The 57,671-nt window shown below is 58.2% G+C and carries 53 protein-coding genes and 4 pseudogenes (1 of these 57 running past the window's edge); 32 read left to right on the top strand and 25 right to left on the bottom strand.

Annotated features, from left to right (window positions below; all coding sequences use genetic code 11):
- The 5 genes from C8J39_RS16575 to C8J39_RS16555 all read left to right on the top strand — a co-directional run.
- A protein-coding gene (locus C8J39_RS16575) for a HEPN domain-containing protein (protein WP_120301467.1) crosses the window boundary here: on the top strand, positions 1-125 show its final stretch. 784 nt of this gene lie to the left of the window's left edge; only the last 125 of its 909 coding nucleotides appear in the window; its start codon lies beyond the left edge, outside the window; it ends in the stop codon at positions 123-125.
- Positions 126-761: 636 nt separating this feature from the next.
- Positions 762-1,475 (top strand): hypothetical protein, encoded by a 714-nt coding sequence (locus C8J39_RS16570; protein WP_120301466.1) that lies wholly within the window; start codon positions 762-764, stop codon positions 1,473-1,475.
- 81 nt (positions 1,476-1,556) lie between these two features.
- Entirely contained in the window at positions 1,557-2,225 is a 669-nt protein-coding gene (locus C8J39_RS16565; RefSeq protein ID WP_120301465.1) for a hypothetical protein, read from the top strand.
- Between the two features lie 11 nt (positions 2,226-2,236).
- Positions 2,237-2,416 (top strand): hypothetical protein, encoded by a 180-nt coding sequence (locus tag C8J39_RS16560; protein ID WP_132833645.1) that lies wholly within the window; start codon positions 2,237-2,239, stop codon positions 2,414-2,416.
- Between the two features lie 90 nt (positions 2,417-2,506).
- Complete coding sequence (locus C8J39_RS16555) at positions 2,507-2,737, top strand: hypothetical protein (RefSeq protein ID WP_120301463.1); 231 nt, start codon at positions 2,507-2,509, stop codon at positions 2,735-2,737.
- Between the two features lie 166 nt (positions 2,738-2,903).
- Here the strand turns inward: C8J39_RS16555 and C8J39_RS16550 are convergent, their stop codons facing one another.
- Entirely contained in the window at positions 2,904-3,281 is a 378-nt protein-coding gene (locus tag C8J39_RS16550; RefSeq protein ID WP_120301462.1) for a hypothetical protein, read from the bottom strand.
- A 249-nt stretch (positions 3,282-3,530) separates the two neighbouring features.
- Between C8J39_RS16550 and C8J39_RS16545 the strand changes: the two genes are divergently transcribed.
- Entirely contained in the window at positions 3,531-4,190 is a 660-nt protein-coding gene (locus C8J39_RS16545; protein WP_132833643.1) for a hypothetical protein, read from the top strand.
- 468 nt (positions 4,191-4,658) lie between these two features.
- Here C8J39_RS16545 and C8J39_RS16540 read toward each other — a convergent pair whose 3' ends face one another.
- The 9 genes and pseudogenes from C8J39_RS16540 to C8J39_RS19350 form a co-directional block, all read right to left on the bottom strand.
- Positions 4,659-7,025 (bottom strand): membrane-bound PQQ-dependent dehydrogenase, glucose/quinate/shikimate family, encoded by a 2,367-nt coding sequence (locus C8J39_RS16540; RefSeq protein ID WP_120301460.1) that lies wholly within the window; start codon positions 7,023-7,025, stop codon positions 4,659-4,661.
- Between the two features lie 1,074 nt (positions 7,026-8,099).
- Positions 8,100-8,297 carry a hypothetical protein gene (locus C8J39_RS16530; RefSeq protein WP_056066550.1) on the bottom strand — a complete coding sequence of 66 codons (198 nt, stop codon included), beginning with the start codon at positions 8,295-8,297 and terminating at the stop codon, positions 8,100-8,102.
- Positions 8,298-9,869: 1,572 nt separating this feature from the next.
- Positions 9,870-10,913 carry a hypothetical protein gene (locus tag C8J39_RS18565; protein WP_147420680.1) on the bottom strand — a complete coding sequence of 348 codons (1,044 nt, stop codon included), beginning with the start codon at positions 10,911-10,913 and terminating at the stop codon, positions 9,870-9,872.
- Positions 10,914-11,105: 192 nt separating this feature from the next.
- Positions 11,106-13,319 carry a GumC family protein gene (locus C8J39_RS16525; protein WP_120301458.1) on the bottom strand — a complete coding sequence of 738 codons (2,214 nt, stop codon included), beginning with the start codon at positions 13,317-13,319 and terminating at the stop codon, positions 11,106-11,108.
- Positions 13,320-13,332: 13 nt separating this feature from the next.
- Positions 13,333-13,953, bottom strand: coding sequence for a polysaccharide biosynthesis/export family protein (locus C8J39_RS16520; protein ID WP_404969370.1), 621 nt, complete (start codon positions 13,951-13,953; stop codon positions 13,333-13,335).
- Between the two features lie 406 nt (positions 13,954-14,359).
- Positions 14,360-15,727, bottom strand: a complete 1,368-nt coding sequence (locus C8J39_RS16515; protein WP_120301456.1) for a flippase — start codon at positions 15,725-15,727, stop codon at positions 14,360-14,362.
- Positions 15,714-16,685 carry a glycosyltransferase gene (locus C8J39_RS18560; RefSeq protein WP_132833640.1) on the bottom strand — a complete coding sequence of 324 codons (972 nt, stop codon included), beginning with the start codon at positions 16,683-16,685 and terminating at the stop codon, positions 15,714-15,716. The genes C8J39_RS16515 and C8J39_RS18560 overlap by 14 nt, the downstream gene beginning before the upstream one ends.
- A 120-nt stretch (positions 16,686-16,805) precedes the next feature.
- Positions 16,806-17,600, bottom strand: a complete 795-nt coding sequence (locus tag C8J39_RS19150; protein WP_243650224.1) for a hypothetical protein — start codon at positions 17,598-17,600, stop codon at positions 16,806-16,808.
- Positions 17,601-18,122: 522 nt separating this feature from the next.
- A pseudogene (locus tag C8J39_RS19350) lies at positions 18,123-18,263 on the bottom strand (glycosyl hydrolase family 28-related protein); the annotation flags it as partial.
- Positions 18,264-18,655: 392 nt separating this feature from the next.
- Here C8J39_RS19350 and C8J39_RS16505 point away from each other — a divergent pair.
- The 7 genes from C8J39_RS16505 to C8J39_RS16475 are packed head-to-tail and all read left to right on the top strand — an operon-like array spanning position 18,656 to position 25,474.
- Complete coding sequence (locus tag C8J39_RS16505) at positions 18,656-19,846, top strand: O-antigen polymerase (RefSeq protein ID WP_132833639.1); 1,191 nt, start codon at positions 18,656-18,658, stop codon at positions 19,844-19,846.
- A complete protein-coding gene (locus C8J39_RS19345) occupies positions 19,843-20,331 on the top strand; it encodes a DapH/DapD/GlmU-related protein (RefSeq protein WP_120301454.1) in 489 nt (162 codons plus the stop codon). The genes C8J39_RS16505 and C8J39_RS19345 overlap by 4 nt, the downstream gene beginning before the upstream one ends.
- On the top strand, positions 20,328-21,518 hold the full coding sequence (locus C8J39_RS19140; protein ID WP_120301453.1) for a glycosyltransferase: 1,191 nt from the start codon (positions 20,328-20,330) through the stop codon (positions 21,516-21,518). Before C8J39_RS19345 ends, C8J39_RS19140 begins: the two co-directional genes overlap by 4 nt.
- 28 nt (positions 21,519-21,546) lie before the next feature.
- Complete coding sequence (locus C8J39_RS16490; RefSeq protein ID WP_165895267.1) at positions 21,547-22,677, top strand: glycosyltransferase family 4 protein; 1,131 nt, start codon at positions 21,547-21,549, stop codon at positions 22,675-22,677.
- Positions 22,674-23,798: a glycosyltransferase gene (locus tag C8J39_RS16485; protein WP_165895266.1), complete on the top strand. Its 1,125-nt coding sequence runs from the start codon at positions 22,674-22,676 to the stop codon at positions 23,796-23,798. Before C8J39_RS16490 ends, C8J39_RS16485 begins: the two co-directional genes overlap by 4 nt.
- A complete protein-coding gene (locus tag C8J39_RS16480) occupies positions 23,799-24,542 on the top strand; it encodes a glycosyltransferase family 2 protein (RefSeq protein ID WP_120301450.1) in 744 nt (247 codons plus the stop codon).
- Positions 24,539-25,474 carry an NAD-dependent epimerase/dehydratase family protein gene (locus C8J39_RS16475; RefSeq protein WP_120301449.1) on the top strand — a complete coding sequence of 312 codons (936 nt, stop codon included), beginning with the start codon at positions 24,539-24,541 and terminating at the stop codon, positions 25,472-25,474. Before C8J39_RS16480 ends, C8J39_RS16475 begins: the two co-directional genes overlap by 4 nt.
- A 35-nt stretch (positions 25,475-25,509) precedes the next feature.
- On the opposite strand, the gene C8J39_RS16470 is transcribed toward C8J39_RS16475, so the two are convergent.
- Positions 25,510-26,094: a sugar transferase gene (locus C8J39_RS16470; RefSeq protein WP_120301448.1), complete on the bottom strand. Its 585-nt coding sequence runs from the start codon at positions 26,092-26,094 to the stop codon at positions 25,510-25,512.
- A 177-nt stretch (positions 26,095-26,271) separates the two neighbouring features.
- Here C8J39_RS16470 and C8J39_RS16465 point away from each other — a divergent pair, with 177 nt between their 5' ends.
- From C8J39_RS16465 to C8J39_RS16450, 4 genes are all read left to right on the top strand, one after another.
- Positions 26,272-28,269 (top strand): nucleoside-diphosphate sugar epimerase/dehydratase, encoded by a 1,998-nt coding sequence (locus C8J39_RS16465; RefSeq protein ID WP_120301447.1) that lies wholly within the window; start codon positions 26,272-26,274, stop codon positions 28,267-28,269.
- 64 nt (positions 28,270-28,333) lie between these two features.
- The gene (locus tag C8J39_RS16460) at positions 28,334-29,647 is read left to right on the top strand and encodes an O-antigen ligase (RefSeq protein ID WP_165895265.1); all 1,314 of its coding nucleotides are present in this window, start codon (positions 28,334-28,336) and stop codon (positions 29,645-29,647) included.
- Between the two features lie 35 nt (positions 29,648-29,682).
- Positions 29,683-30,810, top strand: coding sequence for a GDP-mannose 4,6-dehydratase (gene gmd, locus C8J39_RS16455; protein ID WP_120301445.1), 1,128 nt, complete (start codon positions 29,683-29,685; stop codon positions 30,808-30,810).
- Between the two features lie 14 nt (positions 30,811-30,824).
- The gene (locus tag C8J39_RS16450) at positions 30,825-31,769 is read left to right on the top strand and encodes a GDP-L-fucose synthase (RefSeq protein ID WP_120301575.1); all 945 of its coding nucleotides are present in this window, start codon (positions 30,825-30,827) and stop codon (positions 31,767-31,769) included.
- A gap of 249 nt (positions 31,770-32,018) precedes the next feature.
- Here C8J39_RS16450 and C8J39_RS16445 read toward each other — a convergent pair whose 3' ends face one another.
- Entirely contained in the window at positions 32,019-33,029 is a 1,011-nt protein-coding gene (locus tag C8J39_RS16445) for a sugar phosphate nucleotidyltransferase (protein ID WP_243650221.1), read from the bottom strand.
- A gap of 544 nt (positions 33,030-33,573) precedes the next feature.
- Here C8J39_RS16445 and galU point away from each other — a divergent pair.
- Positions 33,574-34,446 carry a UTP--glucose-1-phosphate uridylyltransferase GalU gene (galU, locus tag C8J39_RS16440; RefSeq protein WP_120301443.1) on the top strand — a complete coding sequence of 291 codons (873 nt, stop codon included), beginning with the start codon at positions 33,574-33,576 and terminating at the stop codon, positions 34,444-34,446.
- Positions 34,447-34,470: 24 nt separating this feature from the next.
- Here the strand turns inward: galU and C8J39_RS16435 are convergent, their stop codons facing one another.
- Together C8J39_RS16435 and C8J39_RS16430 are read right to left on the bottom strand one after the other, a co-directional pair.
- On the bottom strand, positions 34,471-35,796 hold the full coding sequence (locus tag C8J39_RS16435; protein WP_183038024.1) for a sugar transferase: 1,326 nt from the start codon (positions 35,794-35,796) through the stop codon (positions 34,471-34,473).
- Between the two features lie 229 nt (positions 35,797-36,025).
- A pseudogene (locus C8J39_RS16430) lies at positions 36,026-36,406 on the bottom strand (HesA/MoeB/ThiF family protein); the annotation flags it as partial.
- On the opposite strand from C8J39_RS16430, the pseudogene C8J39_RS16425 reads away from it, so the two are divergent.
- From C8J39_RS16425 to rfbA, 5 genes and pseudogenes are all read left to right on the top strand, one after another.
- Positions 36,399-36,586, top strand: a pseudogene (locus C8J39_RS16425) (UTP--glucose-1-phosphate uridylyltransferase); the annotation flags it as partial. The pseudogenes C8J39_RS16430 and C8J39_RS16425 sit on opposite strands and share 8 nt — an antisense overlap.
- Before the next feature lie 540 nt (positions 36,587-37,126).
- Positions 37,127-37,696 carry a dTDP-4-dehydrorhamnose 3,5-epimerase gene (gene rfbC, locus C8J39_RS16420; RefSeq protein WP_120301440.1) on the top strand — a complete coding sequence of 190 codons (570 nt, stop codon included), beginning with the start codon at positions 37,127-37,129 and terminating at the stop codon, positions 37,694-37,696.
- Between the two features lie 11 nt (positions 37,697-37,707).
- The gene (gene rfbB / locus C8J39_RS16415; RefSeq protein WP_120301439.1) at positions 37,708-38,763 is read left to right on the top strand and encodes a dTDP-glucose 4,6-dehydratase; all 1,056 of its coding nucleotides are present in this window, start codon (positions 37,708-37,710) and stop codon (positions 38,761-38,763) included.
- A complete protein-coding gene (gene rfbD / locus C8J39_RS16410) occupies positions 38,760-39,674 on the top strand; it encodes a dTDP-4-dehydrorhamnose reductase (RefSeq protein WP_120301438.1) in 915 nt (304 codons plus the stop codon). Before rfbB ends, rfbD begins: the two co-directional genes overlap by 4 nt.
- The gene (gene rfbA / locus C8J39_RS16405; protein WP_120301437.1) at positions 39,671-40,537 is read left to right on the top strand and encodes a glucose-1-phosphate thymidylyltransferase RfbA; all 867 of its coding nucleotides are present in this window, start codon (positions 39,671-39,673) and stop codon (positions 40,535-40,537) included. The genes rfbD and rfbA overlap by 4 nt, the downstream gene beginning before the upstream one ends.
- Before the next feature lie 389 nt (positions 40,538-40,926).
- Here rfbA and C8J39_RS16400 read toward each other — a convergent pair whose 3' ends face one another.
- A complete protein-coding gene (locus tag C8J39_RS16400; RefSeq protein ID WP_120301436.1) occupies positions 40,927-41,934 on the bottom strand; it encodes a GDP-mannose 4,6-dehydratase in 1,008 nt (335 codons plus the stop codon).
- A 294-nt stretch (positions 41,935-42,228) separates the two neighbouring features.
- Entirely contained in the window at positions 42,229-43,368 is a 1,140-nt protein-coding gene (locus C8J39_RS16395; protein ID WP_120301435.1) for a DUF1176 domain-containing protein, read from the bottom strand.
- A 70-nt stretch (positions 43,369-43,438) separates the two neighbouring features.
- Here C8J39_RS16395 and C8J39_RS16390 point away from each other — a divergent pair, with 70 nt between their 5' ends.
- A complete protein-coding gene (locus C8J39_RS16390) occupies positions 43,439-44,308 on the top strand; it encodes a 3-hydroxyacyl-CoA dehydrogenase NAD-binding domain-containing protein (protein ID WP_120301434.1) in 870 nt (289 codons plus the stop codon).
- Positions 44,309-45,431: 1,123 nt separating this feature from the next.
- Positions 45,432-45,932 carry an ABC transporter ATP-binding protein gene (locus C8J39_RS19135; protein ID WP_243650204.1) on the top strand — a complete coding sequence of 167 codons (501 nt, stop codon included), beginning with the start codon at positions 45,432-45,434 and terminating at the stop codon, positions 45,930-45,932.
- A gap of 223 nt (positions 45,933-46,155) precedes the next feature.
- Here C8J39_RS19135 and C8J39_RS16380 read toward each other — a convergent pair whose 3' ends face one another.
- The 3 genes and pseudogenes from C8J39_RS16380 to C8J39_RS19230 all read right to left on the bottom strand — a co-directional run.
- Complete coding sequence (locus tag C8J39_RS16380; protein WP_120301433.1) at positions 46,156-46,512, bottom strand: transposase; 357 nt, start codon at positions 46,510-46,512, stop codon at positions 46,156-46,158.
- Between the two features lie 214 nt (positions 46,513-46,726).
- A complete protein-coding gene (locus C8J39_RS19235; RefSeq protein WP_310793844.1) occupies positions 46,727-46,945 on the bottom strand; it encodes a helix-turn-helix domain-containing protein in 219 nt (72 codons plus the stop codon).
- Positions 46,919-47,274 (bottom strand): annotated as a pseudogene (locus tag C8J39_RS19230) (recombinase family protein); the annotation flags it as partial. The gene C8J39_RS19235 and the pseudogene C8J39_RS19230, both read right to left, overlap by 27 nt.
- Positions 47,275-47,502: 228 nt before the next feature.
- On the opposite strand from C8J39_RS19230, the gene C8J39_RS16370 reads away from it, so the two are divergent.
- Positions 47,503-47,796, top strand: a complete 294-nt coding sequence (locus C8J39_RS16370) for an AbrB/MazE/SpoVT family DNA-binding domain-containing protein (RefSeq protein ID WP_120301432.1) — start codon at positions 47,503-47,505, stop codon at positions 47,794-47,796.
- Positions 47,793-48,179 carry a type II toxin-antitoxin system VapC family toxin gene (locus C8J39_RS16365; RefSeq protein WP_120301431.1) on the top strand — a complete coding sequence of 129 codons (387 nt, stop codon included), beginning with the start codon at positions 47,793-47,795 and terminating at the stop codon, positions 48,177-48,179. Before C8J39_RS16370 ends, C8J39_RS16365 begins: the two co-directional genes overlap by 4 nt.
- 190 nt (positions 48,180-48,369) lie before the next feature.
- Here C8J39_RS16365 and C8J39_RS16360 read toward each other — a convergent pair whose 3' ends face one another.
- The gene (locus tag C8J39_RS16360) at positions 48,370-49,299 is read right to left on the bottom strand and encodes a DMT family transporter (protein WP_120301430.1); all 930 of its coding nucleotides are present in this window, start codon (positions 49,297-49,299) and stop codon (positions 48,370-48,372) included.
- 72 nt (positions 49,300-49,371) lie between these two features.
- Here C8J39_RS16360 and C8J39_RS16355 point away from each other — a divergent pair, with 72 nt between their 5' ends.
- Complete coding sequence (locus tag C8J39_RS16355; RefSeq protein WP_120301429.1) at positions 49,372-49,848, top strand: Lrp/AsnC family transcriptional regulator; 477 nt, start codon at positions 49,372-49,374, stop codon at positions 49,846-49,848.
- Positions 49,849-49,951: 103 nt separating this feature from the next.
- On the opposite strand, the gene C8J39_RS19340 is transcribed toward C8J39_RS16355, so the two are convergent.
- Complete coding sequence (locus C8J39_RS19340) at positions 49,952-50,233, bottom strand: GNAT family N-acetyltransferase (protein WP_404969369.1); 282 nt, start codon at positions 50,231-50,233, stop codon at positions 49,952-49,954.
- A 117-nt stretch (positions 50,234-50,350) separates the two neighbouring features.
- Between C8J39_RS19340 and C8J39_RS19130 the strand changes: the two genes are divergently transcribed.
- Positions 50,351-50,506 carry a hypothetical protein gene (locus tag C8J39_RS19130; protein WP_243650203.1) on the top strand — a complete coding sequence of 52 codons (156 nt, stop codon included), beginning with the start codon at positions 50,351-50,353 and terminating at the stop codon, positions 50,504-50,506.
- Between the two features lie 166 nt (positions 50,507-50,672).
- Here C8J39_RS19130 and sdhC read toward each other — a convergent pair whose 3' ends face one another.
- Positions 50,673-51,062: a succinate dehydrogenase, cytochrome b556 subunit gene (gene sdhC, locus C8J39_RS16345; protein ID WP_120301574.1), complete on the bottom strand. Its 390-nt coding sequence runs from the start codon at positions 51,060-51,062 to the stop codon at positions 50,673-50,675.
- Positions 51,063-51,136: 74 nt separating this feature from the next.
- Here sdhC and C8J39_RS16340 point away from each other — a divergent pair, with 74 nt between their 5' ends.
- Complete coding sequence (locus C8J39_RS16340; RefSeq protein ID WP_165895263.1) at positions 51,137-51,715, top strand: TetR/AcrR family transcriptional regulator; 579 nt, start codon at positions 51,137-51,139, stop codon at positions 51,713-51,715.
- 132 nt (positions 51,716-51,847) lie between these two features.
- On the opposite strand, the gene C8J39_RS16335 is transcribed toward C8J39_RS16340, so the two are convergent.
- Positions 51,848-52,255, bottom strand: coding sequence for a response regulator (locus tag C8J39_RS16335; RefSeq protein WP_120301426.1), 408 nt, complete (start codon positions 52,253-52,255; stop codon positions 51,848-51,850).
- A gap of 169 nt (positions 52,256-52,424) precedes the next feature.
- Here C8J39_RS16335 and C8J39_RS16330 point away from each other — a divergent pair, with 169 nt between their 5' ends.
- Positions 52,425-54,389, top strand: a complete 1,965-nt coding sequence (locus C8J39_RS16330) for a GAF domain-containing protein (protein ID WP_120301425.1) — start codon at positions 52,425-52,427, stop codon at positions 54,387-54,389.
- Positions 54,386-54,799, top strand: a complete 414-nt coding sequence (locus tag C8J39_RS16325; protein WP_243650202.1) for a response regulator — start codon at positions 54,386-54,388, stop codon at positions 54,797-54,799. The genes C8J39_RS16330 and C8J39_RS16325 overlap by 4 nt, the downstream gene beginning before the upstream one ends.
- A gap of 777 nt (positions 54,800-55,576) precedes the next feature.
- On the opposite strand, the gene C8J39_RS16320 is transcribed toward C8J39_RS16325, so the two are convergent.
- Together C8J39_RS16320 and C8J39_RS16315 are read right to left on the bottom strand one after the other, a co-directional pair.
- Complete coding sequence (locus C8J39_RS16320; RefSeq protein ID WP_120301424.1) at positions 55,577-56,182, bottom strand: hypothetical protein; 606 nt, start codon at positions 56,180-56,182, stop codon at positions 55,577-55,579.
- 142 nt (positions 56,183-56,324) lie between these two features.
- Positions 56,325-56,759, bottom strand: a complete 435-nt coding sequence (locus tag C8J39_RS16315) for a hypothetical protein (RefSeq protein WP_120301423.1) — start codon at positions 56,757-56,759, stop codon at positions 56,325-56,327.
- Between the last annotated feature and the right edge of the window lie 912 nt (positions 56,760-57,671).

The following is a 57,671-nucleotide window of genomic DNA, read 5'->3' as shown; positions in this document are numbered from 1 at the left end:
ACGCCCGCTATTCTCCGCATTACGCCATTACCGATGAAGAACTCGCATGGCTGAGCCAGCGAGTGCGGGCGCTGCAAGGACTTGTCGAACAAATTTGTCTGGAGCGGCTACAGGCTCTGGCCTGATCGGCAATGGTCCCGCTGCGCTTCGGCACCCCTGCGCGACCGGGTTCAGCGCGGAGGCCGGCTCTTGCGTGACAACAGGCCTTTGATCGATATCCCCCATGCGACCACCGACGAACGTTTCGACGCCGTCCATTTTTGGGCGAAGGGGTCCGGCTTTCGGGCCGATGCGATTAGGCCCGCCTCATGGTTAGGACTTCTGTGGTTGTCGCCCGTGATGCAAAAGGTTTCTGACCGTGTGGGTTAGAGATCGCGTGCGGTCTTCTGTAAGGCCTTTTGAGACGGCATTCAGAAGCCGCTGGTCGGTTAGTGATCCGCGGATCAGATCCAAAGTCGCCATATCGGCGAATGCAGGATTGATTGTTTCGGCCCGTACCGCGTAGACCTTTCTCGTTCGCCAACAGGCGGACCGGGGCGTGAGAACCCCGCGATTAGTAGCCGTATGCCCGGTCGAACCAGTTTCGGCCGGGAGGCGGACGCGCATGTCCAAGGCCTCCGGGCCTAAAGGCGTTCGCGCTCGTCTAATCGCGAGTTCTCAACTTCCGGCTCACGGGCCGGCATCGCCCCGACAACAGGGCGGTGCCGCCGGCTGGAAAAGCTGCGGCGCCCGGAAACGGGAGTGCGCACGAGATGCGTTGGATGACCTGCGGCGAAGAGCCGCCCTTCTACGGGAATTCGAAGACCAAGAAGGACCGATCGCGTGCGGGAGCCGTCCCTACGGCGCTTCTCGCAATCGGCGCGTTGGCGTCGGGCTGCAGCGACCACAAGGGAGTGAGCGACGCGAACTTTCGGTCCGTCCTCGAGCCGGTTGTCCGCGACGCATTCTGCCAGACGATCGATCTGCCGATCATGGTTGCCGACGGACGGACAGATAACGCCGTCTTCCCCCTGACCGTCCCGGCCAAGCCCCCGATGTTCGGGTCGGCGACCCACGCGTCGATGATCGCCATGCTCGACGACGCGTCCCGTGCCGGCTTCCTGAAGAGGACCGCGGCGGCGATGCCGGTCAAGGAGCGCGGCGTCTCGCTTCCGGCCTCGCGCCAGCCGGTCGTCACGTATGCGCCGACCGACAAGGCCGCGCCGTATTTCCGCTCGGTCGAGCGGAAGACGGAGGTCGGGATGCTGCCGTTTCCGGCCGTCTGCGCCGCGAAAGGCGAGCTCGTCGACGTCATTCGGTGGAGCGAGCCGGTCGACCTCGGCGGACGGCGGGTCTCCCAGGTCACGTATCGCTTCAGGGGCGTGGAGCCCCTCTCCATCGTGCCGGACAAGGACAAGGCTCGGATGGCGGAGCCAAAGGAGGCCACCCTGCCAATGGTGCTGGAGAGCGACGGGTGGCGGGTGATGCCCCGCTGAGAGTCAGAAGCCCCGATCGATTCCGACAATCCGTTCAACATTCGCGCGCGCGGCCGAGGCCGCCGCCGAAAGGAAGCATCCGTGAAGAAGCAAGCCAACACCATCGTCCTCGCCCTGACCGCGCTGGCATGCGCAGGAGCGGCCGAGGCGCAGACCACCCACCGGGCAGCGCCGATCGCTTCGCCGCCAAGACGAGGACCGCTGGCGATGGACGTAGCGGGCGTCCGTCTGGGCATGTCGCTGGCGGCCGCGGAAGGCGCGCTGGCCGGGACATACAGGTGCCGCCGCGAGAAGGGCTATCAGACCTTCCAGCAGCTGGTCGACCTGGAAGTGGCCAAGCGCCACGGAGGGGGGCTCGGCTTTCCGCCGCAGGGGACGGGCGTCGGCGATCTGTTCTGCGACGGTCCGACGGGTGAGAGCCTGCGCGTCGGCATGGCGCAGACGGCATCGGGACCGGTCGTGGACCGTTTCCAGCTTTCGATCCCCACCAACAGGGTCGATCCTGCGGCCCTTGTCCGACAGTTGGAGACCAAATACGGCATGCCGACCGACGGCACGGCGGCGAACGGCGCCTGGTGCGTGGGACGTTGCAGCCCGCTCGAGTCCAGTCCGGCGATCAGAACGTCGCTGTCGGGAAGCTCGCTGCAGATCCTGGGGACGCGCGGGCAGCAGGCCGGCGACGCCGACAAGGCCGCGGTCAAGGCGGCGGCGGACAGGCTTTCCCCGCCGGCCAGACGGGGTGCGTTCTGATGGCGTCGAGCATGGAAGATAGCTTGAAGCCCTGGAGCGTCGCGATCGGCACGTCGAGGCCCGCGCGCCTCGTAATGGGGAGCGTCATGGTCGTCGCGATGCTGGCGGGCATTTCCCAGGTGGCGATCGGATCCCCCGGCGCGGCCGATGCGAAAAGGGTCGCCGGCGCGTTGCCGCTGCCCTCCGCGTAGATCGGGGCGGCCAAAGCGTCCGGAACGGGTTGCTCCTGGTCGCAGGCGAAGGACCGTCGCATCCGTTTCGCCGCATCTGACGATCATGCGGTGGTTCGGCTCCCGTCGGGCGTCGTGGCGCTTCAGCCTGCCGCCGACGCGCGCGATCTGTTCCCGTTCACCCACGATCGCTGGTCTGGCGGCGGCGTCGCCGTGAGCGTCGCGTCCGTCGGGCCTGCGACGCGGAACGGCAGCGAGACGATTGAGCAGGCTGCCGATCTGGAGGTAAGCGTCGGCGCCACGATCTGGAAGGCGCGTGGTCTCATGGTCTGCGGATCGTAGACCCCACCCCAAATACTGTTCGCCCCTTGTCGCCAGAGGCGAGCCGTGCGCTACGCAGCGGGACCGGATCATCTGGGCGTAGCGTGCGGATCGATCAAACGAATGCGGCGCGACTGGCCGATGCTCGCGCCTGAGCGCACGATCGCCCCGATCGTGAACGCGTTTGTCATGGCCATTTGCCGCCGGAAGGTGGAAGCGCCGGCGGAGGGGGTCTGTGTCCCATCGCGAAGACGCTGCAGGTCTCGGGAGTGCATCCGCCGGCCGCTTCCGCATGAGCGACGATCCGCATCTTGACCGCGCACGGCATGTCCGTCGTATCGATGACGAGCCCTGGCCGTGGCGACGTTCGAGCGCCGGCCTGGAGATACTGGCGCAGCAGATCGTCCGACAGTCGCGCTCCGTTGAACACCAGTTCGCCATCGGAGATGCGGACGACGTTCTTGTTGCGCATGGCCAGGGGACGCATGCCCCACTGGGCGCCGACGGGACAAGCCGCCGTCGCGAAGCCCGGGGACGCGAGAAGCAATACGGAAAGCAGCAGCATTGAACACCACCTCAAGCGCAGGGGAAGAACGATCGTGGCGCCAGCCTATCCCGGCTTTCCGCGGCGTCAACGCGCGCCGATCGTCCGTGTCGGCCGGTCAGGCTGCGAAGGGCACGGATTTCCGCAGACCGCCGATCATGATTGGGGAGCGGATTGCACCACCACGTCCAGGATCAGGGCGGCCGGATGCGTCGGCCGGGTTGCAACGGGGTGCGGGCGGCGTAGGGTGCCAACGAAGGGGACGTCATCATGATCGCATACAGGCTCGCCGCTCTTGCGGTGGTCGCTTCGGCAAGCGCCGCACCGGCGCAGGCTCCGAGGGCGCTGATCGTCGATCGTCGTCCCGCAGGCGAGGACCGTCAGCGCAACCTGTCGGCCAGCGTCTTCTCCTGCAGCTATGGCATCCGGGTCCTCAGCGACGATGGCCGCTCCCGGAAGCGGCTCGACGCTCTGGAAGCCGCGCTCCGCGCTTCGTCGTCGGCGCGACGCCTGGAGCAGCGGCCGGTGGTGGTCAGGTCGTATCAGGTGCTCTTCAACTCCGCGGCGGCGCAGATGGACCAGGCGCTCTCGATCGGGGTCGCTTCGGTCAACGGTGGGGCGGGCTTCGTCGGTCGAAGTGCCGCCGCGCCCAAATGCAGCCGCGACAAGACGCCGGACGGTTGGTTCGATCCTGCGGAGACCACCAACGGGAACCCGCCCTTCGTCGTGGAGATCGAGGCGGACGTGGCCGGCAAGCCCCTGTCGGTCCGCAGCGTCCATTCGCCAACAGAGGCGCTTCGCGTTCCCGCCACCGCCTTCAGCAGCAAGGCGAAAAAGAACTTTGCGGAAGGACAGGCGGGGCTCGAAGTGGACCGCGCCATCGACGAGGCGAATGCCCGCTTCGTGTCGAAGGTCGCGTCGCTGAACTGATCGAGGCCGATCGTGTTCTCGGAGACATCGAAGATGCATGCCAGAACTGACGGCTCAGCCGGACGATGGCTTCCTGGCAGTTTCGGGCAAGCAGGAACTTCGCGCGAGCAGATCGGCGGCGAACTGTAGGGTTGCTGCCCGACCAGCGGCTTGGGGGGCGTTCAGCAACCGTCTCGTCAGGACGTGATCCCACGTGCTTCGATCACCCGTGGTCCGCGCAGCAGCCTCCGTCTAGGCAGGCAGCGGTTCACTCCCTCGGTTGGAGTTCCCCGCGACGGGCGACCTCGGGGTGCGACGGCACATGTATCGGCGCTCACCCCCCTTCACAGCAGACGAGCCGAAGTTGAGGATGCCGACCCCCGTCACTTTCCCGTGACGGGGGTCTACGAGACTAGGCTAGCGGTAGTCATGGGTTCGCTTCCTCGCGCAGCCAGACCGCAGGACGAAGCCACGCGATCTTGCTCGAGCTCATGTCCGCGGCAGTGCGAACGCCATGGTGTAGTCGCCGTAGCGCGTGCCGAGCGCACCATGACCGCCTGCGGTGATGACGACATACTGGCGCCCATCGCGCCCCCGATAGGTCATCGGCGTCGCCTGCGCGCCGGCTGGCAGCCGTGCCTTCCACACCACCTTGCCGGACCTGAGATCGAACGCGCGCAGATACTGGTCGGTCGTGGCGCCGATGAACACGAGGCCGCCCGCGGTGATGATCGACCCGCCCAGGTTGGGCACGCCGGTCTTGATCGGGACGCCGAGATGCGAGCCGAACAGACCCGTATCGCGCGCGGTGCCCAGCACTTCCCGCCACAGCACCTTGCGCGTCTTCAGGTCGACGGCGGTCAGGTGTCCCCAAGGCGGCGCGACGCACGGTGCGCCGAAGATGCCGACCCACGCCTGCACGACCGCCACGTACGGCGTGTTGTACTGCGTCTGGAGCTGCGCCTGCATCGCGTTCTCTCCGCCCTTCTTCTGCGCCATCAGCGGCCCGACGCGCGGATCGTCGCGGCGCATCAGCCACAGCTTGAACGGCATCTCCATCGTGTTGACGGTCATGGTGCCGCGGACCGGATCGACCGCCGCACCGCCCCAGTCGGTGACGCCGTCGAACGCGGGATGGCCGATGATCGGCTTCAACCCGATCGGCTGGTAGATGCCTGCGCCCTGCGATCGGCGGATGTCGATGCGGCACATCAGCTGGTCTATCGGCGTCGCGCCCCATGTGGCCTTCTCGGTCGGTGCGGGCGGCGTGAACGACGGCATTCCGATCGAGAACGGCTGCGTAGGCGACACCGTCACCCCCGGCGTCGCGCCGTCGGTCCGCACTGGGCGCTCAGCGATCGCAGCGAGCGGCGCGCCGTTCAGACGGTTGAGGAAATACACCTGGCCCATCTTGGTCGTCTGGATGAGCGCGGGGATGACGCGACCGTTGGGTGCGCGATAGTCAAAGAGCGACGGCCCTATCGGCAGATCCATGTCCCACATGTCGTGGTGGACGAGCTGGCGCACCCAGCGCAGCTTGCCTGTAGCGACGTCCAGCGCGACGATAGCGGTGCCGAAGCGGTCGTCGAACGGCCGGCGATACCCGATCCAGTAGTCTGGCGAAGCATTGCCGGTGCCGAGATAGACGATCCCGTTGGCGGCATCCGCGGTGATCGCCCCCCAGACATTAGGCGTGCCGCGCGTGTAGTTCTGGCCGGCGGGCAGCGGCGCGATCGCGTCCTGCGAGCGGCCCACGTCCCAGGCCCAGACCGGACGGCCCGACACCGGGTCGTAGGCGCGCACGACGCCGCTCGGAATGTTGCGATTGACATTGTCGACGATCCGCTCGCCGACGATCAAGCGGTTGTTGACGACCACCGGCGGGGTGGTCGCGATCTGGTCGGAGGGCGTCGAGACGCCCATGTTCGCTCGCAGGTCGATCGATCCGCCATCGGCGAAGCTCGGGCACGGCCGACCCGTGTCGGCGTCGAGCGCGACCAGCCGGGCGTTAAAGGTCGGCGCGAAGATGCGACGCGGGCACGGCGTGCCAGCGGGCGCCTCGTAGTAGACGACGCCGCGGCACACGAGATAGTTGTTGCCCTTGACCTCGGCGTTCTCGTGCCAGCTCCACTTCGTCCTGCCCGTCGTCGCGTCGATCGCCTGGACGAACGAGTGCGGCGTGCAGGTGTAGAGCGTGTCGCCGATATGGATCGGGGTCGCCTCGGAATGATATTCGCGCAGATGCTCCTTGGACTCCGCGGGCATCGGCAAGTCGCCTGTGCGCTGCGTCCAGGCGAGTTCGAGCTTGCCGACGTTGGCCGGCGTGATGTCGCCGAGCGCCGAATAGCGGCGACCCGACAGCGTGCCGCCGTAATCGCGCCAGTCGCCGTCCGCCTCTCCGGTCGCCGATGGCGCGGCGCTGGTGGCGGACGTCGCGTCTCGCGCGGACGCATCCTGGCCATGCAGGAGAAGGCCGCAGGCGAACACGAGCGCGGCGACCGCCGCGGCGGCCGGCATCACGTGCGAACGGACCGAGCCGCGACCGCGTCGAAGACCGGTCAGCAGGACGAGAACGAGCAGGACCGTCGGTGCGACCACTCTCGGCACGAGCTGGAGCCAGTCGAAGCCGACCTCCCACACCGCCCAGATCAGCGTACCGACCCAGATCGCGACGAAGACGCCGCGGCCCGCGGGATTGCCGCGGCCGATCAGCGCACCGCTCGCGATCATCGCGAGACCGGCGATGAGATAATAGGGCGACCCGCTGTTCGCCACCAGCACGCCGCCTGCGACGACGAAGAAGCCCCCGAGCGTCGCGACGATCCACGCTAGTGCGAATGTAAGGAAGCGGGACATGCCGAGGGTCCTGTATGATCTACGATGGAAGACGTCTGATCGCTTGACTGTCATTCCGCAAGACAGATTCCAGCTTCACCGGCCGCTCGACAGGAGAGGTCGCTCGGGGAGGTTCGAACGGCGGTCACAGGGGATCGCCGTTCTGACGGCGGCCATGCCGGACCCTGCCAACGTCAAGAATGGGATGCGACCCGGGCGGAAATCGCAATCGCAGCGGTTGGTACAAGTGTGGCACTGGTCGTCGCCGAAGGAGAGAAGACGGGTGCCGTGCGTTGCTGCGACCCTAGGGTGCTTCAACGTCTTCCACCCGTGGCGCGGGCGCTCGTTGGACGGCGCAGCGGGACGTGGTCCGGAGCTTGGGCTCGAACGCATGCGACCTGCTCTCAGACGAAGACCTCGGAGAACCGCACGAGCCGACGCTCGAGCAGAAATTGCCATTCCTCGATCTCCGATGGGGCGAGGCTGGAAGGCGCAACGGACCCGCGGCGACCGGCGGCCTTCGTGCGGACCGCACTATCGCGAGACCAGGCGGAACTCGCGACCATGAGCCTTCCCTCGAGCGGAGTGCCGAGGAGAACGCGCGTCGCCATGGAGTAGGCGTGGCGCGTGTCGGAGCGCCGAGACGACGGCATGCTGATAAAAGAGGTTTTCCGTGCGATAGCACGAACGTTCGAGGGACTAGACCGAGGCTAAACGTGTACAGACGGCCTATCTTCAGGGAAGCACCGCAGTTCAGATACAAACTCGTGGAAATCCGCGCGGTTCTGCTCCCTTTACTAGGAAAACCCAGGACTGTGGTATGAGCCGGACGACCAGCGAGGGAGACTTCGTGCTATTACACGGAAAACTCCAACGGACTCCTAGCGCTAACGGTTTGCGATCGCTCTCGCCGGAAATGTGAGCGGTAACGCGCGCGTTTCGAGTTGAAAAAAAATGCCGACGCTTCAATAGCCTGCTGCCGCAGTGCGAATACGCACAGGGCAACATTGGGGTCATCGTCGCATCTGGCAGGCGCATTTGACGTGGGTACGCCTGCCGAGACGGCAGCATCCTCAGAATGATGACGAAAAATCGCTAGGCGGTCGCCTGATCGCTGGCGAAGACAGCGACGACCTCCGGCGTTGCCGGCAGCGATATCAGACCGTGCTGCACGCACCATGCCGTGAAAATCGCCCAATCCGACTCATACGCACGCCGGGTCGCACCGGCGCGAGCTGCCTTGGCATACGCGGCAGCCCGCTCGATCTTTTCGTGAAGGAGTGCCGGCAACATCGGTTGATCCGGGTCGACAATAACGAGCGGTGCTGGCGCTTGGACATGGTCGGGATCAACCGGCGTGAGTCCCAGTGTGCGAAGCGACCATATAAGCGTGTGTGCCACGCCGGGTTTCAGCAGGCTAGCCTTTCGTCCGAGACTTACAGTTATCGGACGAAAGGCGGACTAACAAACGCGGGCGACAGCCACCTCCCTGAAATCGTTCCTCGGTTGCTAGAACAGCAGGATAGAACGGTGCACACGCGCAAACGCCTTAGCGTTTCAGTTCGAACGTTTTAGGATCAACGAGTTGTAACCGCGTGCGGCGCGATGGTGCCGGTGGGGGCGGATCGAGAGACGGATCGACTCTAACGATTTTGGTCGAGCGCGGGTTATCGACTTTTACAGGTTGGGCAGCTTCCCAGCTCTGATTCGATTGTGCCGAGGCCGCAAGCGCTGCCTCAGCCGCACTTAATCTCTGCTTTAGTAGATCGGCCTCAACGTCGGCTGGCGCCGCTTGTAACGCAATCACTTCGCGTTCCAGCTTACTTATTCTGTCCTCCGCGACACGAAGACGGGTTTGAAGATCAATGTCCTCGATTTCCTGTCGGGCCACTGGCGCGCTTACATCTCGATGCGCAGGCAATGGGCGATCACAGCCGCACAGGACTACGGAGATCATTACAACCCAAAACCATGCAAGTGTACGGTTTAACATTTACCGAGGCGGGATTGCGCACTTTACCGCAGCGACATCAGAAACTACTGGCTCGCTGCCGTAGCCACCCTGAACGGTGACAACTGTTTCTATTTTGTCTTGTATCACCGTATACCGACGCGGGGGTTGCGCATTAGGCGCTTCGACAACAAAACCATTTGTCGTAGCCGTAGGTGCCACTGTCACCGCCTGTCCAATACAGGTCGCCATATCAGCCACAGACGTCTGTGTTCTTATTGCGCCCATATAATCAGGCGGAAGCTTCGGTCCATGCGCGCACGAAGAGAGGAGCGCGAGGGGTACCCAAAAAAAAGATTTAGAGTTTTTCATACACAGCCCGTACGCTTGGGACGCGATTGAGGTCCAGCCTTGTTTTAGCCTACTCGTACAGGCCTGTCAGGCGCAGACCAACTGCCAGACACTCTCATCAGTCAGGTATGATCGAAGGTCTACCGTCCTCGAGACGCGATTCGGGCCTGATCCTCAGCCGTCAAGAAGGGTGACGCAGCATTGGCTTGCGGGTCATAGCTCGGATCTATCCGATTCCGAATACGGTTCTGAACCCTGTTCGGTATTCGACTGGCAATCCGCCCCATCGGCGAAGCATATCCCATTTGCTCACGCGTTTGCCTCTGTCCAACTATGCCTACTGCCGAGTCCGCTACCCGGCCAGAGCTCTGAATGCTCCGCGTGGGCTGCTGCTCCGGCTGTTGCTGTTGCTGCAACAGCGAATAATCATCCTGATCAACGCTTGCCTGATCCGCCGATGACGCGCGCACCTGCGCGTCAACCGGCACAGCTACCAGCAAGTATAAGGCCACAGACAGAACATGACGCATTCAACGTTCCCAGCTATCTTACGCTTTGAAAATTCAACGGACCGGTAACACCTGAACACGGTTTAGTTCGCCGCTCAGTCCGCCGACGGCATCCGAAGGTCGCGCGATCAGTACCAGTGTTTGTACAGGGCATCCCGTCGGCACTGCAAACTTTCCCTCGAAAGAGCCTTGAGCTTGGCTCGAGTTGGGCAAATCGATCCGGCCAAGTTCACGACCATCTTGACAGCGCAATGTCCAAAAGGGGCGTGCATTGTCATTTTGATCAATCCCAGCGCTATTTCCTGCAATCCGATACGTGCCGGCCGGCAGCATCTGTCCTTGCTGGATAAGCGTGCCACCGACACTGGCCGGAGCAGAAAAGTAAAAGACCCCGCCAGTTTTGCCGCGTTGAATCGAGGTGTCCATACCTACGTCATTCTGAGATACCCAATCGAATACAGACGGGTTCTTCAGCTCCGCGCTGAAAGTGGCATCGCGCGATCGGCGTCGGTCCGCACCAGGGCGAATACCGGTGTAATATGCCCAGGCCTCATCAAATGCACCCCGCGCAAACAGCGTATCGATCAATGCAGCATGCGCTCGCTCAGGCACAACAAAACCGGCATGGCGCAGGCCCGTCAAAAGACGTGCCGTCGCCCGCGGGTTTGAGGTCGTGGTCGCGGCATAATTGACAAAGCTTTCACTCCAAGCGGGCCTGTTGGCTAACGTATGGATCAGCGGAGCCCGAATATCGTTTTCCGAGCTTGCAGCGGTCAAAACCGGAAAGAGCAGGTCTGCCAGTTTTGGCGAGGTTCGTAACGCAATGTCGTAGTGCCGAAGCGCACCGGATATGTCACTTCGTCCAACTGCATCCTCGATCAACCACAACTGTGTCTGCGCATCCCGGCGCGACAACTTCTCGGAGTATTTAAACATGACACGCGCACGGGCTGTATCACCCCGAAGCTGCGCGTTAGTTCCCAAAACTGCGAGCGCCGCAACCGTCGCCGGATCCTGTTGCAGCGACAGCAACGCTAATTTGTCGGCTCGCTGACGGTCCGCCTTAGTCGCGTCCGCGCCCGATAGCGCCGTGGCCACGCGCCCCGTGATCCGGCCACTATAGGGGGCCAACCGATGAGCGAGCACCGGATTTGCCGTCGCCTGCACCTGGCCAAGGGAAAACATAAGGCTCAGGCATGCACCGATTGCGGCGAGTCCCGCCAACGCGAGCCGGACTCCCCATTCAGCCGGCGAGCGTCGGGGCGACGCGTTGGACCGGGCCATCCGCGATTACGCCTTTACTGCGTCGGTTCGGCCATAACCGTAGCCGTACTCATATCCATAACCATAGCGTGAGCGACGGGCTTCAAATTTTGTCAAAACGCACCCGATGATCCGGACATTGGCGCTTGCAAGCCGGCCGATGGCGGTTTTGACCATGCTCGACCGAATGCCATGCGATTCAGCAACAAAGATCAAGCCCTCTACTCGGCTCGCTATCAAGGGAGCATCCGCCAAGCCCATGACGGGTGGAGAATCGATTATGACATGATCATAGGTTTCAAGCAGGCGGCCAAGCAGCAGAGAAAGTCGTGAACCTGTTAGTAGTTCGGCCGCATTAGGCGGAATCGGGCCTGCCGACATCGCGGTGATGCCGAGGTCACTCATTTGGAATATGAGTGAACCAATATCGTCTTCTCCGACGAGAAAGTTGCTCAAGCCTCGGTTGTGATCGACACCACCAAGGTGGTGAATCGAAGGCGAGCGCATATCGCCATCTATCAGGATCACCTTACGCTGTGCCCGCGCCAGCATCGTTGCCAGCGCAATAGCGGTCGTGGATTTACCTTCCGCCGGCCGCGTCGACGTCACCGAGAACGACCTTGGTACACCATGCTCGGTCGTGAAACCGAGATTAGTGTTCACCGCGAGATAGGCGTCCACCAAATCGGACTTGCGATCAAGCAACTCATCCCGTGGCGCTACCCCATTTCGCACCTTCGGAACGGTGCCAAGCAAGGGCAACCCAAGCCGCTGTTGCACCTCACTCGGATCTGCGATGGCCTCGTCCATTTGCTCAAGCGCGAACGCAACAAGCGCACCGAGGCCAAGCCCGGCAAGAAGTGCTGTAAGGAGGTTGAGCAGTAGTCTTGGGCTCGAGGCCTTCTGCGGAACATCGGCGGTATCCACGATCGACACGTTGTTGACACCGACACCACCGGCAACACCGATCTCCTTGAAGCGCTGAAGTAGCCCATCATAAAGGGCTCGATTGGTGTCTACCTCTTGCTGATAGATATTATACTGGATGCTGCGGCGACGCAGGTCGAGATAGTTCGTTTTCAGCTGGTCAACCTTGGTGCGCAAAGCGTTTTCTCGCTCCTGCGCTTCACGGTAGTCCGCAAGTTGTGATCCCGAGACGCGCCCTTCTTCACGCGTGATCGAACGATCAAGCTGGTCAAGCTGCGATTGAATTGCCTTTGCCGCCGGATAGCCAGGTTCGAATTGAACCATGAGGCGTGCATACTCCGCCGCCAATTCCGCGCGACGTTGCCGCAAGCTGTTAATTGCTGGATTACGAAGTGCGTCCGTGGAAGCGCCCGAACGACCTGCCTGCTGGTAGCGTGCCTCAGCCTGAATACGCTCTGCCGTAGCTTGCGAAAGCACGGCGTTGAGTGCCGCTAGATCGTCAGCCACAATCGAGCGTTCCGACGTTGTCGCACCACTTCCGCTGGATTGCGACGGTAGATTGATAATCTGCTGAGCGGATGCATACCCGACAAGCTGGCGCTGAGAGTTATCCAAGCGCTCTTTCTGCAAGGCAAGCTGGCGTTGCAAAAGGTTGCGACCATAGGATGTCGCCTGAACCTTGCGCTCCAGATTGGTCTGAATGAAATTGTCTGCCCAAGCATTAGCAATTCGAGCAGAGAACACAGGATCAGGGCTCGTGAAACTAATGTCGACGAGCCGTGATAGGCGCATTGGCGTGACGGCCAAACGAAGCCCCAGCAATTCTCCAGCGACGCGTTGCCGCTCTGCTCGACCTGCTGCTGGGTAACGGTCGTTGACGAGGGCGAACGCTGGCTTGTCGGAACTATAGCCGAACATAGCAAAGAATTTTGGATCGTCCACCAGTCTCAGCTGAGTCGCGACCCGTTCGGACAAAGCCCTCGACCGCAGAAGCCCGTATTGAGTCTGATAAAACTCCTGGTCAGAGGTGCTGTTTTCACGGTCAACACCCTGGAATTCGGCGACCTTACTAGCTTCTCGTGCAATCTCGATTGTCGATACGGCCGTATATTTCGGCGTCATCAACAACGTCGCGATCAAACCAAGCAAAATGCAAGCCGCGGTAATACCTATGATTACGTAGCGCCACCGCAAAGCAATCCCAAGATACTGGCGAATGATCGACTTACGGTCCGCTTCAGGAGCTTGTGACTCACCAATGCCTTGCGTCGTGGATGCAGCGCCACGAAACGATGGGGAAGTAATTAAATTCATGTAAGCCTCAGCCTTACTGAAGGATCGCGATCAGTGGCGCGGCAACTATCGGCGACAATGATACAAAATCGCGGAATAGGCGCCGCTGCGGTGAATCGCCGACTACGATCACGTCGTTGGCAAAGATAGCTGGATCGTCATACGCGCCGCGGCGGATGGCATCGACATCGTAAAGACCGGCCATCTTTCGCCCCTGAACGGTTCGCAAGATCACGACCTCATTCTGGCGCGCAAATTCAGACATGCCCTTCGCCGAAGCAATGGCGCGCAATAGCGTCATCTGATTGGTAACCGGATAAAGCCCAGGCTCCACGACTTGCCCGTCGATGGTTACGACCTGGCTTACCGAACTTTTGATATTGACGGTGACCTCGGGCTTGCGGACATACCGTCCCCGAAGCGCTGCTTCGACCGCACGAGCCAGTTCGCTAGCCGTACGGCCACGCGCATCGACTGTGCCGGCAAGCGGCATCGCGATACGCCCACTGGCATCGACCTGCATCTCGCGGCTGAGCTCGGGGACGTTAAAGACATCAACCTGGATCGTATCCAGCGGACCGATCAAAGCCGGCCGGTCCGCGGCAGTCAAATCCTGTCGGTTGGGCGCAGGAAGAGCCTGACTCCCCTCTACCACGGACAGGCGAGGCGTGGAAACTAGCGGCTCCGTATGCGCACACGCTCCCAGCGCGAGCGCAATTAACACTATATAGCGATCACTACGCATACGCTTGGGAGGCTTCTCAAATTGAATATGAGAGCGCCCTATAGATGCTCGTTTGACGACGGTAAAGCTTAACGCCGGTCGGCGCACCGACGCGCAGAAGGCATCCGCCTTACAACCTTCATATACGGACGCGCGATCGACGCGTCTGTGACCCAAAAGCCTCACTACGGGAACGGTTGGCCCCTTCGGAAGTTCGCTATTGCGCGGACGCCATCGCTGGAGTGCCTGAACCAAGCCTATCGAAATGAGATCTTCGGATGGCTCCAGGCACACGCCATACACCTACCCGCCCCACCACAAACCGGCCGCTCGTGCGTCAGCGAAAAAAGATGGCTCGGAGCTGTATTCGCAGAAGGTGTCGGGTCTCTGGAAAAAAAGCATTCAGCAGCAACCCGGTGGCAATTTGCGTCACCACAGCTGCAACCGCGGCGCCAACGACACCCATCAACGGGATGAGTAATAGGCAGGTTCCGATATTCACAGCCGCACCGAGCAAAGCTTGATAGACCCCGATATGAAGCAGCCGACGGTTTACCAACGCGCCGCTAACTGCTTGGCCTAGCGAGCTAAACACCGTTGCCCAACCGTGCACCATCAGTACCGGTCCCGCGGCTGCAAACGCGGTGCCATATAGGAGTTTTATTGCAGTTGGTGCGACAACAGTTACGACTAGAGCAACACCAACCGATGCCCACGTAATAAATCTGATCACAAGCGTTAATTGCTGATCATACCGATCGTGGTCGAAGTGGAATGTATGCGCCAACCGAGGCGTTACCGCCAGCATTACTGCAGTTATAACGAGATACCATGCCTCTATCAGCCGAGTAGCCGCTGTATAGATACCTACCTGGGCGTCTCCCAGCAACTGACCGATCAATAGCTGATCGGCCCGCATATACACGCCTATGATGGCCAATCGTGCGATTTGTGGAGCCACCTCTTTCAAAAGTCGCCGCATTTCCTCTCGCGTTGCATCTTTGATAGCAAAAGCATGCCCGTCGTGCGTCGCAGCCGCATACATTAGACCCGCGACAACAAACAGCTCTAATGAATACAGGAGGGCAAACGTGATAACCCCGGCCCCAAGAAGGATCGCAGCAACCTTCAATACCGAAAAAACCAAAAAGTTTAGGTTTCTCAGAAGAACAATTCTGCTTACTTTACCCCTACTTTGGTACTCGGAATCAATGACATCCATTGATTGGGCGATTTGAGCACTCGCTAAAAAGGCCATAATAACCCAAGTCGCCGGTTCGGTGGGCCGCGTAGCGACAATGAAAATCATCGATAGCAATAATACCAATGCTGCACCGCCAACTCGCAGGGCAAACGCACTTGCTAAAATCATTCGCTGGCGATCCGGCCGGCCCACCAAATCACGCATCAGTATTTCTGGCAGACCAAGCGTAGAGGCGAACGAAAACATCGTAGCTATTGCTTGGGCGTAATTAAAAAGACCAAACTTCGCCGGTCCCAAAAACCGAGCAATCCATATGTTTACTACAAGACCAACACCCAACCTGATCACGCGATCCGCGACTAGCCAACTAACGTTAGCAGCTAGGCTTTTCAGTACCGTTCGTTGTGCCAAACTGGCTCGGAGAGCTCCGGGCTTAAAGCGAGCGAATTTAACGGAGAGTTTTTTAGCCGACGCATTTGCGCTTGGCTCAGGCGTTAGCATTGCTTACCTTTTCAATAATCCAACGTGCCGTGGCATAGGGCGAGAGTTTCTCATCGTACCACCGCAAGCCAGCCGTATGAAGGCATTCGAGACGATCAGGATCTTGCAGAAGGTCGTCCACGACGCGTAACCCATCGCTCCAGTTGTCGACGCAAATGATCGGTGAGTTGCGATACAAGAATGTATCCGGCAGCCTATCCGACACGACGACTGCACCAGCACGTAGTGCTTCAAGATGCCGAAAGGTTTCGGCGCTTACAAAACCTCGTGGAGCGAGTACAACACGACTGTCAGCCAACATCTTACCATACGCATCCCGACTCAAACCCTTTCCGAAACCAGACGTGAAGGTTATCAGCCGAACGCCATGCGTTTTTACACTGAAATCTCGCTTAAGGAGACGGCCCAGTGGCGACCGAGCAATCAGGTGGAACAGCTTATTATGCGCTAGCTTTGGCATCTTACGCAATATTGGGTGGAACGCAAAATAAAGGGGATACCGATTACGGTTTAGATTACCCGTAAATAGAACGTCAACCTGCCGCTCCGGCATTGGCGTCCCCGAGATTGCCGGAACACCATTGGCTAAACCAAGGCTCATCGTATGTATGTTTTCGCCTACTTTTTCGGCGCGCATGCTAGGTTTAAATATCGCAATATAATACTGTGAAAGTGCCGTTGGCGTAACAGAGTCTGCCTCATCAGACAGAAAGATCAGGACCTTACGCTGCCCGTTGAAAGCGATAGATGCCGGAACCCGATCAGCGCGATGTGGGCTGAAGACATAGAATTTTACGTCTTGCAGTTCGGGATCGAGAAGCTCCTGCAGAGCGTGGAAGGTGTCCGCGAGAAAATCTCGTTGGATAAGCTCGTCCCATTGATGCCCGGAATTGGGATCAAGGTAGACGTTTTCGGTAATTTGATACGGTTCGGCAGTTGCGCTGACGAGCATGGTCATAACCCCCTCCCCTTGGAGGTACTTGGTGCAAGGCGCATAAAAGGGTCCGCCGTTATAGGAATTGCGGGGCGCCTTGAACCAAGAGGCAGCCGATTGCCAGCCGCTTTGAGGGGGAAAAACTTAAAGGGCCGGAAGTGCCAAGAGAGAGGGGGCGCGCTGCTCGATATCTGCGAGCGATATTCGCGACGATCCACTTCCTTCGAGAATCACAAAACCGGAAGGATCGACGTACCAAACAGCGTGGGGCACGCCCTTATAATTTACAATCTCGCCTGGAAAGAGGCCTGCGCCATTTCGCCCCCATCCGTCTTCAGTGGCGATTGTCCCCCCGCCGCCCTTAGGAACCCGCCAGCCGGTAGGTTGCCCCCGAACAACATTGAGGTTCTCGATAAAAGCGCCAGCAGGCCATGTTCCAGCGTTAGGCATTCCATCGGAGGCTAGGCGGAGCGGTGTTCCGACAACTTGAGAGGTCCGAACCTCGTGAGCAAAAATCTCGCTATGATCAATCGCGCCCAGAGCAATCACATTACCTGCGCTTGGCCCTACCCGCGAATCAATGCTGCAGCTGTCCAGTAGATAAGCATGAAAATCGACACGTTCGACACCCGGCGGGGTAGGCGGCGATTGCCACCGCCAGTTACGCAAAACAGGTTGCCGCCTCGAGTCCGTGCGGTCAAAATCGACTTGCGCCGTTCCCGCCTCTACTACAAGCGATCCGCCCTGACATTGCACGCTTTGGAAATACGATACACCAAGTGGTGCGTCCAGGAAGTGAACCACGCTGCCTCGACCAAAGACTTCGAAATGGCAGCCAAACCATCCGACAGGCCCGTTAAAAATGCCTTTCCCTGGTCGATAGGTCACTAATCGCGTATTCATCGCGTCACCAGCGATAATCGTGCATCCAAAGAACATTGTACCGGTAGAGCCGCGTAGATGGACGGGGCAAGCACCCTGATATGGCGTGTAAAATGTGCAGCCAAAAAAGCGATTATCGGTGTTTGGCCCTTCGACCCATGGTCCGACGTCGACCAATCCTGCTTGCTCAGGCGAATGGCTAGTGATGAAACAGGCGCTCCGAGCCGGTACATGCCCGTTTTGAAAGTGGCATTCACTCCACACCATACTCTCAGCGGCCACCGCTACGACAGCGGCGTGAGAGAACGCCCCTTCTACCCTAACGTCGCGTATGCGCGTGGCGTTGCAGTTCGGACTTTCGCGCCGGCGAGCCAGGAGGATGCCGACTTTTGACAGAAGAGCATTACTATCGATCGACAAGGATTCCATGCGAAACCCCGATCTTCCCGAGGCATCGATCAGAACTGCCCCAGCTGCCAACGGCACGATACTCGAAACCCCCGCCCCTGCCCCCAACAACCGTAGGACTGGATGAAAACTGGCAGCGTCCCGGTTGATGCAAGACAAGCTACGCACTGCGTAGCGACCTGGCGGGAACCATACCGTGCCACCGTCAGCCCCCGCTGCCGCGCGGTCGATTGCGCTTTGAACGGCTTTCGTGTCGTCAGTCCGACCATCGCCCGCCGCCCCCAGATCACGAACTGAGATCAGATTTAGCATAGGCGGATCTCCCGAGGATTGACCACCAGCCGAGGACATTGCAGCTGCCCCAGAGCCCAACAGCGCTCCGCCCAAAGCCTCGCGTCGGCTCAAGGAAAGGTGGTCAATCATCAAGCTAGTTTCCGGTTTCATCAGGTTCGTTGCGGAGCGAGCGGTCCTTCTAGTTGCGCCGCTATAAGGGCTTGGGCTAAGCGATGCCACCCGACGCCACTCTAAGGTCGCCCTGTATGTTAACGGCCAGTCTGGCGCTAGCCGTAGCGCTGCTCTTCCTTTCCCGCAACGTTAAGGGCCCGATTTGGGCCGCTAGCTTAGCGTGGATCGTCTGCATTTCCCCCATCGTAGTAGGTGTGATCGACTACCGATACCTGGACTACAGGGACCCCCGATTGGGAATGGTAATTTCCTTCGCGATGCTCTCATTCGCAGGCGGAGCGGCAATCGAGTTATTCTATCGCGGCCCGGTGGTGAGAAGAAGCCCAGCTCCAACTGACTCAATGCGTGAGTTCGGATCGCTTATGCCCATAGCTCGCTTTTGCTGGGTCATCGGTATGGTTGGTGGCGGCTGCCTAGTCCTCGATTTCATTCTTAACGGAGGGGGAAGCCTACTCAACCTTTCCGACCTGCGCGATAGCTTCGTCGGGAAAGAGTCGGCAAGCGGACTGGCGCGCGCCGCATCTGTTATGACTTGGGCCTGCCTATTCTCGTACCTGTTCGCCTTGATATTCCGTCTGGAACTAGGTCCTAAACGAACCATAATCTTTGCCTTGCCGGTCCTTGGCTTCCTGATGGGCGCGGTGCTAGCTGCGGGTCGTCAAGCCGCGCTACAGATAATTCTCGTAAGTGTCCTGGGCCAGTTTTTCTGGCGAATACGATCGGATCCCAATGGCACTTCAAAGGGCGGCTCCATATTCGTATCCGCAATTTCTGGAATTATGGTCGCCTACATGGGTTATGTTGCAATAGCACGTAATGATAGTCGGGTATCCGATGTGAAGTCAGAGGTTCTAGCCCGGCTATTCGACTTCGACTTACCGCATTGGTTCGAGGCATCTATCGGTATATTGGGTTCCGGATTCAAAGAAACATTTATTGAGGCGATGGTATACTTCTCGAGCTCAATCGCCCTGTTTGATCGATATTTGCAAACTGATTTGATCAATATCTCAAAGGGCGCAATGAACTTTCCCTTCATATACAGGCAGATTGAACCATTAACTGGTATTAATGTGGTTGATATGTACCAGCTACGGGTGGCAGCACTTGATGCGCAACAAGTCATTGGCGTGGGGTGGACCACCGCCGTTGCCAACCTCATAATGGACTTTGGATTCCTCGGTGCGGGCGTTTTTCTAGCCGTCCAAGGTTTTATAAGCTCCGTCGTATGGAGGTCGGCAGTCAATGGCGGGTCTTTCCTCGACTGCGTCCTAGCAACACTAATGATCATCGGCGCCATCTACCTACCACTAATACCGGCGTTTTCTGATAATAACATACTACTACTTTTTATGTTCTGTTTGATCATTAAGTGGTTCGATGTTCGACGCAACCAAGCATCGCGAGACTCGGCGGTGGCAGCATCATGATCAGACACATAATTAATTTGTTACTATGGTCCCTTCCTCCAACCCGGCTATTCGCCTTTAGGCGAATAGTACTTCGGATGGCGGGCTTGGAGCTCGGTGATGGGGTGTCGGTCTGCGGTCAAGGATGGTTTTTCGGTCCTGGCCGCGTTAGTATCGGAAAAGATTCCTGGCTAAGCCCCCGGGTTTTAATTTACACTCATGCAGATGCCCCGGTGTCAGTGGGTGCCGCCTGTGACATCGGCCCATTTGTTCGCATTGTAACTGGTGGCCATGAAATCGGCCCCTCGTCTCGCCGAGCAGGGCTGGGTACGAGTAAGGCGGTGTCAATCGGCGATGGATGCTGGATTGGAGCCAACGTACTCATTCTGGGCGGTGTTTCCATTGGCGAAGGCACCGTTGTAGCCGCAGGATCTGTCGTAACTGAAGACCTGCCCCCGAACTGCTTAGCGGTAGGAGTTCCCGCTCGCGTGAAGCGAACACTATGATAAACAGCGAAACCGTTTTCATACTATGCAACGCTCTGGCAGATGACGTTCGGTTAGAACGTGGCATCAAGACTGACAGCCCCGCGGCAACTCGCAAAGTACTTATGATGGCTCGCGTTTTGCGTTTGGCTGGCGTTAGGACAACTGTGCTGAGTTTAGGTCGAGGAAGGCAAGATGGTACCGGACGTTACTTCGCTCCACGCGTCAGCCGTTCTCAGAAGGTCCCGATATTATATGGACCATTAATCCATCGACCTATTTTATCCGAGCTACTCTCTTTCTGGGCCGCCATACCCCTTGTCTGGGCTCGTAGACACCGTGCTCGTTCGACAGTAATCTTGATTTATAATCGAATGCCAGCCTACCTGCCTGCCATTTGGATTGCACGCCTAATTGGGTACAGGCTTGTTCTAGACTTGGAGGACGGTGAAACCGAATTACAGGGTTGGAGCCCAAGCGCTATTAAAGCACGATGCTTGACGGCTTTAACGGACCGCGCCTGCACTAACGGAGCTTTACTAGCTTGCCGCAGGTTATCGCGCGCAACCCACCTGCAGCCGCAGCAAGCGTATTACGGTGTCGTGGGCTCCACCCCTCAGAGCCGACGGTTTAACGGCCCAGTGATACATCTATTGCTAGGTGGGACGGTGTCACCGTCAACCGGCGCTACTCTGCTTGTCGATGCAATCAACATCTTGCGCAGTCAAAATGAGCTTTGGTCTAAGCGGCTGCACTTTCACATAACTGGAACTGGCGAAAGCTTGATCGATTTTACGCATCTCGCGGCATCTTGCAACCAGGGCCCTGTCGTTACAGTTTATGGCCGTCTCGATAATCCAGGCTACGAAGCGCTGCTTGGCCAGATGGATGTTGGACTGGCGTTAAAGCCTAATAGTGGACCTTTGGCAGACACTACGTTTCCCTCCAAGGTCATTGAGATGGCCGGCGATGGATTGCTGGTCCTTACTACGGACATAAGTGATGTTCGCTCAATTCTTGGTAATGCGGCAGTATACCTAGAACGTGATGACCCAAGACTACTGACGGAAAGACTTCGTGCGATTGTAGATGATACCGTGAAGGCCGCCAAAATTGCGGAAGTGGGACGCACATCCGTCAGCTCTATTTGCTCGCCAGTCGAAGCCGGTACTGCGCTTCGCAAGTTCCTATTCACCGGGGCTATTTGATATGCGTTACGTTTGCTGGCACCCATTATTGACGGACCATCAGTCTCACACCTATGCCGCTTTGAGTCGTTTGGCTAATGGCGAACTTGTAGTAAATGTGGAACGTGTAGGTGACTCGCTACGAGAGGCGCAAGGATGGGTGCGTCAATCAGTCGATATTGTACCAGAACAGTTAATTCCTAGTCAGAACTGGCACCAGTGGGCAAAGGTGGAGTTGGCGAAGTACCCCACTGCTATACATGTATTTGGGAGCCCATTTGAGAGCTTCCGACAAATGCGGATAATGTATGCGGCCTGCCGCCTAGGTCTAAGGGTTGCCGTCATCTCTGAGCCGTTTTCCACTACTGGTTTGGCATATTTGGAAGACACGAATAATTTAAAGAATAGCATTAAGTCATGGCTACGCCCGATCATATACAAGGTCTACGGTGCTATATTCGCGCGGAAGATACACGCTGTATTCGCGATTTCCCCGCTTGCGTGTGATCAGTATAGGTCAATAGGCATTTCGTCCGAAAAGATATATCCTTTTGGATATTTTGTTCCGGCCAATGACATAGCTGATAACCGCAATACCGAGCTGAGGCCACACTTGCGCTTGGTTTTTGTTGGAAGCTTAATCGCACGGAAAGGACTTCGAATAGCAATTCAGGCCGTTCAGTCTCTACTGGATGAGGGATATCGGATATCTCTTGACGTGTTTGGCGCAGGCGATCCCGAACAATATGACTTCTCGCCCGCTATTAAGTATGTTGGCGTGGTGCCATTCGGGCAAGCAGCAGAGACTATCAGTAAGTACGACGCTTTACTGCTTCCCAGCTTGTTTGATGGCTGGGGCGTCGTAGTTAACGAAGCGCTGCAAGCGGGTACGCCGGTCTGCTGCAGTACCGCGGTCGGCGCTGGCGCCGTTGTGGAAGCCTACGATGCCGGGGAAGTGTTTTCCAACGGAGACGTCTCTGACCTAACCAGGATATTGCGAGCGTGGTGCAATAATCGAGAGCGTTTAAAAATCTATCAGGCAAACGCTCGGCGGGCGGCATTGCAACTCACGCCGACGGTAGCGGCAAATTACTTTGATTCCGCGATAATAGCTGCAAACGGTCGGCATGAACGACCGGCAGTACCGTGGTATAAATGGCCCGCCGGAGCGAACAAATGAGTTTCAGCCCAACAAACAAAGTCCGGATCGGACTTACAAATGTGACGGGCCTCGGGGCGGCCGAACTAACAAAGTCCCTGCTTCCGGCACTGGAAAGAACGGGCCAGATTGTCGATATTTATCTACCAGCAACCGGACCACTGGCCAACTATAAGCGGCTTTCCGTTCTCACTGTCGCTCATCAAACGCGCCGATATTTGCCAAATACGGTCTCTAGAGTCATTGAATGCACTTTAATGTCGCGGCGTTTTAAGCACTCGTTGCCGATCCTCATATTAGGCGATCTGCCGGTAAGAATTAGTAGTAGGCAGGTCGTTTTCTTTCACAACCAGCATTTGCTAGGTAACTTAGACGGAACGACGTTTTTTCAGAGGATCAAATTTTCTATCGCGCGCGCATTGCTTCGCTTTAATTCGACTTACGTCGATGCAGCGATCGTACAAACTGAAACCATGAAGCGCGGACTAAACGCCGCCTACCCCGCCCTATCGGATAAAATTCACGTCATTCCGCAGCCAGCACCCGAATGGCTTCTCAGTTCCGGAATCCGTCGAACAGGTAGGGTAGGCGTCGGCAAACTCCGCTTGTTTTATCCTGCTGCGCCGTACCCGCATAAAAACCATTCCGTCTTATACAAAACATCTGCTCTACCGGCATGGAGCAAGTTGGTTGGCGATATGGTAGTAACGGTACCTTCCACTCCTGGTATTCAAGATAAGCCCGCAATTAGGGCAGTTGGTCGGTTGGATGCTAATGGCATGCGCGATGAATATGCTAAGTCAGACGCGCTTGTCTTTCCTTCTTTAGCAGAAAGCTACGGTCTTCCGCTTGTTGAAGCTATGTGGCTGGGCCTGCCCATTATTTGTGCCAACCTACCCTATGCTCGCGACTTATGCGGTAGCGAAGCGATTTATTTCTCTCCAAAGGATCCAGCATCGCTAGAGAATGCTATCGCCGAGCTTAGCCAACGATTGAATAAAGGGTGGTGGCCCAACTGGGAAAGCCGCCTCGAAAGCATTCCTTCAAGCTGGGATGATGTCGCAACGAGAATGGTACTGGTTACCCAGGTTCCAGATCATTCGTCGGGCAACCATAAGATGACCGATAGCGGACTTAATTGAATGAAGATAAGCATCGTAACAGTTTGTTTTAATGCCAGTGGCACGATAGCAAGCACAATCTCCTCTGTTCAGTCTCAAACTTATGAGAATATTGAACATATCATCATCGACGGCTCATCGGTTGATGGAACACAGTCGATCGTAGAGAAGATGAAGAACGAGAAGACCATCTTCGTTTCTGAGCCTGACCTTGGCCTATATGACGCGATGAATAAGGGCATTGCGCTGGCAAGCGGTGATGTAATTGGGATTTTGAACGCAGACGATTTTTTTGCAACCCAAGAGTCCCTGGCAGATGTTGCGCGAGCTTTCGTAGAGGGAGGAGGCCCAGATGCTGTGCTGGGGGACATCGCTTTTATCAATCCGGAAGGGGTCGAGACCCGCCGCTATAAAAGCAATCGGTTCCGCCCTAATCGGACGAAGTGGGGTTGGATGCCCGCACATCCCGGGATGTACTTGCAAAAACATGCTTACGTTCAAGTAGGGGCTTACCGAACCGATTTAAAGATTGCCGCCGATTTTGACTTCGTAGTCCGCGCATTCACCATTCAAAAGCTCTCATACGTCTACCTACCGCAAGTCATCGTGCACATGCGCCCCGGCGGGGCGAGTACGGACGGATGGAAAGCGCGCCTGACAATCAATCGCGAAGTCGTCCGAGCTTGCAGAGACAATGGGATTTATACAAACTTAGCGATGATTTTTAGTAAATACCCTATGAAACTACTGGAATTACTACGATGAAAATAGCGGTTACGGGCGCATCTGGTTTCGTAGGCCGGGAGCTTTCAACGCGCCTGCAGCAGGCGGGGCATGACGTCATCCCGATCGTCCGACGCAAAACCGGCCTGAGCAACGAGGTCATCGCGGGTGACCTAGAGTGTGCAGATGTTTCTGCCCTCGCAGATGGCTTGCATGGAGTCGACGGGATAGCGCACCTCGCAGCCCTCACTCATGTCCGTGGACATCCAGCGGATGCGCAACAATCGTTCCAACGCGTTAACGTTCAAGGGACACAGCGTCTGCTGAACGCTGCCACCGCGGCAGGAATAAAGCGTGTCGTATATATGAGCTCAATAAAGGTTAATGGAGAAGAGACGCGCTTTGACCATCGCTTCTCGGGCCACGACACACCATCTCCCGAAGATGATTATGGCCGCACCAAGTATGAGGCGGAACTCCTCATCGCAGATGAAGCCGTCACCGCCGGATTACAGACTGTCATACTACGGCCGCCAATGGTATATGGTCGTGGCGTCGCTGGTAATTTTGGAAGACTGGTATCGGCCGTTCAGCAGGGTGTTCCGCTGCCATTTAGATTAGTAAACAATCGCCGCAGTCTAATCTCCGTATGCAATCTTGCTGATGCCACGATATGCGCTTTAACAAGTGCCAAGGCAGCTGGAATGATTCTACCGGTAAGTGACGGCAAAGATTATTCGACACGTGCCCTAGTGGAGGCAATTGGGTTTGCTGTTGGACGACAAGCGCGGTTGTTTCCCGTACCCGTTAGCGCTCTTAAACTGGCTGGTCGATTGTTGGGCCGCGGAGACGAGGTTCGCCGTATCGTTGGTAATCTTCAAATCGACAATGACGCGGCTTGCGCTGCATTAGAATGGACACCGAAGGACCATCTTCAACCTGCACTCACGCGGATGCTCCGTCCGTCCAGATAACTGACCGGTGATTTCGCACATATTGCGTCCTCAACTTAGCGGTTAGGCCGATTAGCGGCATCACCGCGACCACCGCCTAGCGCTGTTTGCAACAATAAATGCATGTCACGCTTTATGGACCAGGGCCCGAGGTATTGAGCATCATATTGGGCCAAGAGTTCTGGCTGCGACATATCGAGGCCGGCGACCTGTCCTACGCCGGTGATGCCTGGCAACAGTTTGTGAACCCCATGCTGTTGTCGCTTAGCATCTAAAAGGGCTTGCGTCGGTAAGCCGGGTCTTGGCCCGACGAAACTCATATCCCCAATCAGGACGTTCCATAGCTGCGGTAGTTCGTCGAGCTTTGTACGACGTAAAAACGCTCCCATGCGCGTGATTGAGCCGGCGCTGGTTTCGTGAGACGGGCGGTCCCCAGTGCCAATGCGCATCGTGCGAAGTTTAACGAGTCTGAAGCGACGCCCATCACGGCCTAGCCGCTCTTGAATAAACAACGGGTTGGCTCGGTCGTCGATTGCGATCACGGCAGCGGCGACGGCACATACCACGACAGAAGGCGGTAGTAGGACCAGGGACAACCCCAAATCGAAGGCACGTTTCTTCCATGATCCAACCTGGGTCATATGCGCAATTCCCTGCAAAGGTTCGCCGCTGCGGTAGGATGGTCACCCTTCTCTGGTCAACCTCCCCCTGCCCGGCTATGAGTGCTCTTTGGCTCTAGCTCCAATGTTCGTATGTTACAGGTGCATTCGAACTGCGGGTCGAACCACCGATCGGACGATGTTGGAGAGTAAGTTTTTATGGCCGTCGCGCGTATTTTGCAGCCATTGATCAACCTTCCACGCCCCGCCAAACGCATCATCCTGGGAACAGCAGATGCTGCCTTATGCGCCTTGGCAGTTTGGTTGGCGTTCTATCTGAGGCTTAACGAATGGGTGCCGTTCTCAGATCGGCCGTTACCGGCCGTTTTCGGCTCGATGATTATTGCGCTCCCGATATTCTCAGTGCTCGGCGTATATCGAGCTATCTCTCGATACGCACAAGACGCCGTTCTCACGCTCTTGATCGTTGCGAATCTAGCATATGGCGTAATCTATGCGCTAATATTCACAACCTATGGCGTTCCGGGTGTGCCTCGGACGATTGGTCTGATCCAGCCCGCGTTGCTATTCGTGCTGATGCTGACGATCCGAGTTGCCGCTCGCCATCTGTTGGGGGCGCCAAAGCGGATCGGTCCGATTGCGAGACTACGGCCGCGCGTACTGATCTATGGAGCAGGCGATTCCGGTAGACAGATATCAGCGGCACTAACCAACCGTGGCGAAATGACGGTTGTCGGGTTTCTGGACGATAATTCGCAGATTCAAGGTGCGACAATCAACGGCATACGAGTCCATAAGCCGGACAATTTGCCCGTTCTTTACGAACGGCTAGACGTTACCGAGGTACTTTTGGCGATCCCGTCGGCCAGCCGCACTCGCCGCAACGAAGTTTTGTCGAAGCTCCGTCATCCCGGCATTGCGGTACGTACGTTGCCCGATTTGATGCATGTGGCTCGTGGTGAAGCTGGCGGAGAGACCATCCAAGAGCTCGACATTCGTGACGTGCTAGGCCGCGATCCGGTAAGTCCGGATGAAGAGTTCATGCGACACCGTATCGTAGGCCGTGTGGTCATGGTGACAGGCGCTGGTGGCTCAATCGGCAGCGAGTTATGTCGGCAGATCTTAAAGGTACAGCCCGCTAAGCTACTTTTATTTGAGAGTTCCGAATTTGCGCTGTACACCATACATCGTGAGTTAGAACGCACAATTCACCTTTCAACCACTGACCTGAGCACAGTAGAGCTTATCCCATTGCTTGGATCTGTGAAAGACCGCCGTCGAGTTGATGAAGTGATCAGTAGCTGGCGGCCTGATATCGTCTATCACGCTGCTGCGTATAAGCACGTTCCCCTAGTTGAGCACAACTTGGCCGAAGGCGTTTCAAACAATGCCTTTGGGACGTTCGCCGTTGCAAGCGCTTGCTCCAAGTATGGCATACCGCGCTTCGTCCTTATCAGTACCGATAAGGCTGTTAGACCGACAAATGTAATGGGGGCTACCAAGCGGTTAGCCGAAATGATTTTGCAAGCGATGCATGCCGGCAACAGCACGACCTGCTTTTCTATGGTACGTTTCGGCAATGTTTTGGGATCGTCCGGTTCTGTTGTACCGCTTTTCAGACAACAAATCGCTCATGGCGGTCCCATAACAATAACAGATGAGCGGATAACCCGCTTCTTCATGACAATTTCGGAGGCAGCGCAACTCGTCATACAGGCCGGAACAATGGCCACAGGTGGCGAGGTTTTTGTCCTCGATATGGGCGAGCCCGTCCGCATTGCTGACTTGGCACGCAACATGATAGAATTATCAGGCCTGACAGTTCGAAACGATAGCAATCCTCACGGTGATATAGAATTAAAGGTTGTGGGACTTCGACCTGGCGAGAAGCTTTACGAGGAGTTGCTGATCGATGACGCTCCAATACTGACACAACATACCCGGATTCGAAAAGCTATGGAGAGCTTCTTGCCAATGGAGCAGCTGCAGCCAAAGCTGCTTGCGCTTGAGACACTGCTTGCAGGGTCCGACGCCAATGCGGTTCGCGAACTTCTTCAAGCCATAGTCCCTGAGTTTGTACCAAACAGTGAACTCGTTGACTGGGTGACCCTCAAGGCTGCAGCTAATTGCGAAAAATCGCAGGGTGATACGTCTATCATCGTCGACGAATATCCTACTCCCAGTGCAGCGGCCTAATCCCATGACGAAACATACACCTAGTGCTAAACGGATACGTTCCGCTGGCGCACCGTTCTTCGTTATGATCGCGCTATTTGCCGTCCTTTGCTTGGCCGGTGGAGCTTCAAAAGCCAATACACTCGGTCAGGGATTTGTCCGGGCTGCGTCTTTTCTTGCCGTTGCGGGATTGCTGTTAGCGAGAGTTAAGTTTAACGTTAGGGAACTTCGCGCCCCTTTTTTGATAATTGCCATTGCGGCTTTACTGGTAGCCCTACAGATAGTTCCCATACCGTTTTCCTTATGGACAAAACTTCCAGGGCGAGAATTAATATCCAGTGTTACGGCGGCAGTTGGCCTAAGCGAAATATCGCGACCAATAGCGATCGTTCCTGACGGTGCCTTAAACGCACTGCTGTCGCTTTCAGTCCCGTTTGCCGTTCTAGTTGGCATGTCTGCGTCTCCAGCTACGCGGGAGTCTAGATTTTTGCCGATTATGATTGCAATCGTCTGCGTCAGCGCGCTTTGTGGTCTCATCCAACTCTCAGGCGGAATAATAGACAATCCGTTCATTAATAGTACTCGTGGTCAGGCCGCGGGCTTATTTGCCAACCGCAATCATCAAGCCCTCTTCCTTGCAGTCGGCGTGCCGCTAACCTTAGCATGGGGGTATGCTCCATCACAGCGGCCAGGCTGGCGAGGCTGGACGGCGCTCGGTATCGTCTTGCTGCTTTCGCTTATGGTAATAGGCACGGGATCTCGAGCCGGTCTTGGCCTGCTTGCTGTAGGTTTGGTAGGCGGGGGATTGCTCGTCTGGCCAACCATTGCAGGGATGGCGCGCAGGGCGCCCCGTTGGGTTTTGCCGACAGGGGTCCTCTTGGTTCTTACTGTTTTGATCGTCCTGCTGCTCGTAAGCGTCGACTTTGGCAGAGCCGAAGCGATTGACCGGTTGCTGGACGAGGAAGTTGGTGCGGATATGCGGTCCAGAGCATTTCCAACTTTAATTTCCATGATCATGCAATATTTTCCAGTAGGCTCCGGGCTCGGGTCTTTTGATTCCGTGTTTCGGATGGTTGAACCCTTTAATGTTTTGAAACCTACCTATTTCAACCATGCTCATAATGACTATATTGAGCTATTGATTGAGGGAGGCCTGCCATTCGTAGCCCTACTCGCTGGTGCGCTTGTTTGGTTCTTCACAGCTTCATGGCGGGCTTGGCGCAGTAGCGCTACTGGTGAGGCTCATATTGCAAGAACAGGTTCCGTCATAATATTACTAGTTCTCTTAGCTAGTATTGCTGATTATCCGGCAAGAACTCCATTGATCATGGCGGTACTTGCCGTATCGGCAACTTGGCTGTGTTCGCTACGCGCGAACGCCGAAAAACATAATATATAAAACTTCAATATTAATTTTTAATCTAGGAAGTCTCAGTGGAAAATAAGAAAGTAGCTCTTATCACAGGCGTGACCGGTCAGGACGGGTCGTATCTGGCTGAGTTTCTACTGGAAAAGGGCTACGAGGTTCACGGCATCAAACGCCGGGCCTCGCTACTCAACACGCAGCGCATCGATCACATCTACCAGGATCCGCACGCGCCGCAGCCCAACCTCAAGCTGCATTATGGCGATCTGTCGGATACCTCGAACCTGACGCGCATCCTGAGCGAGGTGAAGCCCGACGAGGTCTACAATCTCGGTGCGCAGAGCCATGTCGCGGTCAGCTTCGAAGCGCCTGAATATACCGCGGACGTAGACGGCCTCGGCACGTTGCGTCTGCTCGAGGCGATCCGCTTCCTCGGGATGGAAAAGACAACGCGCTTCTACCAGGCCTCGACGTCCGAGCTCTACGGCCTGGTCCAGGAGACCCCGCAGAAGGAAACTACGCCGTTCTATCCGCGCTCGCCCTATGCGGTCGCCAAGCTCTATGCGTACTGGATTACGGTCAACTACCGCGAGGCGTACGGCATGTACGCCTGCAACGGCGTCCTGTTCAACCATGAGAGCCCACGCCGCGGTGAGACGTTCGTCACCCGCAAGATTACCCGCGGCCTTGCCAACATCGCACAAGGGCTGGAGACGGGCCTCTTCATGGGCAATATCGACTCCTTGCGCGACTGGGGCCATGCCAAGGACTATGTCCGCATGCAGTGGATGATGCTGCAGCAGGAGCAGGCCGAGGATTTCGTCATCGCCACCGGCGTGCAGTACTCGGTGCGTGAGTTCATCACCTGGTCGGCTGCGCACCTCGGCATCACGCTGCGGTTCGAGGGCGAAGGCGTTGACGAGGTCGGCATCGTCGACAAGGTCGAGGGCGATGATGCACCGGCGGTCAAGGCCGGCGACATCCTCGTTCGGATCGACCCGCGCTATTTCCGTCCGGCCGAGGTGGAGACGCTGCTCGGCGACCCGACCAGGGCGAAGGACCGGCTTGGCTGGGTCCCTGAGATCAGCGTGCAGGAGATGTGCCAGGAAATGGTCGCAGCCGACCTTCACACGGCCAAGCGTCATGCCCTTCTCAAGACCCATGGCTACGATCTTCCCGTTTCGGTCGAAGGCTGATGGAGCAACATCCGATGCGCATCTATGTGGCTGGCCATCGCGGCATGGTCGGTGGAGCGATCTCGCGCAAACTGCGCGAGCGCGGCGCCGAGCTGATCACGCGCACGCACGCCGAACTCGACCTGACAGACCAAGCGGCGGTGCGTGCTTTCTTTGCAAGCGAGAAGCCTGACGGTGTTGTGCTGGCGGCTGCCAAGGTGGGCGGCATTCATGCCAATAACACCTACCCCGCCGACTTCATCTACGAGAACCTCATGATTGAGGCGAACGTGATCCATCAGGCTTACGTCGCCGGCGTGCAGCGCCTGCTGTTCCTTGGCTCCTCATGCATCTACCCGCGTGCGGTCGAACAGCCGATGCGTGAGGACGCACTGCTGACCGGCGTCCTCGAGCCAACCAATGAGCCGTATGCGGTTGCCAAGATCGCCGGCATCAAGCTGTGCGAAAGCTATAACCGCCAGTATGGCACTGACTACCGTAGCGTGATGCCGACCAACCTCTATGGCCCGGGTGACAATTTTCACCCGGAAAACAGCCACGTGATGCCGGCTCTGATCCGCCGCTTTCACGAAGCGGCTGCCAGCGGCGCCGAAGAGGTGGTGATCTGGGGTACCGGCACCCCGTACCGCGAGTTCCTGCATGTCGACGACATGGCCGAGGCCTCGCTGTTCGTGTTCGATCTCGACAAGGAAACGTACGAAGCGAACACGGAGCCAATGCTCAGCCACATTAACGTGGGCTTTGGCGAGGACGTGACCATCAGCGAACTCGCGCATCTGGTTGCGGACGTCACAGGTTTTACCGGCCGCATCAGCTTCGACACCTCGAAGCCAGACGGTACGATGCGCAAATTGATGGATTCGGGACGGCTTACTAGTATGGGATGGAAGCCTTCCGTTGCCCTTGCTGAGGGGGTCAAGGATACTTACGCGTGGTTCCGCGCTAACGTGGCACATTAATTCTCACATTAACAGAGATACCCTCCCCCTGAAAATGGGAGGGTATTTTACACCCTCTAATTTGATGAATATTGCATCAGGTCTTTTTCTGTAAGCATATTTTTACCTGATTGCGCGGCCTCACTCGATATATCGCTGTTTGGAAACTTACCAAGCGACAAATTTCATCACTTAGTTCACTAAGACTATGAACGCCGCTTTACTTTGATCAAAATGTTCGTTTTGTAAATCAGTATATAGCGAACATTATCATTTTTGGTCGTGACTTCTCATCGCTTCGGTCAGCTTCTTCACTTCCTGGCTTCGACCGCGTGGCATGATCAGCACCTCGTTACCGCTCGCGACCACGATAAGATCCTCGACGCCGACTAACGAGACACGCACGCCGTCGCTGCGGACGAAACAGGCCTTGGTATCGATGGCGAGCACGTTGCCCCCGCCGTGGCTGCGGTGTGCGTTGCCGTCGGCATCGATTTCGCTGATCGAGTGCAGCGCATCCCAGCTGCCGACGTCGTTCCAACCCATCGCTACCGGCACGACCGCAACCCGATCTGCCTTTTCCATCACCGCGTAATCGATTGAGTCATCGGGCGAGGCGGCGAAGGCGACGGCGTCGGGGTAGATCCGGGAGCACTCGATACGCGCCTTGTCCATCGCCTCTTGCGTCGCGGTTAGGATGCCCGGATTGAACTGCGCGAGAGCTTTGAGATAGGCGTCAGCGAGGAACAGGAAGATCCCGCCGTTCCAGGCATGATCGCCACTTGCCAGCATAGACTGCGCCTTGTCGAGCGGGGGCTTCTCAACGAACCGAGCGACGCGGTTGACGCCGGGTTGCATCCCGTCACCAATCTGGATCCAGCCATAGCCGGTCTCGGGCGCGTTCGGCGCGATCCCGAATGTAACCAGCCACCCTTGCGTGACGAGCGGCATCGCCGCCTCGATCGCGGCATGGAACGCAGGAACGTCGCCGATAACGTGATCCGACGGCATCACCAGCAGCGCGTCGCTACCACCGCCTGCGGCAATCGCTGCAAGCGCGATGGCAGGTGCAGTGTTGCGGCCGATCGGTTCCAGGATCAGCGCCTGCGCGGTTGCGCCGGCCTCCGCAAGTTGCTGCTCGACAAGGTCCGCGTGACGCGCGTTCGCGACCACGATCGGCGCCGCGAAGCGCCCGCCGAACGTGCGGCCTGCAGTCAGTTGCAGCATCGTCTCGTCCGCGGTGAGCGCCAGCATCTGCTTGGGCATTTCAGGGCGGGACATCGGCCAAAGGCGCGTGCCCGAACCGCCTGACAGAATAACGGGAACGATTTTACGTGCGGTCATGAAGCCTCCTGCTGGCCCCGAGCTATAACGCGGCAATTTCGCGCGCCAATGGGCTGACGTCGTGATGGAGGACGACTAGCAACGATGCATGCTTGGAACCCCGATTTATCCACAGCCAGAACGCGACCTTTCAATTGCTGGCGTCGAACAACCCAATTTATCGAGTGGCTATGGTCGCACTCCATGAGGGGACCGTCGGCTAAAGGATTGGCGCGGCAAAAATTGAAGGCAGAACGGTGACCGTGGAGACTACCGGTCAGCCATGACTAACGTCTTCAACGCAACGGAAGGTCGCACTGGCTCGCTCAATTTGACACCAGTAACGGTTGTTAATCAGATTTAAGCCGGAGGTGGTGTCACGACGAGCGCGTGTGACGAGCACGAAAAAGTGCCCGCCGTGACATTTCTTTCATTACACGTTTGCGGGTTTCCGCAACGACCTCGGCGGTAAAGGACCCCGCAAGATCAAAGGGAGCATCGAATGACCATAAAGCCGCTGCGCAAGGCCGTGTTTCCGGTCGCCGGACTGGGTACGCGCTTCCTTCCGGCCACCAAGGCCATGCCGAAGGAAATGCTGACCGTCGTCGACAAGCCGCTGATCCAGTACGCCGTCGAGGAAGCGCTCGAGGCAGGGATCGAGCAGATCATCTTCGTGACCGGTCGCGGCAAGGGCGCGCTCGAGGATCATTTCGACATCTCGTACGAGCTCGAGGATACGATGCGGTCGCGGGGCAAGTCGCTGGACGCGATCAGCAATATCCGGATGAAGCCCGGTTCGCCGGTCTATGTCCGTCAGCAGGAGCCGCTCGGCCTGGGCCATGCCGTCTGGTGTGCGCGCGAGATCGTCGGCGATGAGCCGTTCGCGGTCCTGCTCCCCGACGAGCTGATGGTCGGCAAGCCCGGCTTCATGAAACAGATGGTCGAGGCGTATAATCAGGTCGGCGGCAACGTGATCGGTGCGCTCGAAGTGCCCGATTCGGAAACCGACAAATACGGCATCATCTCGCTAGGCGCGATCGATGGTCGGCTCACCGAAGTGACAGCGCTCATCGAAAAACCCAAGCGCGGCACCGCACCGTCGAATTTGATGATCCCGGGGCGCTACATCCTCCAGCCCGAGGTGATGCGGATCCTGGAAACGCAGGAAAAGGGTGCGGGTGACGAGATCCAGCTGACCGACGCGATGGCGCAGTTGATCGGCAACCAGCCGTTCCACGGCTTCACCTTCGACGGGCAGCGATATGATTGCGGCGACAAGGCCGGATACATCCAGGCCAATCTGACGATCGCGTTGGCGCGCGACGACATCGGACCGGTGGTTCGCGATTTCGCAAAGGGCCTGTTGGCATACTGAACGATCAGCCCGCTTACCGGAACGTCAGAAGGCGTTCCGGTGTAGCAGGACGCGGAAGGTCAGGAGGATGATCTTGATGTCGCGCCAGATCGACCAATGCTCGAGATACTCCAGATCAGCCTGGAGCCGGTTGCGCAGATCGTCCTCGTACAGCGTCGCACCGCGATAGCCGCGAACCTGTGCAAGCCCAGTCAGGCCAGGCTTGGCGGCATGGCGATGCCAGTATCGCTGGTCGACTTCCCAGAACAACTTGTCCGCGGCGCGCGAGCCGAGTGCATGCGGGCGCGGGCCGACGATGCTCATGTCGCCCTTGAGGACGTTCAGCAACTGCGGCAGTTCGTCGATGCTGGTACTGCGGATGATCTTGCCGACGCGCGTGATCCGGTCGTCGTCGCGCGACGTCGAGCGCGCACCTGCGCCGTCGCTGTGGTCGACGCGCATGCTGCGGAACTTCATCAGGCGGAACATCTGGTTGCTGCGACCGATCCGGATCTGGCTGAAGAAGATCGGCCCGCGCGAATCGACCTTCACCGACAGCGCGATCAGGATCCAGATCGGCATCAGCGTCACCAGCGCGCAGCTAGCGAGTATCACGTCAAAGCTGCGCTTCACGAAGCGGTCGAACAGGACCAGCGGGCCGTTGGCGATGATCACCGTCGGCGTGTCGCCGTGCGCGCTGATGCCGAGCGGCGCGAGCACGTTCAGCTCGGGCATGAAGATCTCGCTCTGGATGTTCGCGCCTTTCAAAGCCTGCGCCCAGGCGATCCGACGCTCCGGGCTGCACGCGACGATCACTCGGTCCGCGCCCCACAGCGATTGCGCGAGGCGGTCGTACATCACGGGATCGTGGTGATCGGGATCGAAATAGGAGTCCGCAGCGATGACGACCGAGAAGTCCCCGCGAGGGATCGGCTGACCGGAATCGTAGAGCAGGACGATGCTGAACGGGTTGCCGCCGATGATCGCGGGCATGTGCCGGACGAACAGGAACCGCCCTAACGCGATGGAAACAATGGCGAATGCCGAGCCGGTCGCGACGACAAGACGCGGGAACGTATCGCTGGCCTTCAGGCAGAAGGCGATGAAGATGACCGCGCAGATTGCGAACGCATAGGCCTGCAGCCCGCGCGCGACGGATCGAAAAGGATCGCGCAAATTCGCGGCTGCATAGCTGTCGTTATTCAGCGTCGTAATAATGAAAACCGAGATCAGCATCACCAGGATTACGATCCAGGCGGTGTCGTTCGCGAATACCCCGCGCAAACCGGCCGCCGCCAGGTAACTGACAATAATGCACCCAGTATCTACCGTCAGCATGCCGAGGATCAGCCGAACGCGCAGCGAAGACACGCTTGGGCGCCAAGTCCGCGCAGGCTTTTTCACGCGCGACGGCGCCATAGCGCGGCTCAAAACGCCGCTCTCTACATTCATGATCTTGTCGGACGCATGCGCAGTCCCCCCTGCGCAAAGCGATACCGCGAAATGCCGCAATGCAAAAGAACTACTGTTCGTCGATCACGAAAGTTTAGTTGTTATTTTCCCAATTTTGCCCGGAGGGAAAAAGAAACTTGCCGCTAACTTACCGCGAATTCCCGCTTTTGCCGCACGCCGTACACCCCGGATCCTTGGGAAGACGAATCGTCCGAAAACGTAGTGCGAGCAGGTCGATCAGCAGCAATTTGCCGGCTGGATCGTCACCGAACGGCGCAATCGCGCGTAGCACCTCAAGCGCGGCCAAGCTGCCGATTACCCCGGTGACGGGGCCGAGCACGCCGTCCTCTGCGCAACTCGTCTCGGCACGCTCGGGGTCTTCACCGACGAAACAGCGGTAGCAAAGCTTGTCGGCTTCCCAGCCGCGATAGGTTGCGAGCTGTCCTTCGAACTGCCCGACCGCAGCCGACACGAGCGGAACTTTCATGGCATGCGCGGCATCCGCGACCCGAAAGCGCGTCGTGAAGCTGACCGACGCGATGGCGCAGCTGATCGGCAACCAGCCGTTCCACGGCTTCACGTTCGATGGTCAGCGTTATGATTGCGGCAACAAGGCCGGCTACATTCAGCCAATCTGGCGATCGCCCTGAGCCGCGACGACATCGGACCGGTGGCTCGCGAATTCGCGAAGGGCCTGCTCGCTCACTGATTGATGGGACCGCTTATCGGAACGTTGGAAGTCGTTCCGGTGCAGCAGGGCGCGGAAGGTCAGGAGGATAATCTTGATGCGCGCCACATCACCAATTTTCAAGATACTTAGGCTGCCCCAAAACCAATTAGGCGGGTCTTTATTGCGCCGCTTCGTTATCGACGCTGCGAACATACACGTAACTACAGTTTATTGTTGCAATAAAAACATTGTACTACAATCTGTATGACACAATATATCTGATCCATAGCAGACGCCTCAATAAAGATATATATAAGACCGGTTATACGAGATAACGGTTTATCTTCATGTTTTTATTTTTTATATATTGAATATATACTTCGATATATATCTATATGTCGCGCTATAATTAAAGTTATACTTCAGTTGTCACTTTTCTGATGCGTGCGCCTTTATCGACGCTATGCCTGTTTCTTACCGAACTGACGCCGCATGGGTTGCTGATATTTCACCGACGCACTTCTTTTTGAGGAGATAATTTGCCTCTCGGTCCCTCGTCACTTCAGTGTACGTATCCTTATGCCCAACCTTGTCCAACTCGTCCGCCCAAAGCGTTTTGGCGATACCCGTGGTTGGTTCGCCGAGGTCTATTCGATGCCTACCTTCGCCAAGCTCGGCATCACCTGCACGTTCGTGCAGGACAACCATTCGCTGTCCCTGTCAGCCTTCACGCTCCGGGGTCTGCATTTCCAGACGCCGCCCCGCGGCCAGGACAAGCTGGTGCAGTGCGTACGCGGCGCGATCTTCGATGTCGCCGTCGACATCCGTAAGGGGTCGCCGACCTACGGCCAGTGGGTCGGAGCCGAGCTGTCGGCCAAGAACGGCCACCAGCTCTTCATCCCGATCGGCTTCGCGCACGGCTTCGTGACGCTCGAAGACAATTGCGAAATCTCGTACAAATGCTCGGACACCTACGCGCCCGAGAGCGATGGCGGCATCCGCTGGGATGATCCCGCAATTGGCATCGATTGGCCAATGCCTGCGGGTACCATGCCCGAACTGTCAGCTAAGGATGCGGTGCAGCCGCTGCTAGCCAACTTTGACAGCCCCTTTCTCTATGATGGCCGCCCGCTGGCGCCGCTCGCCTGAATGACAGACCCATGCGCATCTTAGTCACTGGCGGGGCCGGCTTCATCGGCTCGGCTCTCGTTCGGCACCTGATCGAGAAAACCAACCATGAGGTCCTGAACTTCGACAAGCTGACCTATGCAGGCACGCTGTCGACGGTCGAGCGCGTGGCAAGCTCGAACCGCTACCGGTTCGTCCAGGGCGACATCTGCGACGCCGACGCGGTGAGGTGCGCGATCGCCGAGTTCAAGCCCGAGATCGTCACGCATCTCGCGGCCGAAAGCCATGTCGATCGTTCGATCGACGGCCCTAGGGCGTTCGTCGAGACCAACGTCATTGGCACTTTCACGATGCTAAGTGAGGCGCGCGCCTACTGGCTTTGCCTCGACGACGAGGCAAAGGCTTCGTTCCGCTTCCATCACATCTCGACCGACGAGGTGTATGGGTCGCTCGGCGATACTGGCCTATTCACCGAAGAGACGCCGTACGATCCGCGGTCACCCTATTCGGCATCGAAGGCGGGCTCAGACCATCTCGTTTCTGCTTGGGGTCACACTTTCGGGCTGCCAGTGCTTATTACCAACTGCTCGAACAATTATGGACCGTATCACTTCCCCGAGAAGCTGATCCCGCTGATGATCGTCAAGGCGCTCACTGGCGCCGGCTTGCCGGTCTACGGCGGGGGGGACCAGGTCCGCGACTGGCTATTCGTCGATGATCACGTCCATGCGCTGCAGGCGGTGTTCGAAAAGGGTGAGCCTGGCCGGACCTACAATGTCGGCGGGAACAGCGAGAAACAGAACATCGAGGTCGTGAAGACCGTCTGCACGATCCTCGATCGCCTCCGCCCCCGCGTTGATGGCCAATCGTACGCGACGCAGATCACCTACGTCGCCGACCGTCCTGGTCACGACAAGCGCTATGCGATCGACGCAAGCCGCATCAAGAACGAGCTTGGCTGGGAGCCCGCCGAGACATTTGAGACGGGCATCGAGAAGACGGTCGCCTGGTACCTCGACAACCAGAGCTGGTGGGAAGCGATCGTTGCCGAGCACAAGGCCGACCAACGCCGCGGACTGTCTGTATGAAGCATATCCTCATCACTGGCGGTAACGGCCAGCTCGGCACCGAACTGAAGCGCCTTGCCTGGCCCGACGGCTTGACGATCACCGCAATCGACATCGACGAGCTCGACCTACGCGACACAGCCGCAGTCACCGCGATGATCGCCCAAGGTCACGGTAGGCAGCCTTGGGCAGCGGTCATTTCGGCTGGCGCCTATACGGCGGTGGATAAGGCGGAAAGTGACATCGTCTCCGCTTGGACTGTCAACGCGATGGCCCCTGCAGCATTGGCGGAAGGCTGTGCCAAAGCTGGCATCCCGATCGTCCAGGTCTCAACCGACTATGTCTTCGACGGTACGCGCGGTGGTCCGTGGGAGGTGACGGATCCGGTTGCGCCACTGGACGTGTACGGCGCGTCGAAACTTGGCGGCGAACTCGCGGTTCGCACTTCGGGCGCGCGCTATGCGATCGTCCGTACCGCCTGGGTGGTAAGCGCACACGGCAACAACTTTATCAAGACGATGCTTCGTATGGGCGCGACCAATGCCACCTTGCGCGTCGTAGACGACCAGTATGGTAGCCCGACCTCGGCAGCCGACTTAGCAGCTGCGTTGGCGACAATCACGATACGTCTTGTCCAGGATCCCGCCGCGCCGATCGGTACCTATCACTTTAGCAATGCCGGCGCGGTCACCTGGGCGGGATTCGCTCGCGAGATCTTCGCACAGAGCGCCGCACGCGGTGGGGTCAGTGCCGAAGTCCAAGGCATTACCACCGCCGAATACCCGATGACGGCGAGACGCCCAGCCAACTCGCTGCTGAGTCATGATGCGATCACTCGCGACTATGGCATATGTCCGCAGGCATGGCAGATGGCACTCGGCACCATTCTCGACGAACTAATCGGTGCACTAGCTAAGGAGACCCAGGCGTGAAGGGCATTATTCTTGCAGGCGGATCGGGAACACGTCTTCATCCGGCAACGCTCGTCGTTAACAAGCAGTTGCTGCCAGTCTACGATAAGCCAATGATATATTACCCTCTTTCTGTATTGATGCTCGCTGGCATCCGCGATATCATGATTATTTCAAGTCCGGACTATATTATTAATTACAAAGCTTTGTTTGGCAGTGGCTCCGAGCTCGGCCTCAATATCGCCTATGAAAATCAGGAAAAACCGGAAGGTCTTGCCCAAGCATTCATCATCGGCAGTGACTTCATTGGCGACGACAATATCGCGCTGATCCTTGGCGACAACATTTTCTACGGCGCCTATCTGACTCATCTGCTGGCAAGTGCAGTCGAGCGCAAACGCGGCGCGACGGTGTTTTCCTACCGCGTTGAGGATCCCGAGCACTACGGCGTGGTGGAGTTCGGCGAAGGCGGCAAAGCGATCAGCATCGAGGAAAAACCTGAGAAGCCAAAGTCTAACCATGCGGTCACTGGGCTGTATTTCTATGACAACCGCGCCGTTCAGTTCGCTCGCAACCTGAAGCCGTCGGCGCGTGGCGAGCTCGAGATCACCGATCTCAACCGATTGTACATGGAAGCCGGCGACCTGTTTGTTGAGCAACTGGGCCGTGGTTACGCTTGGCTTGATACTGGCACACATGACTCCTTGCTTGAGGCTTCCGAGTTCGTACGAACCATTCAACGCCGACAGGGTATTCAGGTCGCATGCCTGGAAGAAATTGCCTTTTACCAGGGCTTCATTACGGCCGATCAGGCACGCGCGGCAGGCGAACGTTTTAAAAAGACTAGCTACGGAAAGGCCATCCTGAACGCCGTCGATCGCTGATAAGACATGTAAGCGCGGCTTACTCGTGAACTTTAGGCGCTGTTTTCATCAGATGGTGGCAGCTCTGTAGAAAAGTGCGGCGATGCCCGAATACAACATCGAGCCAACTGCAGATGTAACAAGTAGTCGTACGACCGGTCGTATGAGCAGCTTGGAAACTCAATTCAGTAAGTCGATCGGGCAATGCAATCGGCATCAATGAGGTCCCGGCTAAGGAGCGTACCGACCAGGCGGACCCGCCTCGTGACCAGCTTACCGGCGTCCGGTGAAGCTGATAGCGTCCGTGCGGCTAGCGTCGCAGATACAACACTCCGCCATCATGCGGTAGTTGCTGGTCTTGGCAACTCTCGTACCGATCACCGTCAACGCTAATCCCTCGTCCTCCGACATCAAACGTTATAATATTTTTGATACCACTGAACAAAATGCGGTACACCTTGTGCGATGGTCGTGCGCGGTTCAAAACCCAGGTCCCGCTGGATTTCGCCGATATCTGCAAAAGTATCGCGCACGTCACCCGGCTGCATTGGCAGCATCCGGCGCTCAGCTCTGCGACTACACGCCTGCTCGATCAGCGCGATCATCTCGCCAAGATCCTCCGAGCGGCTATTGCCGATATTGTAGATTCGGTGCGGACTGACGCTCCCGCCCGCCTTGGGCATGCCGTCGTCGATGGGCGGATTATCGAGGCAGGCGATGACGCCGGCAACGATGTCGTCGATATAGGTGAAGTCGCGCCGCATCTGGCCCTCACCGAACACATTGATCGGCCGGCCCTCGAAGATGGCCTTGGTAAACAGCCACATCGCCATGTCGGGCCGCCCCCAGGGGCCATAGACGGTAAAGAACCTAAGCCCGGTCTGTGGCAGGCGGTAAAGATGCGCGTAGGTCTCGCTCATCAGCTCATCCGCCTTCTTGGTGGCGGCGTAGAGCGACAGGGGCTGGTCGACACGGTCCTCGACGCGGAACGGCAAAGTGTCGTTGCCGCCATAAACTGAGGACGACGACGCGTAGACAAGATGCTCGACCCGACGGTTGCGTCCGATCTCGATCATGTTGAGGTGACCGGCAAGATTGGCCTGGAGATAGGCGCGTGGGTTCTCGATCGAATAGCGGACGCCGGCCTGTGCGCCGAGATGGACAATGCGGTCGAACTGCTCGCCGTCGAGCGCACCATCGAGCGCGACGTGATCGGAAAAATCCACCTGCTTGAAGGTGAAGCGCCCGTTCGAATTGGCACCATCCTTGTCAAGCTCGGCCAGCCGCGCGTGCTTGAGCGTGACGTCGTAATAATCGTTGAGGCTGTCGATACCGAGAACCGTGTCGCCGCGGGCGAGCAGGTGTCGACTGACGTGGAAGCCGATGAACCCGGCCGCGCCGGTAACGAGAACGCGCATAAGGTGTCTCCCTGTATCGCCCGGGCCTTACGAAAGGACCGTATTGCCCGGCAAGGCGCATCGTCAGCATCCCGAACAAACGACCAGTTTGATCAGCCTTTGCCTTGCCGTGGCGTGAGGGCAAGGCTCACGCCTTGCGGTATATCGTCTCGATCAAAATCTGCCCCAGTCCGAGACGCGCAGAAACTCGTCTGCCAAAGAGCGACGTATACCGTGCCGCTTCCGGGTTTGTTGTTGACGCTGTCGGGCCCGTTTGCCGACACCCTACCCCGCCCCTTCGTAAAGGGAGGGCAGTTAGCGAATAACCTTTGCACGCCAGGTGGTGATGTAGTCGATGTTGCCGCGGCATTCGCCCATGTCGGCTTGCTCGGAGAGGCGGAAGCGCGTGGCGTCCCAGACGAAGCCCTGGCGCGATCCGCAGTCACCCAGGCCGCGGCCCTTGGCATAGCTTGTGAGGACGCCGTCCTTGAACTCGCCGTTGATGACGCTTTTCACAGAGGTGCCCGTGTCCACACCAGTTACTTCGAAGCCTGAGCGAGCGTCGAGTTGGGCGGGGGTGATCCTGGTGCCGTCGACGATGAAGAGCGCGCCGATCAGATTGTAAGCACCCGTCGAGCAAGGAAGCATGACTAGCGACTTGCCACCGCCGAGGGCGTACGTTTCGGGAGTGGTGATCGACTCACCGGCGCCGTCGGGGAAGCTGCCGAGATCGCAGGTGGCGCGTTTGCGCATCGTTGCGACCTGGGCACCAGTGAGTTTTGCGGGGGGGCCGGAGGGAGTGATTGCGGTGATGATCGGCAGCGACGGTATGGGCGCGCTCGACGGCGCCGCCCCCTTGGCGACGATCGCGTCAATGCTGCCGGCGCGGCCTTGTTGCGCATCGATGTAGCGGAGCGCAGCGGCTGCGCCTTTCAGCGAAAGGGTGGCCAGCGTGCCACCCTTCGCATTGAGGATTTTCAGCGATTGGGCATTGGCGATGGCTGCGGCGAGCGCGGTAGCGTCGTGCAGGGCTATACGCTTGCCGTCGACCGCAAAACTGACGGGCGGGCGCTTGGTGGCCTCAACGTCGTTGCTGGTTTCCAGCGCCAACGAAATCTTGCCGCCACCAGCCGTCACGGGGCCGGGCTCGCGCGACAGGTTAAGTGTAGTCATGTCTTCACCGCCCATCTCGGGAAGAAGCGAGCCAAGCGTACAGCGCAGCGTGTTGTCGCAGCCGACGGTCCAGTCTGTGAACGTCTTCAGCTCGCCTGGTTTTGGACGTGTACGGGAGTCAGCCGTAAGTTTTGGCTGGGATACTGCCGGCGTGACAGCAACTGATTTAGCTTTTGGTGCCGTCTCGGCCTTGGGCTGAGGTGCGGGCTGGCTTGCCGAACAGGCTGCGAGCGGCAGCACAACGAAGGGCACGAGAGCGGAAAAGATCGGTTTGCACACCATAGTTGCAGCCTAGCGGTCTGGCAGCGCGGGGAAAAGCGGCTAGGGAGAGGCAATAAATCAGGAGAGTGATGTGCAGACGATCGGCGTGATTGGTGCAGGGCAGATGGGCGCAGGGATCGCGCAAGTATCGGCGCAGGCGGGGTACCGCGTGCTGTTAGCGGACGTGTCGCTGGACGCTGCGAGCAAAGGCAAGGCGGGGATTGCCAAGGCGCTCGCGCGGCTGGTGGAGAAGGAAAAGATCGCGGGCGACGCTCGCGATGCGGCCTTGGCGCTGATCGAGCCAATCGCAAGCGTGGCCGACATGGGCGACTGTGCGATCGTCGTCGAGGCGGCGACCGAGCGCGAGGGCGTCAAGCGTGCGATCTTCACCGAGGTCGGCAAGGTACTGGGGGCGGACGCAATCCTGGCGTCGAACACGTCGTCGATCCCGATCACGCGGCTGGCGCAGGCGGCACCCGATCAGGCGCGGTTCATGGGCGTGCACTTCTTCAATCCGGTCCCCGTGATGCGGCCGATCGAGCTGATCCGGGGTCTCGCGACATCGGATGCCACGGTAACGGCGGTCGAGGCGTTTGCGGAGAAGCTGGGCAAGCAGGTGGTGCATGCGAACGACGCGCCGGGATTCATCGTCAACCGCGTGCTGATGCCGATGATCAACGAGGCGTGCTTCGCGCTGGGCGAAGGCGTGGCGAGCGTGCGTGATATCGATCTGGCATGCCAGCTCGGGCTGAACCATCCGATGGGGCCGCTGACGCTGGCAGACTTTATCGGGCTCGACACGTGCCTTGAGATCACGCGCGTGCTGTTCGAGGGAACGGGTGATCCCAAGTTCCGGCCCGCGCCGGTACTGGTGAAGTATGTCGAGGCCGGGTGGTTCGGGCGGAAGACAAAACGCGGCTTCTACGATTATTCGGGCACGGAACCCGTGCCGACCCGGTAATTATCGAAGCGGCCTTTTGTGAAGAGGATGAACTTTATCTGCCAAAGCGATTCATCGTAGCCTGAGCTAATACGGCTTGCGGCTTCGCAAGCGACCCCATCCCTTTGGCGCCAAGTTTGCGACTCGGTGGCAACGGCCTTTCTTGCCAAACAAACAATCACTTTCTTAGGGAGTGGAAGAATTATTAAACGGATAAGAATAACAATATTCGCGTAACCGCCATATTTATGATTCGGATCACATTTCGGCGCGCGTGACCGCGTGGAAAGCACGAGCATTGTCGGTTCGTGTGCTGGCGCTTGCGGAGATCCCGAGTGATCTTTCGCGGCGTCAGGCTACGATTCGGTTAGCGCATCGGCGCGGTCCGGTGGCAGCTGCCTGCCAGCCAACGAGGCACGTCGGCGCCACAATAGCCGGCGGTAATGGACGCTTGGTAAGATCAAGGCGCAACATCGCTGATCGTAAAGCCTACCCCGCAACGCGCGACATCACCATGCGAGGCTCCGAGCGCAGGTGGCGAATCATGGCATAGCGGCCGTGTTCGGCACGATAAGCCGTTCTTCGCCATACGGAATTAAATGCAAAGGAACGCTGTGCACGACCTTGCAGGATTGCCACGACGTACTGAAGCAGCGCGAACCCGGCTCACCCCCCGACCCCAAGCAACCCATCATCACCTTAGCAATGATAAACTCGTCGCTATGGTAGAGCACCGCGCGTTCGACGCCTACGGACCGGCGTCCCTTACGCACAATGGAAAGCCACCACAATCTTTGCCGGTCCAAAACTGAATGCTCGACGTACCGATGAACGGGGAAGCTTTACCGATCTACGTGCCGCATGTGGTCGGGGAGACGGGATTCCCGACCTGATTTCATCACGCGAGAAGTGCTTGATTTCACGTCATCGCACGACCCGTCAATCTGCGGGTTGCACAGCGATGGGTACAAAACGGCAAGCCGGTTCCGGTCGTTCGCCATCGATCGCGTGTGACGACGCAGGTTCTGGCACCGATCGCTCGATTGTCGAACCAGTGGGACACGAAGATGGGCGGCGTGCTGGCTGATGCGATCGGTACCAACGCAGTGGTGAAAGCCTTGGTGGTGAGGCGCGGGAAGAAGCGTTGCTCGCGCGGACCCTCGGCAAGTGGCACCGGAGCACGCGCTGGACATGGATGGCGTTCACTTGGGCTGGGTCTAGCCAGCTCGCGCTGCTGTGGTTCATCCGTATCGCGGCCACGGCGGCGGCGCTGTGGCTATGGTCGTGCGGACAGGCAAGCGCGGGCGACATGGCCTATGTCATCACCAGCTATCTGGTGCTGAATGGCTCGCTCCGCGACACCGGGCAGTACGTTCATCAGCTCCAGCGGTCAGTGAACGAGATGGAGGAACTGGTCGCGCTCCGTGGCGAGCCGCTCGGCGTCGCCGATCGCGCCGACGCACGTCCGATCGCGATTGAGGCGGGCGCGATCCGGTTCGAGGACGTGACATTCCGCTATGCCGGGCAGGACCGCCCGATCGACCAGCATCTGACCGTCACAATTTCGGCCGGGCAGCGCGTCGGTCTGGTCGGGCCGTCGGGGTCGGGCAAGACCAGCTTCGTGAAACTGATCCAGCGGCTCTAGGACGTCGATGGTGGTCGCGTGACGATCGACGGACAGGACGTGGCGCTCGCGACGCAGGGTCGCCACGTCGGCAGGTAGCAATCGTCCCACAGGAGTCAGTGCTGTTCCACCGCACTCTGGCCGAGAAACTTGGATATGGGCGCCCGGGCGCGAGCCACGCCGAGATCGAGCAGGCGGCCCGGCTTGCCAGCGCCCATAATTTCATCGTGGCGCTGCCGAGGGGCTATCGAACACTGGTCGGCGAGCGGGGTGTGAATCTGTCGGGCGGTGAACGCCAGCGGGCACGCCCCCAGCCGCACGGATGGTCACACCGCAGAGCTCGATGACCAGCATGTCCGACGCACCGTCGTCTGGGCGGATCCGCATGAATGGCCACGGGCGCAAAACCGGTCGGATGCGCAAGCTTGCTGCACAGGTTGCGCCGCCAACGGTAGATCGACGAGGGCGAGATATCGGCAGCGCGCGCGATGGCGGCAACCGACGCGCTAGGCGCAATTGCAGCCTCCACCAGGGCAAGCTTGCGCTCGTCGCTCCAATGGCGACGCCGCTCAACGCCGGACAGTACAGTGATCTGGGTCATCGCCACGTCTCTAGCCACGGTGCTTGCACGGTGGCTAACATCTCAGCTCAGACCGTCACCCGCCAGATGCCCCCCACCGGATGCCGACAGCTTATGTGGCGTGAACAGCTGTACGACCGTGCATTTACCAGAGCCCGTCGCTGGAAAGCCGCCGTTCCGCTTTCTTGCCAAAAGACCGAGGCGCGGTCCTACGTCTCAGAGGCTGCTACCGTATCTAGCCTGGGGCGAACTTGTAGACGGTGCCTCGGGAGATACCGAGTTGGCGAGCGATATGGGCGGGCTTTATACCATCGGCGATCAGCTTACGCACCGCGTCGGGATCTATACGCGGCTTGCCGCCTTTGTAGACGCCCCGCGCCTTAGCTGCCTCGATACCTTCAAGTTGCCGTTCGCGTCGGAGGTTCGTCTCGAACTCTGCAAATACGCCGAGCATATCGAGAAATGCTTTCCCGCTGCCGTGCCTGTATCGATCGGTTGCTTCTTCGCCTCGAGCGCGATGCCCCTGCCCTTTAACTCGTACACAATATCCTGCAGATCTTTCATTGACCGAGCGAGTCGGTCGATACGGGTCACCACCAAGGTGTCGCCTTTGCGAAGGAAGTCGAGCAAAACTTGCAGCTCGGTCCATGCGCCGCGCTCGCTCCCTGATTTTTTCTCCGACCGGATGGTCTGGCAGCCGGCAGCGCGCAGCGCGCAGCGTGGTTTCCTGTATTCCAGATCCTGCTCCGAGGTCGATACGCGGGCGTAACCAAAATGCGTCATTGGGGCCCACTTGTTCAGTCAGGCTCTAGACCATTTGCACGAAGTGTTCGATTTCTATGCAAACAACCCTGATTGAACAGGGAGTCTGTTCAGTGCAGTGTGTTCACTCACGGTATACCCAGACTGACATAGGGGCCTGATAGGTTAGGCCCGATGTCAGGGCTCGCATTGTGTCACATCTCTTAAAGTGGCACAGGCTATTCAGAAGCATTGAGGAGGAGCGCCGCGATGGCTACGCAGTCCATAGACGTTAAAGTTGCCAGTAACGGTCGGATGATTCTGCCAGCATCGGTTCGCAAGGCGATGGGGCTTCACGGAGATGCAAAGGTCATTTTGACGGTTGAGGACGATCAGGTCCGGCTGTCGCCGATCGGTCACGGGGTTTCTCGCGCTCAGGCGCTTTATCGAGAGCATGCCAAGCAGGCCCGAACAATCGACGACTTCCTATCTGATCGCAAGGCAGAGGCCGTCACCGAGGCAGGCGAGTCTTCGCATTCGGACCGGCAAGGAGATCCGGCATGACATCTGTTGTAATGGATGCATCTGCGGTGCTGGCGCTGGTTCGGGATGAACCATGCGCCGACAAGGTCACACCTCACGTCGGACGAGCAGCGATTTCCGCCGTCAACCTGCAGGAGGTTATCAAGGAACTTCTGCTTGGTGGTTTGGGCGCAGCCACCATCCGCGAGATCCTAGACGAGCTTCGTCTTGATGTACGTCCTCACGATGTGGAGGCAGCGTATGCGGCCGCTGAGCTACACACTCAAACGAAGGAGTTTGGGCGCGGCCTTGGTGATCGCTCCTGTTTAGCGCTTGCGATCCTACTTGGCGTTCCCGCCCTCACTGCAGATCGCGAGTGGAAGAAGGTGAAGGCCAAAGGGCTCAAGATGGAGCATATCCGCTAGCAGCCGTCGCCAAAACCGGTCAGCTAAGGATTCCCGTTTTCCCGTGTCGTTTGGGCAATTTCGAGAAAATCGATTTGGGAACAGATTTCGAGAAAACGGCACCCAACACCAGTGCTTTTCAGGGCGTTGAGCTGGGGATTCCCTACTTGACCTTCCTTTTCGAGAAGGCCGATCCCGCTATCTGACGCCGTCAGTTTTCCGGAAGATACGTTCGTTCTTCGGTTTCTTCGCCTGCCTGTGCCCGTGACGTGATGGTCGTACCGATCGAGGCGGCGACAATGCCCGCAATGCCGAACCACTTCGCCAGCGGCAGTTTTTCGTGCAGAAATAGCGCACCCACCAGGGCTCCGACAGCCGGTTCACCACTGGTGAGCACGCCAAACGTGCGGGTTGGCAGGCGCCGCAAGGCGAACATCTCCAGAGAATAGGGGATCGCACTGGACAACAGGGCTACGACGAGTCCCAACCCGAGCACGTGGGAGCCCAGCAATGCCGCTCCGCTTCCAAGCACACCAAACGGGATTGCCAGCAGGGCAGCCACGATCATGCCAAAGGCTGGCGCTTCAGCGCCCAAAGCATCACCAGCGCGCCGGCCCATGACGATGTAGCTTCCCCAGAAAACGCCTGCTGCGAGTGCGAGCGCAATCCCGATAGGATCGAGCGCGCCGCCCCCGATGCGTAGCGGCAGCAGCAGCGCCAGACCGACCACAGCCACGGCGATCCACCCAAAATCGCGTGGACGGCGCGAGGCGAAGGTTGCGACCGCCAGTGGCCCGATGAACTCGAAGGCGAGCGCGATGCCAAGCGGAATACGGTCGATTGCCATATAGAATAGAAGGTTCATTGCTCCCAAGGACAGTCCGTAGGGGAGCGCTGCGTGCAGCAGCTTCCGGGTAAAGGGCACACGCCAAATTCGGAAACCGACCGCCAACAGGGCGGCCGCTAGTGTAAGACGCAGCGCCGTGGTCCCGGCCGGCCCGATAACGACAAAGAGCTTCTTTGCGACGGTAGCTCCTAGAGTGATCGAAATCATGGCGACGACTACTGCGCCGAGCGGCGCGAATGCGTCACTGAGCGTGTGGGCGTTTTCATGTCGCGTGTGGGTTCGAGTTTGGATCATCACCCGTTTTTACCGGAATGAGTCGATAATTGGGTTCTATCGAAGGGACGAAGAGATAATTATTATCGGGACATGCCCGACTCATTCGATCTTTGTATCCTAGCAACGTTGCAGGAAGATGCCCGTATTCCGATGCCGGAACTGGCGGAGCGCGTGGGACTTTCCGCACCTGCCTGCTACCGCCGCATGCGAGCGCTCCGCGATCAGGGATTTATCGAGAGGGAGATCGCCATTGTGTCGCCCCAAGCAATGGGCTGGCCGGTAACAATGGTCGTTCTCGTAACACTGGAGCGGGATCGCGGACGGATCATTGAAGAGATCATCGCGCGCTTACAACGCGCGCCGGAAGTGACCGATGTATGGTACGTTACCGGCGACCACGATTTGGTACTGCATGTCGCAGCAAAGGATATGGCGAGCTACGATGCGTTTACGCATCGCGTTCTTCATGCCGACGAGCATGTCCGCAGCTTCAAGACGCTGGTCGTCATGCGACAAGCCAAAAGGATGGCGGCACTTCCACCAGCCAGCAGCGTCGGCAAGGGGTGAGTTCGTTACCATCCCGCCCTCTATCCCGCTTCCCATTTTACCATCCTTTTGGGAAAGCCTCCACCTTCTCGATCGCCGTTCCCAATCGGGAACGGCTTTGACTCTATAGTTCGGCGATTGAGGCTGTGGAATATGGGGAGATCGTCTCCCAACCAAGCGCTGAGTAGAGGGCTCGGCCGTCTTCGGTGGCAACGAGCAACTCCCTGCTGTTGGCGGACTGTCGCGCATCATGTAGCGTCTGCATAAGGGCTCGGCCCAATCCTCTCCGGCGATGGGCAGGCTCCGTTATGATCCGATCGTACACGAAGACGCTGTTGGTCTCTGCCGCATAACCGCTTGCCGCAAGCGCGCCTCCGTTCGAGAATATCCGCGCTTCCGACACCATGCCGGTTCGCTTGACCTCGATCCTGTATCCATCCGGCAAGTGCCCGCTCAGTGACTTGCGGGCAGCCTGCATGAAATAGCCCAGCGGGTGCAACGTCCAGCCGCTCGGGAGCGCAGCTTGCAGATCATCGGCCGCGCCGCACAGCTTCAAAAAGTAGCGAGGATTTCTAATGGAACGAGCGAGCTGTTCGAGGCCATCGCTTGCCTTGGGGAACACCCAGCGGGCGATTTCGGCATCCGACCTGGTATCGACGCGAAAGCCGCCGCACTCTGAGACCGGCAACGGCAACCCACGCGCGATCGATCTGCCCGAAAGCCATGCTTTCAGTATATCAGGTTCGACGCCTCGCTTATTCATAGGCCACCATAGCGAGCCGGTCGGCCAAATCCCATCCGGACCAATTCCCGAAATTCGATCGTTTTCGGGAACCTCTCGCCTGTCAGCGGAGTAGCAGCCAACTCCAGTAACCAACGGTGAGAATTATAGCCCCGGCGAATACCAGTAACGAGGACCGACGGGCCGTTGCCAACTCGTAGCCAGCGCCGATATCCATAAAAAGGTGACGAACGCCTGATAGCATGTGCTGGAATACCGCCCACGTCAGCCCAATCAGCACCACCATCCCGAACCAGCTCGACCAAAAAGCCAAGAAACTGGCATACGCCTGCGGGCCGGCTGCTAGAGCGCACAGGAACCACACTAATGCCGGGGTCCCGACGAGCGCCAGTCCTACTCCGGTGATGCGATGGATGATGGATACGATCGCTGGCGGCTGCCAACGCCAGATGGTCAGGTGAGGTGACAAGGGTCGGGAACGGCCTGTGGGCATGATCGGTCTCATTTCGGATGCAGAGAGTATCCGGATACATAACGCATCTGAGATTGGTATGCTATACTGGCGGTATGAGCCGTCCGACACGCATCGATACAGCCGCGGAAACGCGGAGAGCCGTACTAACCGCAGCTACGAGCCTTTTCTTGCACAACGGATTTGCCCGCACGACGGTGGACGCCATCGCGCGCGAGGCGGGTTACACACGAGGTGCTTTCTACGCTCACTTTACGTCTAAGGACGATGTCTTACTCAGCGTCGTCACGTCGATCGCGGACCAAGCGACGCCAATCATCCTGAAACGTGTCGAAGCCTGCACCACACCTGATCAGGTGCTTCGCGCGGTGGCGGACTGGGCTGCTGAACGGAGCCAGTCGCAGGACATCGCGTTGCTCATGTTGGAAGCCACGCGCATTGCAGGCCGCGGTCTCGACGCGCTGCCGTCACTGTTCGCCGAACGCTGGGCAGTCGTTGGCGACGTTATTGCAAGGTTCTTTCCGGATCGCGATCCTTCAATATCGACCGATGAGATCGTCGCGATCGTCGTTGGCCTCACCTATGGCCCGGTCGGTAGCGGGCTGACCGGACATGATGCCGGACGGCTTGTGGCAGTCGCGCTCAAGGCTTTGATGAGCCGACAGGTCGACTAATCGCTACCGACGCGACTGCTTTCCTAAAATTCGATCGATTCCGAGAACGCCAATACCTTCTCGCCCGCCGTTCGTTTATGGGAAAGTCCTCCCTCGTCTTAACGGTTGGTGCGAACCAGGGGAATGGCGTCGCTAAACGGCCTTTTTCAGAGGTTCTGGCAATTTGCTGTCAGGCAGCATGTTGCGCAAATGCCCGTGCACCATCTGCTTGTTAAACGGCTTAGAAATGAAGGTAGCTTTCTCAGGCATCTCGCCCGGCTTGGGCAGAACATGGCCGGAGGCGATGACGATTTCGATAGCTGGCCAGTTCTCCGCAACGTGCCGTGCTAACGCAAAGCCGTTTGTCTCACCGGGCATATCAACGTCTGAAAACAGCAGCACGATGTTTTCCGAATTTGCCGCTAAAATACGTTTCGCTTCGTCTCCATCCATAGCCTCATAGAACCGAAATCCGGCGTCTTCGAGAATGCTGGTTGTATCCATCATGATGAGCGGATCATCGTCAACGACGAGGGCATAAGGGACGGTGGAAAGGGTCATCACGCCCCAACCATCCGCCGCCCACGGAGTTGCCCTACTACATGCTATTTCAACTTTCGGGATCGCTGTAGGCCAACGTCACGGTCCGTGCGGCGTATGCCATTTGAATTTCGCCTTTTTGGCGGTTAGCTGCCAATCAATGCGCCCATGCGCGAATTGAGAGGGCGCGATGACCAACGCGGAGGCAATCAGCCATTACGAAGTGCTGGATACGGGACCCGAGATCAGCTTCGACGACATCGTAGCTCTGGCGGCGCAGGTATGTGAGACGCAGACAGCGCTGGTCTCGCTGTTGGACGGTGACCGCCAATGGTTCAAGGCGCGCGTCGGGTTTGAACCCTGCGAGACGGACATCGACAGTTCCGTATGCCGGCACGTCGTGGCAGCCCGAAGCCTCATCGTTATCCCTGACCTGACCAACGACGAACGTACGGTCTCGAACCCACTGGTCGTCGCCGACGACGGCATCCGCTTCTATGCGGGCGCGCCCCTTGCGACCCGCTTCGGGGTCGTAGGCGCGCTTTGCGTCATCGATACTTCGCCTCGCCCGGCCGGCCTGACGGCAGAGCAGGAGGCAGCCCTGCTACGGCTGTCGAGGCAGGTCGTGACGCTTTTGGAGATGAGACGTGACACGCTGGACCTCCAGGCAGCTCTGGCAGAGCGCGACGCGTCACGAAAAGCGCAGGCGATCAGCGAACGCCGCTGGCAGGACCTGTATCAGAAGATGGACACCGGCTTCATCTACGCACGGGTGATCCGGAACGCGGACGGAGAGGTCTGCGACTGGCGATACGAGGAGGTGAATGACGCCTGGGGCAATCTCGTTGGCATCAATCCCGCCGATGCACGCGGGCGCACGATCCGTGAACTCATCCCTGACATCGAGGACGAGTGGGTTCTGACTCTGGCGCGGGTCGTCGAGACGCAGGAACCGTATCACTTCACCAGCCAAGTTGGCGTCTTGGAGCGTTGGTACGACGGTACAGCGCAATTCCTTGGTGACGACGACTTTACCGTCATATTCCACGAGGTCACCGCGCGCATCAAAGGCGTCCGACGCAGCGAAGCCCTGCTGGCGTTGGGCGACGTATTGCGGGATCGGATCGACAGCGATGGGATGATCGTCGAGGCCTCACGCATCATCGGCGAGGCGGTGGGAGCGTCGCGGGCCACCTTTGGCGAAATGGATCACACCCGAGAAATCGTAAGCGTCGAAGCCGGGTGGTCGATGGCGGGCATGCCGTCGATCGAGGGCGAGCACCGATTCTCGGACTATGGTGAACTGCGCGCCGCGCTGCTTGCCGGTGATGTCGTTGTCATCGACGATACCTCGACGGATCAAAGGACTGCAGCTGATTTTGCCGCCTGGACTTCACTTCGTACGCACGCCGTGGTCATCGTGCCTGTGCGAGAGCGTGATCGGACGGTTGCCGTTCTCCTGATCCACAAGGACAGCCCGTATCACTGGACTGACGACGAAGTTGGATTCCTCCGCAGCGCTGCCGACCGGCTTGAGACTGCGAACGCGAGACGGCGAGACGACGAGCAGCAAGAACTGGTCAACGGCGAGATCGCTCACCGGCTTAAAAACGCATTGTCGATGGTACAGGCCGTCGCGACGCAGACCTTACGCGGCGATGCTTCTCCCGAAGGTCTCGAAGCCTTTACGCGCAGATTGCAGGCGCTTGGTCATGGTCATGACGCGCTCACCAGCGGTCGCTGGAAGGCAGCTACCCTCAATGATATTCTAGGAGGAGTCCTGGATGGAGCCGCCATACGCGACCGCTGCACCATCCAGGGCCCATCGGTCGAGATGGGCGCCCGTGCTGCGCTGTCGACGTCGTTGCTGATCCACGAACTAGCCACCAACGCCGTCAAGTACGGAGCTCTTTGCGCTGCCAGCGGCCATGTGGACATCACATGGCAGATTGAAGGTGACGGCGACGAATGCCAACTGGCGCTGGACTGGGCCGAACGAGGCGGGCCTGCGGTCACGGCACCAACGCGTAAAGGCTTCGGTTCAAAGCTAATTCGGCTGGGCCTCGTCGGAACCGGCGGTTCCGACATACGCTATGAGAAGGAAGGTCTGCGAGCTGCCTTCACGGCACGGCTCGCAGAAGTGGAACAAGCGTGAGCACAACCGATCCCCAGATCGATGGACATACCGCCATCGTGCTGATCGTCGAGGACGAGCCGTTGCAACGGCTGGACATGATCGACATGGCCGAACGCGCCGGCTTTGAGGTCTTGGAAGCGCATGATGCCAGCCATGCAGTGGCGCTGCTAGAAACCAGGACTGACGTCCGCCTTGTCCTGACCGACATCGATATGCCGGGCGCCATGGACGGGATGAACCTTGCTGCCGCAGTCCGCAAGCGTTGGCCACCTATCGAAATTATCATCATCACTGCGGGGCCGGCTCCCACCCGGGCGGAAATGCCCGAGCGTGCCGTCTTCATGACGAAGCCACTGAATTATGAACGCGTGGTCGAGGCCATGCAGCGAATGACAGCGATCCAGGACGCCGAGAGCCGGCTAGATTAAGGGAACTGCGACGGCGGGATAGGTCCTCGGTGTGTGGATGCGACACGCCATTCGCTAACGTTCAAAGTGGTAAGGTGTCAGAATGACTGGTTTTGACACCTATTACTGCCAGATCCTTTCTCGTTTCAGCGACATGGATCAATTTAGGGAATAGATAACCTTTCCCGTTTCTCGATCCCTCGTGGGAATGTAGGTCGGTTGGAATCGCCCAATTGCAGACATCAGTACGATCGTTCACCTTTAGCCAGCTGAGGCCACAAGGTAATTAAGCATGAGCTATAAGACAGATCATCGCAGTCGAACGCGAGCTATCGCTGTGTATGGAGCGATCGTTTGCGTCGGGGCGGGGCTGGGATTTCTCGTGAGGGCGGGCGTCATCACCGACCACATTCTCTGGTAGACGTTGCCCACGATCGAACGACCGCTTTCCTTACCAACCCCAGACATTCTCGAATTTGGATCCCTCGCGAGAATGCCGGCTCGGGCAAGAACGCCCACTTGTCGCCGTTTAGCTGGGCGCAGCGCTTGGCCCAGAGCGGTCGTTCGTTCAGTTTCCGCCGTATCCTGCTCGCTCGTCCAACCAGCAGTCATCGCCGTCCGAGTTCGCCCGCCTAAAGCACGTAGCTGTCATTCCCATAACTCCGCCAAGATGACGCCATTTCGAGAAAACGTTTGAGAACGGTTTTTGGGAAAGCGGCTTGCGGCGGGGGCAGTTCACTCGCAACTGTTGTCCGCCGTTCCCATGCCGGGCTCGTTTTTGGGAACGCTGAGACGCTCCTACATTCCCCTCGTGAACCAGCAGTTGACCACGCGACCGTCCTCGGCATCCACATGGCAACGCCCGGTCCATGTCGTCACTTCGAGCACCGCCTGATCTAACGCTATGATCTGGGAGTAGCCTTCCGCGTCCGACCACTCTTCAACCGCCATCGGTGCGCGCCAGGCGAGCCTGCCGTTATGTTCGTACGCTGCGACATTTGAAGCGTTGTCCTCCGCAACAAATCCGTACGGCTCATTGACGACATAGACCCGGCGGCGATCAAAATCAGGTACGATCTCCGATACTTCCGTATTGCCAGTTCGGATGCGCTTCAGAATGTTGGTCGTTGCGGCATCTATCAGTAGCAGACCGTCATCGACGCCTACGAACAGGGTTTCATCCATCAGCACCATTATCCGTGCGTTGAACCAGGGCGCACCGGGTACGGACACGTCACCAAGTTCGATGATCTTGGCAAAATCAGCGCGTCTCTGTCGCAAGCCGAGGCGCACCCTGCTGGGAGGACGCGACAGCTTCTTGTCGTGGATCTCCTCATAGCTGAGAGCGTCAAATGTCAGATCGGCGACGTAATCGACATTTTCCTCTCTATAGGCGTAGCGCATTGCCGTCCTTTCTCTTGTCATGCGCAATGCACCGATGGTTCGCTACTAGCACCTATGCCAGCGAAACCCGAGATTCTCTAAACACCATCCTTTGCGAGAACACGGACGGGCAGTCCGCAATGCAAAAATCAAAAGTTTTGCATCAGACCGTGGCGCTTGGCCGAGGCCGCAAGCGCCCAAGGGAATCTAGGACCTTCACTCGCTGCCCAGGTATTCCCGCATAGTCCGTTGCGGAGCGGCGACCATCACGGTCAGCAATCGTCACTTTGAAGTGGCTGTTCAACGCGTCGGACCAAAAGCGCGCCTTTGCTTCTACTACGTCAGCGATTGATCCACCGGCTTTCGAGCAAAGGTCAGCGAATGCGGTCTTATAGAGCGCTACTGACTCCACCAGCGAGGTGGACGGTTCACCTTCGATGATAACGCCGTGTAGGAAATCGACCGTGATCGCGCGCTCGCGAGAGCGCTCGGCATCTCCATAAACGTCCATCTCGTAACGGCCGATCATGAGACCGATGCCGCTCCCGAGGGAATCGGCGACGTTGTGAACGATGGACCGTAGTTCGGCATGTTTCATGGGGGCAGGCTATAATGGCTCGTACCCGTCTCCTATGACTTTCCGCCCCATCTGATGCGAAACTCACAAATTTTGCATCGCCTCAAGAACGGCAGGAAACCTGGGGATCCGCCGATGCAAAAAGCTGATGCGTGGGGACACCCATTCGCCGGTGGTTTTCCGGGGCTCCCGACCTAAGAGCGGACCGTCCGCTTTCCCTGCCCATCTCGGCCATTCCGCTATCGCCCAGTCATGGCACCGGTCTTCGGCTAACGAGCGTTGACTTGACCATTTCGACGTGCGTTAAATGTTGCTCTTAGCAAGCGACAATAGTTGGTTCGATATCGTCTCAACGAAACGTTTTGGCAGGGAGGCTAGTCATGTCAAAGACCGGTTTTGCAGTTCTAGCGATTACATTCGCCGCGACGCCAGCCTTGTCACAGGGCATCCCCGCGACCGCCGCGCCGGGTCCGCGGGTGTTCTTCAATCCGATTGGGCCGGGCGTCCAACCCCCCAATTTTGCTATGTTGGCAGGAGATCGAACGTGCTTAGTTCGCAAGTCGACCGGTAAATCCGAATGCCATACCAAGTACGAATGGCAACGGATCGCGCGCAAGATTGACAAAAACTCGCAGAGTTCGACCAGATAGAGGCGGAGCAAGCGCAGGAATATTTTTCGTGTTTGCACGTTTGTTGTGGTCAATCCGAGTAGGACCCACCCCAGTTATAATTTCGTGGCAGGAAGCGCCCAAAACTACGACATTCAAGCGCCTGGGGATAATTTCAAAAGATGGTGTATCGCGGCGGCTGCATTTCGACAGCAGATGAGATTTGCAGCCCCTTCACGTACGATGCCTGGATCGGGGTCGACCTGACCTCGTGCATCGAGGGAAGGAGTGAGAGCGATGACGCATTTCGTGGGTCTGGACGTCT

It is taken from the genome of Sphingomonas sp. PP-CC-1A-547, assembly GCF_003610375.1.
In the GTDB taxonomy this organism is placed as follows: Bacteria; Pseudomonadota; Alphaproteobacteria; order Sphingomonadales; family Sphingomonadaceae; genus Sphingomonas.
This window is presented reverse-complemented; position numbering and strand designations above follow the sequence as displayed.

Bases quoted from the DNA above. Each gene is read 5' to 3' on its own strand.
- C8J39_RS16570 (WP_120301466.1), top strand. From the start codon at position 762: ATGACCTGCGGCGAAGAGCCGCCCTTCTACGGGAATTCGAAGACCAAG.
- C8J39_RS16560 (WP_132833645.1), top strand. From the start codon at position 2,237: ATGGAAGATAGCTTGAAGCCCTGGAGCGTCGCGATCGGCACGTCGAGG.
- C8J39_RS16550 (WP_120301462.1), bottom strand. From the start codon at position 3,281: ATGCTGCTGCTTTCCGTATTGCTTCTCGCGTCCCCGGGCTTCGCGACG.
- C8J39_RS16545 (WP_132833643.1), top strand. From the start codon at position 3,531: ATGATCGCATACAGGCTCGCCGCTCTTGCGGTGGTCGCTTCGGCAAGC.
- C8J39_RS16540 (WP_120301460.1), bottom strand. From the start codon at position 7,025: ATGTCCCGCTTCCTTACATTCGCACTAGCGTGGATCGTCGCGACGCTC.
- C8J39_RS16530 (WP_056066550.1), bottom strand. From the start codon at position 8,297: ATGTTGCCGGCACTCCTTCACGAAAAGATCGAGCGGGCTGCCGCGTAT.
- C8J39_RS16525 (WP_120301458.1), bottom strand. From the start codon at position 13,319: ATGAATTTAATTACTTCCCCATCGTTTCGTGGCGCTGCATCCACGACG.
- C8J39_RS16515 (WP_120301456.1), bottom strand. From the start codon at position 15,727: ATGCTAACGCCTGAGCCAAGCGCAAATGCGTCGGCTAAAAAACTCTCC.
- C8J39_RS18560 (WP_132833640.1), bottom strand. From the start codon at position 16,685: ATGACCATGCTCGTCAGCGCAACTGCCGAACCGTATCAAATTACCGAA.
- C8J39_RS19150 (WP_243650224.1), bottom strand. From the start codon at position 17,600: ATGTTCTTTGGATGCACGATTATCGCTGGTGACGCGATGAATACGCGA.
- C8J39_RS16505 (WP_132833639.1), top strand. From the start codon at position 18,656: ATGGTAATTTCCTTCGCGATGCTCTCATTCGCAGGCGGAGCGGCAATC.
- C8J39_RS19345 (WP_120301454.1), top strand. From the start codon at position 19,843: ATGATCAGACACATAATTAATTTGTTACTATGGTCCCTTCCTCCAACC.
- C8J39_RS19140 (WP_120301453.1), top strand. From the start codon at position 20,328: ATGATAAACAGCGAAACCGTTTTCATACTATGCAACGCTCTGGCAGAT.
- C8J39_RS16485 (WP_165895266.1), top strand. From the start codon at position 22,674: ATGAGTTTCAGCCCAACAAACAAAGTCCGGATCGGACTTACAAATGTG.
- C8J39_RS16480 (WP_120301450.1), top strand. From the start codon at position 23,799: ATGAAGATAAGCATCGTAACAGTTTGTTTTAATGCCAGTGGCACGATA.
- C8J39_RS16475 (WP_120301449.1), top strand. From the start codon at position 24,539: ATGAAAATAGCGGTTACGGGCGCATCTGGTTTCGTAGGCCGGGAGCTT.
- C8J39_RS16470 (WP_120301448.1), bottom strand. From the start codon at position 26,094: ATGACCCAGGTTGGATCATGGAAGAAACGTGCCTTCGATTTGGGGTTG.
- C8J39_RS16465 (WP_120301447.1), top strand. From the start codon at position 26,272: ATGGCCGTCGCGCGTATTTTGCAGCCATTGATCAACCTTCCACGCCCC.
- C8J39_RS16460 (WP_165895265.1), top strand. From the start codon at position 28,334: ATGATCGCGCTATTTGCCGTCCTTTGCTTGGCCGGTGGAGCTTCAAAA.
- C8J39_RS16450 (WP_120301575.1), top strand. From the start codon at position 30,825: ATGCGCATCTATGTGGCTGGCCATCGCGGCATGGTCGGTGGAGCGATC.
- C8J39_RS16445 (WP_243650221.1), bottom strand. From the start codon at position 33,029: ATGTCCCGCCCTGAAATGCCCAAGCAGATGCTGGCGCTCACCGCGGAC.
- galU (WP_120301443.1), top strand. From the start codon at position 33,574: ATGACCATAAAGCCGCTGCGCAAGGCCGTGTTTCCGGTCGCCGGACTG.
- rfbC (WP_120301440.1), top strand. From the start codon at position 37,127: ATGCCCAACCTTGTCCAACTCGTCCGCCCAAAGCGTTTTGGCGATACC.
- rfbB (WP_120301439.1), top strand. From the start codon at position 37,708: ATGCGCATCTTAGTCACTGGCGGGGCCGGCTTCATCGGCTCGGCTCTC.
- rfbD (WP_120301438.1), top strand. From the start codon at position 38,760: ATGAAGCATATCCTCATCACTGGCGGTAACGGCCAGCTCGGCACCGAA.
- C8J39_RS16400 (WP_120301436.1), bottom strand. From the start codon at position 41,934: ATGCGCGTTCTCGTTACCGGCGCGGCCGGGTTCATCGGCTTCCACGTC.
- C8J39_RS16395 (WP_120301435.1), bottom strand. From the start codon at position 43,368: ATGGTGTGCAAACCGATCTTTTCCGCTCTCGTGCCCTTCGTTGTGCTG.
- C8J39_RS16380 (WP_120301433.1), bottom strand. From the start codon at position 46,512: ATGACCCAGATCACTGTACTGTCCGGCGTTGAGCGGCGTCGCCATTGG.
- C8J39_RS19235 (WP_310793844.1), bottom strand. From the start codon at position 46,945: ATGCTCGGCGTATTTGCAGAGTTCGAGACGAACCTCCGACGCGAACGG.
- C8J39_RS16370 (WP_120301432.1), top strand. From the start codon at position 47,503: ATGGCTACGCAGTCCATAGACGTTAAAGTTGCCAGTAACGGTCGGATG.
- C8J39_RS16365 (WP_120301431.1), top strand. From the start codon at position 47,793: ATGACATCTGTTGTAATGGATGCATCTGCGGTGCTGGCGCTGGTTCGG.
- C8J39_RS16360 (WP_120301430.1), bottom strand. From the start codon at position 49,299: ATGATCCAAACTCGAACCCACACGCGACATGAAAACGCCCACACGCTC.
- C8J39_RS16355 (WP_120301429.1), top strand. From the start codon at position 49,372: ATGCCCGACTCATTCGATCTTTGTATCCTAGCAACGTTGCAGGAAGAT.
- C8J39_RS19340 (WP_404969369.1), bottom strand. From the start codon at position 50,233: ATGGTGTCGGAAGCGCGGATATTCTCGAACGGAGGCGCGCTTGCGGCA.
- sdhC (WP_120301574.1), bottom strand. From the start codon at position 51,062: ATGCCCACAGGCCGTTCCCGACCCTTGTCACCTCACCTGACCATCTGG.
- C8J39_RS16340 (WP_165895263.1), top strand. From the start codon at position 51,137: ATGAGCCGTCCGACACGCATCGATACAGCCGCGGAAACGCGGAGAGCC.
- C8J39_RS16335 (WP_120301426.1), bottom strand. From the start codon at position 52,255: ATGACCCTTTCCACCGTCCCTTATGCCCTCGTCGTTGACGATGATCCG.
- C8J39_RS16330 (WP_120301425.1), top strand. From the start codon at position 52,425: ATGACCAACGCGGAGGCAATCAGCCATTACGAAGTGCTGGATACGGGA.
- C8J39_RS16320 (WP_120301424.1), bottom strand. From the start codon at position 56,182: ATGCGCTACGCCTATAGAGAGGAAAATGTCGATTACGTCGCCGATCTG.
- C8J39_RS16315 (WP_120301423.1), bottom strand. From the start codon at position 56,759: ATGAAACATGCCGAACTACGGTCCATCGTTCACAACGTCGCCGATTCC.